We start from the raw sequence: 57671 nt of genomic DNA, 5'->3' as shown, positions 1-57671 counted from the left end.
GCTCTCTGCTTATGGATAACAAGGTATTGTAAATCTCCGGAAAATTTTTCTCCAGAGTCATTTCGGAATCAAGCCCCATGGCCTTTTGCTGCTTTATTGAAATCGGATATGTACTGACCAGACCACTCACAATGTCATCCCCCTGATTTCCGGTGGTAAAGTCACCCCATAGGCTGATACTGTCTATATTGTCGGTATGGATCGGCGTGAAGGCCACGCCGCTGCCGGATGTCTCTGAAAGATTTCCATAGGCCATGGCCTGCAGTATCACAGCCGTGCCCCAGTAATCGGACATCTCCATTATTTCCCTGTAGTTCTTTGCTTTTTCAGACTCCCATGAAGTCAGAATCAGTTGTATGGCCACAAGGAGCTGCTCAAAAGGATCCTTTTCCAGCTCCAGGCCGTGGTCCAGCGTAGCTTGCTGATAAGCCAGGGCCAATTCTTTCATCTGGTATCCGGTAAATTCCCTTTTCTGTTTCACCCCGTAACGGAGCTTGTGGTTATTCATGATCTCGGTGAACATCTCGCGTTCCAGATCAAAGGACATGGCCCATGACTGGACGAACCTGCGGTAGTTGTCCCAGGCAAACCAGGCATTGCCGGTCTTTTTCGCCAGGCCTTCTATGATTTCGGGATTACTGCCCACGTTTATGATTGTTGACATCATCCCAGGCATGGAAATGGCCGCTCCGCTCCTTACGGATAAAAGCAGGGGATTTGACGGATCGCCAAACCTGCGCCCGGTCTGATTCTCTATCTCCCCTATGGCTTTCTGAAGCTGTGACTTGAATTCCATGTATGCGCTGCGCAGTTTCTGGATAATAGGATAGCATCTGAAGACCTCGGTGGTGACTATTACCCCCGGCGGAACCGGCAGGCCCTTTTGTGCCAGGAGCACCAGGTTGAAGCCCTTATTGCCGAGGTGCAGGAGGTTTTTTGTCTGTTGTTTCGGACTGTGTATGGTACACAATACCTGATTCGGATCATAGCTCAATACCAAGTCAAGGTCCTTGTGATCCAGTCTTTCTTTCTGCTCTCCAAGCAACTGGTATACCCGGGCTATGAAGTTGTCCAGATATTGCAGGCCAAAGGTGCTGGAAATAAGGTCCCTCAGGAACCACTCCGTTATCTGATGGGTCATCTGGACCTCGTCTTCAACCTCTTTTAAAGCGGTTTTGTACTTTGGGAGCAGGTTGTATTTGCCAAGTTGGCGAATAATGAGAGAGATATTGTCCTGATGCGGGCTTATGTAATAGGCATGGATAATGTCTTTAACCCCCTCGGATAACCCTCTCACTACGTCCAAATACTGGGAAAAGGCAAATCGCCGGACCTCGAGAGATTTTTCCAGCAGGGCCAGATAGGCGGCGAACTTCCCGGAATACACTCCGTCCAGCTGTACGGCCCTCCAGAAGAGCCGGAGATACCTGAGTATGCGTACAAAGATGGGCCTTGAAATGAAGGTTGAATCTATCTTGGCTATCAGCCGTTCGAAGTATAAATTTGCCAGGTTCTCCAGTCGGAAACTGAGGCTGAGGGCATCAAACTTGCGCTCATGATATCGGCCGTACATTGAAGGAATATCCACGGTTATGTGCCGTTTGTGGTATATGTCCTCCCTGATTTCAAACCGCTCCTTGCTGAGTATAATGCCTTTAAGGGCATCAAGCTGGTCCAGGATTACTTCAAGGCACCGCTCCGGATCATCATCCACATCCAGGACTTCAAGTACTTTATCCAGCCCCTCAAAACCCTGATTTCTGGCTTCCTCCAGATGATGACGGATTTCCTGGGTGCCGAGCTTGTACTTATGGACCTCAAGCCGGTACATCCGGATAAGAAGCTCAACACGTCTTTTCTCTTGAGGAGGGACATCAGGGATCTGGCTCAAAATTTGAGAAAGCCGGTCTTGTTTCAAATCCAGCAAGGTATCAACACTGTGGGTAAATCGTTTGATATCCAGCACATCTGCAAGATGCCGTACAAGCCTGTGTACATGATCCACGAATGGGCCATGGCCAGAGACCTGCTCCAGGATCTCAGGGGGCAGAAAGGGTTCCAGTATGTCCTTCTGCCTGCCGAACCAGAAGCACAAAATGGCCTCTATGAAATCGACAATGCGGTTGTTGCTCTCAACATGGCTCTGTTTTCTCAGAAAGTGGATAAGGATATCCTTACGGTGAGATATCTCATCCAGTTCTGTCGACACGTCCCTCAGGAGACCCTCTGCTCCTATCTCATTGAAGTAAACCGGCAGGATCTTGGCCAACTGTTTGACCAGATTGTAATTTTGTTCTATGTCGCAGTTGAGTAACCGGCTGACGTCCTTCTGAAACAGGTCCGTATCCCGGATACATGTGCCTGCCAGCTTGAGGTTTATGATAAGGGCCGACAACAGGGTGCCGCAGACACTGGTTTTCTGTTCTGCAAATTTTAGCCAGACGCGAATATTCTGCAGATGAGCAGGATTGTTTAATATATGCCATTCGGTATCCACGCCCTTAATACCAGGGGGCTGGAAGCCAAAATGGATTACCTGACTGAGAAAGATCTCGATGAGCCTTGTGTCGTCCCTGCGGACTACTTCTGAACCCAGGGCCTCGATGCACTGAAGAGCAGTCCTTGGGAAATTGCCTACTTGCTGCTTCAGCAGCGCAAAGCTTCCGGAAAGGATCTCTTGAAGCCGTTCCTGGTCTGCGGTGCGTATAAGATGCAAAAGGCTGCGATTGATCTGGCGAAGGACTTCTTCGTGGATTGCGGACAGGCCTTCCATTTCAATAAAATGGAACGGAAGCAAAGAGTATAATCCTGTTTCCTGATTGGGTGAAGACTGCTCTTTTGATGATACAGAAAGGATTTGACAAGACAGCCTGGCCAGTTCCCTGACAATCTTTCTGTACTGATTCACTATATCCAGGTGGCCCGGGCGCCTGGCCAGATCCAGGGCCTTTTTTTCGTTGAGAGAGGTTTTTTTCTCGATTTCCAGGTCTTCCAGAAAGGACTTGAGCTGCCTGTGCGAGACCGGTTTGATGAGCCTCAGCGTCTTTTCCAGGTTCTCAGGGTCAGGTTCTATGGAAAACTGCTCAACAGTACGGTTAAGCCAGCTCTCAGGGTCTTCTTGCCCAAGCCAGTACTGAAAGGTAGATTCCCGGACTTTAATAAGGAGCCTTCCCGCTGCATCCCATAAGCCCGGAGATATCTCTTGTCCCTTCAGGCGGTTGGAAATATTCTGTATCAGGCGAGATACAGGGTGACAGCTCCTGGCAACAGCCTTAATCACAAGAGCGTTGGATTCATTGAGCCTGCGGAAGGCATGTTCAATATCAGGCAGTATTGTCAGAAGCTTTTCAGTATCTGCTTTTTGGATGATTTTTTCCAGAAAGGCCAGGATTCCATTTACGGCCTCGGTCTTTTGATTTTCATCAGGGACTTCGGAAATGATATCAAAGAAGGTGCCTAAAAGTACTTTAATGGCCTCGGGTCCCTGAGATGAACGGCTGTAAGCAGAAAGATTCTTGAGAGAAAATGACCTCAGCTCCCTGATCACAACTTCCCAGTTACGAAATGGATGATGCAGTTCAAAGAGGAGGCTGTCAAGGGCTTTAATTATTCCATGATAATCCTTGACCGCATCCCGGAGAACCTGGAAGCGGGAGTCGAACACTAACTCCCGAACGGCTGTGGCCTCAAGGTTTGCACGAAGGGCTTCCGATACAATCATCGCAAAAGTCTGCCGGCTGCCAAGGAATTTGAACAGTTACGCCTTTTGGGCATCCATATGAAGGATCAGATCCAATATCCTGTTGGAGTATCCCCATTCATTGTCATACCATGACATGACCTTGATCAAATTGCCCTGAATAACTTTGGTGCAGGCGCCGTCCACAATGGAGGACCTTGGGTCTCCCATGAAGTCCGTGGAGACCAGAGGTTCATCCGTGTATCCGAGGAAGCGATCGGTAGCCGCCTTAATGGCTTCGTTTATTTCAGGTACAGTGGCACGTTTTTCCACCTGGGCTACAAGGTCCACTATGGAGACGTCAGGTGTGGGCACACGGACCGCCAGGCCGTCAAATTTGCCCGTGAGCTCCGGAATGACCTTGCTTACTGCTGCTGCCGCGCCTGTCTTTGTAGGGATCATGTTGACGGCAGCGGCCCTGGCCCGTCTGAGGTCGCTGTGGGGAAAATCAAGCAATCTCTGATCGTTTGTATAGGCGTGTACAGTGGTAATCAGCCCGGAGACGATGCCAAATCTGTCCAGTATTACTTTGGCCACAGGGGCGAGACAGTTGGTGGTACAGGAGGCGTTGGATACGACGTGGTGAGCGGCCGGATCGTAGTCGTCTTCATTGACCCCCATCACAATCGTGATGTCCTCATGCTTTGCAGGAGCTGTAATTACGACCTTTTGCGCCCCGGCCTCCAGGTGCCCGCGTGCAAGATCCGCATCGCTGAATCTGCCGGTAGCTTCGATCACGTATTCCACGCCCATTTCCTGCCATGGCAACCGGGAGGGCTCCTTGATGGCTGTTATCCGTATATCCTTGCCATCCACAATTATTCCCTGATCTGTGTCCTGCACATCGAGGTGAAAGGTCCTCATTACAGAGTCATATTTTAACAAGTGGGCCAGGGTCTGGGTGTTTGTCAGGTCATTTATGGCTTTGATTTCAATGGATTCAAATTCCTTATATAGTTTAGAGGCCCTGAAGATGCTCCTCCCAATGCGCCCGAAACCGTTGATGCCGACCTTAATAGTCATGTATGAACCTCCTAACAGCTGAATACTCAGAATGTAAACGTTTATACTTCTTGATAATGAATGAACAATTACTTCATTTTTTCAGGATTGCTGTGGCCTGATTGATGCTTTTCCTGCTGTAATCCACTACTTCGTCCGCCAATTCATGCAGGGGCTGATCCTTGTTCCGGCACTGGCATAATTTGATCAACATGGGAAGATTCACCCCTGTTATGACCTCTACCTTGTTGTCTTCCAGGAAGGCAAGGGACATGTTGGCCGGAGTCCCGCCAAACATGTCTGTGAGTATCAATACGCCGTCGCCCGTATCGACTTCCTTGATGGCCTTGCGGATATCTGACTGTAATTCATTTATATGCCTTGACGGATCTATAGAAAGGGCGATCATCTGTTCGGTCCTGCCTACGATGAAGACCGTCGTATGTAAAAGCTCATCAGCAACACGGCCGTGGGATGTCACAACCACACCTACCATGATTTATTCCTCCAGTTCAAGGTCCCTGTGTGTGACGATAACCTCCTCATCAGCCCCTGTAAATACTTCTTTTAGATGCTCTACAATGACAACACTCCTGTGTCTGCCACCCGTACATCCCACGGCAATCACAAGATAAGATTTACCTTCCTTTCTGTATTCCGGGACAAGGAATTTCAAAAGGCCTTTGACATGATGAAGAAACTCCATAGTGTCTTTCTTTTCCAGGACATAGGTTCGGACTTCACGGTCGCAGCCGCTTAAGGGACATAGCTCCGGCTCGAAATATGGATTTGGCAGGAATCTGACATCCAGAACCAGATTGGCATCGGCGGGAACTCCATACTTAAAGCCAAACGAGAGCAAGTGTATCACTAATTGATCCAGTCGTTTTCTTGAAGAATAAAGCCTGATAATGTCCTGCCTCAGTTGATGAACATTGAAATCAGAGGTATCAATCAACTTGTCAGCCCATTCCCTCAGCCTCATCAGATGTTCCCTCTCAATACGTATTCCTTCAAGGACATTGCCCCTGGGTCTTAAGGGGTGTTGGCGGCGGGTTTGGCTGAATCTCCGTACTAATACCTCATCATTTGCATCGAGAAACAGGATTTCGACGTGAAATCCTTTTTCCTTAATCTCGGTAAAGATAGACCGATATCGATCCAGAAAGCTCTTTTCTCGCACATCCATCACAAGGGCCACACGGGTGGGCATTGTGGAGGCGTTTTCGGTAAGTGAGAGAAATTCCGGCATGAGAGCTATGGGAAGATTATCCACACAGTAATAGCCGATATCTTCAAATGCTTTGAGTGCAGTGCTCTTACCGGATCCGGACATACCGGTTATGACTACTGTTTGTACCAGTTTATTCAAATTTTCCGGTAATAAAACTACCCCCGGTCCATCTTTTTTAAAAGGAGAATCTGTCAAGTTTTCTGTAAAGTGATTTCAGGTTTTAGACCTGACCATCCATTTCTTCTATTACTTTTTGAATGGAAAGTTCATCTGATGCCTTCATAATTCGCTGGTAAACCTCCCGGGTCTTTAACAGCCTTGAGACCTGGGCCAATACTTTGAGATATAGGGTTGCAGAGTTGTCAGGCGCAAGCAGGAGAAACACAATGTGAACCGGGAGGTTATCCATCGCATCAAAAGGGATACCATCCGGGCTCCGCCCGACCACTATGAGCATATGCCCCAATCCCCGAAGTTTCCCGTGGGGAATTGCCACTCCACCCCCAATACCAGTACTGCCCAGTTGTTCGCGCTCCCTGAGGACAGACAATACCGCATCCTGGTCCAGGGCGGGCTCTATTTCCACTACCCTTTTGGTCAGCCAGACCAGCGCATCTTCTTTGGATTTTGTATTAAGATTGGGGATGATACATCTGTTACAAAGGAAATCGATTATCTTCACAGTCATTACGGTTCGACTAATCCCAAGATCCCATCTGAACGCCAGTAAATGACATTTATCTCATTGGTCTCAGCATTTGTAAACATCATGAAGTTTTGATTAAGTGACTGGAACTGAGCAGCTGCTTCATCGACAGCCATTGGTTTGGCATCCATTTTTTTTGTGGTGATTACGTACGAGCCCTCTTTTGCTGTTTCCGGAGATGGTGGGATGCCTGAAAGGGCCGCCGGCTCCTCGGACACCGGACCAGATCCTCTTTTGCTGCGGATTTTTTCCTTATATCTTCTCAGCTGCTTGTAGATTTTGTCAGATACCAGATCTATAGCTGCTCGCATTTCATTCTGCTCTTCCTTGGCCGCCGCCCTCATGCCATCTCCTGAGATCACAACCTCCGCTGTCTGTCTGAATTTCTCCACTGACAAAACAACGTTCACATCTATGGGACCATCAGCATATTTCTTGAGTTTTTGGAGTCTGTTTTCAGCATATTCGCGCAGTTCATCCGAAGGATCCAGACGCCTAAATGTCACATTGATTTGCATAGAATAGAATACCTCCAAATGGGAATTTAGCTGATCGCTTTCCTTAAATTATAATTTAATAGTTCAGGAATTACCATTACTCAGACACAAAGTCTTGCCATGGACGGCTAATTTATTGCAGGTCGTTTGCGCCGGCTGGAGGGCAAGATACCCATCAGATCTCTATATTTTGCCACAGTTCTTCTTGCAATACGGATATGGTCCCTGGCCAAAATTTCTGCGATCTGCAAGTCGCTGTATGGTCGAATCGGATCTTCTGACTGGATCAACTGGCGAATCCGTTCTTTTACACTATAGGATGCCACATCAGAGCCGTCGTCCCGGCCCAGACTTGCACTGAAAAAAAACTTGAGCTCAAAAATACCTTGTGGCGTATGGACATATTTATTTGTGGTTACCCTGCTTACGGTGGATTCGTGCATCTCGATGTCATCTGCCACATCTCTCAGTATTAGAGGCTTGAGATAGGCTATTCCCCTGTCCAGAAATTCCCTCTGAAACTTTACGATACTCTTTGTGACCCTGTAGATAGTCTTTTGCCGCTGCTGAATGCTGCGAATCAGCCACATGGCGGACTTGAGTTTGTCCTGAATAAAATCTTTGGCAGCAGAGGAGGTAGTAATACCGTTTTTGATGGCACTGCGGTAAAAAGAGCTTATCCTCAGTCTCGGCAGGCCATCGTCATTCAAGACAATCGTATACTCATCGTCTACTTTATAGACATAAATGTCTGGAACGATGTAATGGATTTCCTCATTGCTGAACGGTCGCCCGGGACAGGGTTCCAGGGCAGTTATTATCTCGATCGCCTTGGCTATTTCCTCCAATGACCGTCCTGTAGCCCTGGCCATAGCTTGATAATTGTGCCTTTCAATATGGTTAAGGTGTTTACTTACGAGTTCCGAGACCAGGGGATTATTGATGCCCAGATGGCCTATCTGGATCAATAGACATTCTCTGAGATCCCTGGCTGCCACACCAACAGGGTCAAAGAGCTGGATTTTTTTTAGTGTGCCTTCTACTTGTTCCGGAACACATCCCACTTCTTCGGCTATCTCATCAACTGTAGTCTTGAGATAGCCGTTTCGGTCAAGATTGCCGATAATAAGACAGGCACTTTGACGCTCTATGTCATTAAAGTGTGACATCTGGAGTTGCCACATCAGATGTTCTCTCAAATCTGTGGTGCAGGTAAAGATATTTTCATAGCTTGGGGCCTCCTTCTTTTCAAAGGAATAGGCAGGAAATAAGGTTCTGTTGTCTTCGTCCCAGAAATCTTTCCAGTTTATGTCTTGAATTGCTTTGTCTTCCCATGGAATTTTTTCAAGTTCAGAGGAGGCCAGGGTCGGAAGCCGGGTCTCCTCGTACGAGGAAGGCTCTTTTTCTTGCAAAAGGTTGCCGCGATCCGTATCGTTTGGGTATGGGATGTCTTCCGATTCAGATTCCTCCAAGACGGGATTGGCTTCCAATTCCTGGTCGATCGTCTCAATTAGTTCAATACGGGAAAGTTGAAGCAGTTTAATAGCTTGCTGCAACTGGGGAGTCATTATAAGCTGTTGTGCCAGCTTAAGTTGCTGCCGGAGTTCCAAGGCCATAAAGATTATCAAAGAAGCCTTAAGTGGCTCATAGTTTAAAGTCTTTTCCCAAATAAATTGTCCTTGCCAGATCGCTTGAGGCGATATGTTCCGGGGTACCCTCTTCGTTAATAACTCCTGAATTAACAATATATGCCCGATCACATACAGTCAAGGTTTCACGGACGTTGTGATCCGAAATGAAGACTCCTATTCCCCTGGCCTTCAGGCCCTTTATTATCTCTTGCAGTTCGGAGACAGCCAGTGGATCAACACCTGCAAAGGGCTCGTCAAGAAGAATAAATACCGGGTCGGTAGCAAGTGCCCGCATAACTTCCACCCGTCTCCGCTCCCCCCCTGAAAGTGACTGGGTCTGTTGATCCGCGAGGACGGATAGGCCCATGTCATCTAAGAGCTCAATGGTCTTGCTCTCTATTTCCCGGCGGGATAGCCCCTTTGTTTCCAGTACAAGGCGGATATTGTCGGCAACTGACAGCTTCCTGAACACCGAGGGCTCCTGGGGCAGATAGGTAATGCCTTTGCGAGCCCTTTTGTGCATGGGTAAATTGGTTACATCCTCCCCGTCAAATGAAATCCTTCCTTCATCGGGTCTGATTAGACCGACGATCATGTAAAATATAGTGGTCTTACCGGCGCCATTTGGTCCCAGCAGACCTACTATGCTGTGGTCTGATAACTCGATACTTACACCATTGACCGCTGGCCGGCCACGAAAACGCTTTATCAGTTTCTCCGCCTTCAGCTTGCTCATATATTTTGAACTGTCATGATTTTGGTTAATTTGATGATACAAGCTTTTTCGAAAAAAGTGTAAACCGGTGAATGAAAGATGCCAAAAAATCTCATTCTGCCGGGTAGACAACCGCCTCAACCCTTGTTTCATTGCTTCCTTCGGCTACACTTCGATCCTCATTAATAAAAAAGATTATCCGTTCCCCACTTACCCGGTTAAGGCCTTCCAGGACCTGGGCCGAACCTGTAATAGTTATCTTTTCAGCAGGTTTGTCATAGACAGCCTGTTCTCCGGTGGCAACACGCTCACCCTGGATTATACGTACGCGGCCTGTGGCCACGATTTTTTCGACAGTCCTTTTTGTCTTATCTTCTCGTTCTTTATCCTGTTTTTTCTTTTCGTAAAAGACATCGAGTTTTTCGGAATATATGGTGAGATCACCTCTGGTTGCCTTCACATGTCCTGTGAATATCACGATCCCTGACTGATCCATCGCCTCCATCAGGTCACTTTCTATATGGATAGGGAGCCTGCCCTCATCCGCTGGACCGGTAAGTGAGGTGTCTGAGATGCCTGTCTGGGCTATAGCCATCAAACAGTGAAAATACATAAAAATAAGGATGCAAAACCAGATAGTTAAAGCCATATTTCCGGCTTTTTTCGTTTTCCAGCAGATACAGGAATTTTCACATTTCATTATGATTCCTCGTAAGCGTTCACAGGTTCAGGGTTTACCGTTCAGGGTACTTCTCTTTCGTTAGTAAACACTGAATCCGTGAACGGTTACATTCCTCTTAAAGTTCCAGTTCGCCGTTTTCCGGGAGGACAGACGTCTGTCTCCTTAGCGTAAGTTTGCATTCTTGAAGGTCATACTCAAGTCCTTCGCCCTCCATTTCCAGTCCGTCTCCCTTAATGAGCACCTTGTCCCTGGTCCAGATAAGTTTTTTCTCCTGACTGAAATGCATACTTTCTGAAAAGAGCGTGGGGCCGCCTTCAAGGCGTACTTTCACATCGCCATTCAGTGACATTTCGTCATTATCGGTTCTGTATGTGCCTGAATCAGCAACAACAATAACATGGCCTTCTCCAGCAGGGAAAAATTTTATTCTTATACCCTCCAGGTCCATGATGTTTTTCCCCTCATAGAGCCGGGCTGCATCTGCATTCAGAATCCACTGGATCTTTTCGCCTATATTTTTCGTATAACGAATACCTTCAAAGGTAAGATCGGCTTTCATTTCTTTGAGATCTGTGGTCCACAGGTCATCGGTACCCCTGGTGTGCCGCCACGGTCTCCAGAGAACCATCAAGAAAAGGACGCCGGCAATTACCCAGAAAAGATATCTTTGCTCAAGTTTCATGAAACACCGGTGTAAATGTTTACCATCAGGAATTAAGGTAATGGTCCAGGAACTTGCCTCTCTTGTTTTGTGCCTTGAGAATCAGCTCGCAGACTTCTCTGACTGCGCCCCTTCCCCCTGCCTGTCTTGTAACATAATCAGCATAGTCTTCCATGGATTGTGCAGCATCAGCAACTACCACGGCAAGACCTGCCTTCTGAAGAAGGGGAAGATCCACCCAGTCATCTCCCATATAAGCAACCTCTTTATCATCTATTCCCAGTTTCTCCTTTATTTCCTCGTATACTTCTATTTTGTCAGACAGTCCTTGATATACCAGCTTTATTCCCAATTCTTCAGCCCTGACAGCAAGGGCATGAGAAGAGCGGGAGCTGAGAATAGCTACATGGATTCCCGCCAGATCAAGGAGCTTAAGGCCAAGACCATCGTGTACATGAAAGCTCTGCACCTGTTCTCCTTGAGAGGTATATACAATACTTCCGTCAGTCAGCACTCCGTCAACATCCACCGCAAGAAGGCGAATATTGCGGGCCTTTGTCATGAGCAGTTCTTTATCTATATGAGCCATCAGTCCACCGCCTGCCTGATCCTGGAAAGGACTTTCAGCAGGTCTGCCGCAGCCTCAAGGGAGAGACTGTTTGGGCCGTCACAAAGGGCCCTGTCCGGATTTGGATGGACCTCCAGGAAGATTCCATCCACTCCTGCTGCCATTGCAGCCCTGGCAAGAGTGGACACGAATTCCCTCTGCCCTGATGAGCATCCGTCTCCGCCGCCGGGGAGCTGAACACTGTGTGTGGCGTCAAAGATAACAGGAACCCCGAGCCTGCTCATTATAGCCAGGCCACGCATGTCAACCACCAGGTTGTTGTAGCCAAAAGAGGCCCCTCTTTCAGTGAGAATGACCTGGTCATTCCCACTCCCTTTTATCTTGGCGATCGCGTGCCTCATATCCCACGGGGCCATGAACTGCCCCTTCTTGATGTTGACAGGGAGAAGGGTTCGGGCTGCCGCTACCAGGAGGTCTGTCTGTCTGCAGAGAAAGGCCGGTATCTGTATGCAGTCAAGGACCGTTGCGGCCGTCTCTGCCTGGTCGGTTGTGTGGATATCCGAGATCACCGGCACATTCAGTTTTTCCTTGATGACTGAGAGCATCTCAAGGCCTTCAGCCAGTCCCGGCCCCCTGTATGACCTTATGGATGTCCTGTTTGCCTTGTCGAAGGAGGCCTTGAATAGATAAGAAAACCCGCAATCCATGGCGGCCCGGGCCATAAATGCCCCGATGGAAAGAGCGGTTTCAATATCTTCCAGCACGCATGGTCCTGCAATGAGCAGGGGCGGCTGTCCTGATCCGACGCTGATTCCAGCTATACGAACGTTTTGTATCCGGATGCCTTCTGTACTCATTAGTCTTGGCTTTCGGCTTTCAGCTTTTTTGCAAGTGCGGCATTTATAAATGCCGCAAACAGGGGATGGGGATCAAGCGGCCTGGATTTGAACTCGGGATGGAATTGGCAGGCAAGGAACCATGGATGCTGCGGAATTTCGATGATCTCCACCAGTTCTCCATTGGGACTCAGCCCGGTGAACCTGATTCCAGCGTCTCCGAGGGCCTTGCGATAGGAGTTATTGAACTCGTACCTGTGCCGATGCCTTTCGGATATCCGCTCGGTTTCATAGGCAGCATAGGCCTTGCTGTCAGGTGCCAACTGGCACGGATACGCGCCAAGACGCATGGTGCCCCCCTTCTGGGTGTCCTCGTCCCTTTTTTGAATTTTCTTTGTACGGTAATCATACCATTCCTTCATCAGGTAGATTACGGGGTCAGGCGTGATGGGGGCGAATTCAGTGCTGTCAGCCAAGGGCAGCCCTGCTGCATTCCGGGCAAACTCAATGACTGCCAACTGCATACCCAAACAGATGCCGAAAAAGGGTACCTTGTTTTCTCTGGCATAGGTAATGGCCTCGAGCTTTCCAAGTATTCCCCTTGGGCCAAACCCTCCTGGGACCAAGATTCCATCGGCTCCTGAAAGCCGGTTTGCCAGCTCTTCACCCCTTGTTTCTTCTGAGTTCACGAAGTCTATTTCGATCTCAGAGCTGTTTGCAATACCTCCATGGAACAGGGCCTCATTCAGGCTTTTATAGGACTCCCTGAGGTTTACATATTTGCCGACCATGGCAATCCGCACCTTGTGCCGTGGCTCCTTGATTCTGGCAATAAGGTCCTCCCACCGGGTAAGTACGGGCGCCCTTGTCCACATATTAAGGGATTCGACAATTCGTTCATCCAGCCCCTGCTCGTGAAAGCGCATCGGCACTTCATAGATGCACTTTACGTCCTTGGCTGCAATAACCCGGTCTTCTTCTACATTGCAAAATAAAGATATCTTGGACTTAATATCCGGTGAAAGATCGATCTGGGTACGGCAGAGCAATATATCCGGCTGAATACCTATGGATAGCAGCTCTTTCACGCTGTGTTGCGTTGGTTTTGTTTTGAGTTCACCTGCTGCCTGAATATAGGGCACATAGGTCAGATGTATATAAAGGGTATTTTTCGTTCCCAGGTTGCCCCTTAACTGTCTGATAGCCTCAAGAAACGGCAGTCCTTCAATATCTCCTACCGTTCCTCCTATTTCTATAATGGCTATATCTGCCTCACTATTCAGTTGGAGAATCGCCTGCTTGATTTCGTCAGTTATGTGAGGGATGACCTGGACCGTACCTCCAAGGTAGTCCCCCCTTCTTTCCTTTGTGATAACACTGTAATAAATACGCCCTGAAGTATAATTGTGCCTTTGTCCCAGCTTTGCATGTGTGTAACGCTCGTAATGCCCGAGGTCCAGATCTGTTTCAGCGCCATCGTCTGTCACGAATACTTCACCGTGCTGGAAAGGGTTCATTGTGCCGGGGTCCACGTTTATGTACGGATCCAGCTTCTGAAAGGTGACCCGGAGCCCCCTGGCTTCAAGCAATGCCCCTATTGAAGCCGCTGCCAGGCCCTTGCCCAGAGATGAGAGAACGCCTCCGGTGATAAAAATGAACTTTGTTTTTATGTTCATTAAATCATATCCTTACAGTCTCATCAGAGACCAAAATTTGAGATTTTGCAAGAGGCTCCAAGGCAAATTATTTCTGAACTGCCATGCGGAGTGAGGCATTGACAATCGCTGCTGTAAATATTCGGTGAACCCGTGGTCCATTCCGCAAACCGTTCACTGGAAGGGGATATTTCTTTTCACTTCACACTCCAGCCCCTTGTTTTCTTAAGGCCTTTGACATGGGGGAGTCTTGCCCCCTCCCCGTTCTCCTTCGCTGCGCTCAGGAGCCGGGGTTTCCCCCACAGCAAAAGCCAGGAAAACTACGGAGGCTTCCGTTAAACCGTTCAAAGAAATATCCCCTTCCAGTAAACGGTTGCCGTCCGTGCCCTGCCGCAGGAGCGGTTTGCCTTTTGCAGGGTTTCGATCGCGGGCCGGATTGCACTGCCTCTCCGGTCTGCAATGAGTGAGCTTTGAAACCCGGAAAAAGGTAACCGCTCCAAGGCAGAATATAACGGGTTCATAAGAATATTTACTCGCTGCTGCCACAGTACTAATACTTTTCCGCCCTCATTTTTCTATTCCCTCCCTTGCCCTCACTCCCTTGCTGAAATAGTGTTTTATCATTCGCGCTTCTGTTACCAGATCGGCTCGCTCCATTATTTCTTCAGGCGCCCATCTCCCGGTAAGCACGAGCTCTACATCTTGAGGCCGTGTTTCCAAAAGGCCTACTACACTTTCTAACGGGATGAGCCCGAAATGAACGGCCACATTTATTTCATCAAGTACTATCAGATCATATTTCCCCTCTTTCATGACCTGTATTATTTCGCCGAGTCCGGCCCGGGCCGTTTTTATCTCTTCCCTGGAGGGTCCACCCCTTATGAACCTGCCTGAGCCGTACTGACGTATTGTGACCTGGCCTCCCAGTCTCTTAAGGGCCTTTATCTCATTATATTCGCCATGTTTCAGAAACTGGGCGAACAATACCCTCCAGCCTGCTCCAACTGCCCGGAGGACAAGCCCAAGAGCAGCGGTAGTCTTGCCCTTTCCGTCCCCGGTATAGATGTGGATATAACGTGCCTTTCTCTGCAAGTGTCTCCTTATGGAAAAATCGGGCTCAATATACGAAACGGCAGCATCAATGTATTCTTGATCAGGTCAATCATGGCCTCGCTCACCGCATCAGGTGAAAGGACCGTGACCTCAGGGTCTTCTATCTGTCCCTTGATTTTTACCGGAAATGCTACGATTGCCGCATCTTTTCCTCCAACGGCCTTTCCCAGCAAAGGTACCTTCGAGACAATGGTATCTATGGTCTTCAGTGGAGCTACCATCACAATCATGTCTGAATCCATGTCGTCCAGATCAATTTTTCCGCTACCAAAGAGGTTTAACCCTTTTCCTTTAATTATAGCATGATCAATAATCAGGTTGTCGTCCTTTACGTTGCACTTAATATCCATTTTTGAAAAAGGAAAACCTTCAGTAAGAAGATCCGGGAGTACATTTTGGGAAAAAAGGTCTATGACATTAAGTACGCTGAATATCTTTGAGAGCAGCGTCATGCGTCTTATCCTGCCATTGGTGGCATTGAGTTCTACCGTGCCCCGTTGCCAGTTGCCAGGTGTCCCTTCAAGGTTTGCATTAAAGACAAAGGGACCCTCTAATATATCTTGCTCAAAACCAAGGCATGAAAGCACTTCCTGGAAGAGTAACTTTTTTTCATGATCTGTAGAGATGGACAGATTGGCCAGACCGTGGCCGGGTCCTGAGTACCAGGAGCCGACAGTATTCAGACCGCAAATAATTCCTGAAGATACGGACACGGACATCTTTCCTTGAGGCAAGAATTTCACCTGACCTGTGAGGGGCTGCCAGACAAAGTCAGTCTCTTTTCTGTTTTTATCAGGAAGGGGTGCTTCTTTACCGCTCGTGTATTTAAACCTGTCCAGATCGAAGTTAATCCTGCCCGTAAGAGAAAGGGAAGAATCCGGTGATTTGGGAATAGGCGCAAGGTCGGTGGAAGGATGCTTTTCTCTGAATGTATCAAGGAATCGGGAGAGATTTCCCCATGAAAGGGAACCGGATGTCAGATCCAGGTCCAGATCAATATTATGCTTTGAGAATGAGGCCCGCCCCCTGGATATCACTGGTTCGCCATTTATTTTTAAAGAGAGTTTATCTATGTCTGTCCATGAGTCATGTCCGTGCAGGCCGGCATATTTGACAGTTATCGGCTCTGCAACTCCCCAGCACCAGTTGAGGTCAGACATCTCTATTGAACCCTTAAGCCGGATAGAACTTGGATCTTCCAAAAGACATCTCAGGTCGCATGAGCCCTTTATGTAGCCCGATAGCAGATTGTTCTTTTCCAGGATCTTGTCCAGAGTGTTTCTTTCCAGGTGTCCTTTCCAATTTAGCAGTAAATTCTCCCTTGGAATCTTTTGCAGATTCAGAGAAAAATGGGCCTTCTCATCCGGAGTAGTAATAGTAAGGTCTCTTATGGAAAACTCCTTTGGATAAGAACCGATATCCAGTTTTACCTTTGCGGCCTTCTTGTTTTCTGTATCCGAGATTATTTCCCCCTTTACATCCGTCCCTTTCGAATCCCATGCAACTTTTAAATGGTCCAGAGTACAGGGGGTCCTGGGAAAGTACGGGGTGGGTATCCAGGCCTTTGATTTTACCCATTGTGAAACACCTTCTCTTATAGTCCCGCTTAGATCAAGCCAGCCCTGCCAGCCCTGCCAATTCCTGTGTCTGAGATCTCCGCTTAAATTCAGTTTCTGGCCTGAAAGACTCATCTTGCATCTGGATATCCGGACATTTTCCTGGCCAGCCTGTACAGAGGCCTGTTCAATGCTGGATGGCCCGGGAAGCAAAGGGCTGTGAAAGCTGAGTCCTTTGGTGCTGGCTGATATGCTGTATTTCCATTCCCGGGGTTTCTTCACAGGCCCTCTAAGCCATGAGTCCGTTACTTCCAGGGGACCATCAATTGAGAGAAGTACTTTGGAGAAGACTTCTTGCAGCCCGGGATAGTGTTTCAGCTCGGCAAAAAGAGGACCCGAGTCCAGAGAGGCATTAAGCCCTGTGATGTCGAGAAAAACCTCATCTTTCCATCTGACCGACCCTTCTATTTCATGGATAGAATGAGGACCGACTATCCCCTGAATATTGCTCCAGTTCACTTCGTCAGGCAGGACCTTGAGTCGGCCTTTCTCGATTTTGATGGGCCAGGAAATCCGCTGATAATTTGCCGTTCCATCAATGCTTGATACCTCCACTCTCACCGAAATATCTTTTAACCTATCGCCCAGGATAAGACGCCCTGAAGTCCTGCCCTGGACATTGCTGAATTTGGCCAACTCATCCCTGAATCCTTGGTGACGCACCAATTTGTGCAACAAGGCCGGAAGTTTTGAAAGGTCTGCATCCAGCTCCAGATCCAATTTAAAGACCTTGTCTTCGCCGATAAGGCCCAATGCAAGAGAACCGTTGCTGCCCAGGGAATCGCCCAATCTGGCTGAAAGATTCTGCCCTGTCAGTATCCCGTTCCTTAGCTCGATCTGGCCCGAGACCTCTTCAAGATCCAGGTCAACGTTTGGAACGTGTATCTGCGCTCCTTCCACGTCGGCCGTGACGGTCATGGCCTCAAGTTTCCGAAAGCTTGGCACAGTTCCCTCAAAGTAATAGGCCGCTTTTCTGGCATTTCCTCCCAGGACTATGCTGCATATCAGGTCGGCCGTCCTGTTCCCGCCGAACAGGACGATGACTTTTCTTCTGATCCCTGAAAGATCCGCCTCTTTTGCCTTGAGGTCGATATGCCAGAGGGCCTCATCAGTGAGAGCCGCCTGATGCCTTTCTATCACTCCTGATAAGCTCAGCTTCGGATCAGTAAGCTCCAACGCATTTACCGACATGTGAAGTTGATGCCCTTTTTTTTCAAAATCCAGGTCTGTATAGCTGCATGAAAGCAGCATTTCCTTGTCATGTGACTCGATTTTCAGACAGGGAAAGTCCCCTTTTACCGAGGCCTTTATATCGTCAAGGCCGGTTCCTGTGATGGCAGCCTTTATGTTTACATCCGAGTCTAATGGCTTAACAGGAATCTTTTTCATGGAAGCAAGAAGAATTTTGTGCGGTTTGAATTCCCGGCAGTCCACCCTTAATTCATAGGAGCCTTTTGACGGCATGAAATGGCCTTTGGCCGCCAGGCTTTTGGCATAGGGTGGTATGCATTTTAGAGATGCATCAATTCTGTCAGGTTCTATATCTACCTTGGCATCGACATTTGAAAAATTGAGGTGATCGGTGTGGTGGAGCAGTCCCGGGAAAACACCTTCCGTATCTAAATCAAGGCTACCATTTTTTATGACAACTGTGGCTGAAAGAAAGGATGGTATTTGCCTTTCTTTTTTGTCAGACGCGGACAGGGACTTGAGGTGGATTTCGGGATTTTCGAGAACCACCCGGCTTATTCCTGGTTTGCCACGAAAAAGACCCGGCCAATCCGGAAAGAGCAGGACCTCAGGAAGCCGTGCCTCTGACCGCTTGTTGGAAACCAGGGCATCAGTAAACGCTAAGTGAGGAAAGAGAAACCAGTGCCAGGAAACCTCTTTGATGTCAATATCACTGTCCAGTTGACGGGCAATCTCACAGGTCAGCCTGGAACGGACCTGTTCCAACTTTAAAACGTATGGAACGAAAAACATCAGAAGACCGGCAACTGCCAAAACAAAGATGAAAATTTTGATAATGCGCGCTTTATTCATCTACTTAATAGTTGAGCTCTGCTGCCAGCAGCCTCAGATGCTCCAGTTCTTCAAAGTCTTTGCAGGAAAGCAATGTCTTTAAATTTGAAAGGGCGGGAGAGATATATGGCCTAAAGAAAATCTTCCCCTTTTTTAAATATAGGTATGAATATGCACCCAATACCTGCATGGTACGCAGGAGGGCAAGCAGACGAAATTCTCTTTCAAAAGCAGTTTTATCCACGGCGATATCCAGGACATCAAGTTCGTCCAGATAGAATTGCAAGAGCTCGGGCCAAATATTCTTCGATAGTGCCACATAAGGATCCAGGATCAGGGCGGCAACGTCATAGCCCAGGGGACCCAAACGCCCTCCCTGGAAATCGATTATCCTCAAGATTCCGTCCCGGACCAGAATATTTCGGGACTGAAAGTCCCGATGCAAAAAATACTCCTTATTGTCAATAAAATCTACTTGTGAAGCCAGCCTTGAAAGTTCATCTTCAAGCTCCGGTGTCTTACTGCAGCCCATGAGATCTTCAACAAAGGACCGCAAAAAGTAAAAGGCCTCTCGTTCCCCGGCCAGTTTGCTGTCATAATATTCTGAGTCATAGCACCATTCGAGGTTGAACCCCCGGCAGCCCCATATCTGCATCTTTGCCAACAAAGAAAGGGCCTGCCGGTAAAGCTCTTTGACCCGTGACCATTTACTTTGGGAGATCAGTGCCAGGATCTCTGTCTGCAAATGCCTGTCTCCAAGATACTCCACCACTATAATTCCGGTTTTTTTATTAAAATCATATAGTTTTGGAACCGGGATTCCGGCCCTGGCCAGATGATTCCCGATAGCAACATAACTGCAGGACTCGGAAGTACCTGTATCTCCTGGAGAAGGTTCAATTGCCAGGGCAGGCTTGCCCTTCCAGCGGATCTTGAAAAAACGCCTGTCAGATCCATCAGAGGAGAGAAGCGTTGCAAATGGTGGCTTCAACGTCATATATTTATTGCAGTAAATATTCTTATGAACCCGTGGTCCCACGTAACCGTTCACTGGGAGGGGATATTTCTTTTCACTTCACACTTCAGCCCCTTGTTTTCTTAAGGCCTTTGACATGGGGGATGTCCTGCCCCCTCTGCATTCGCCTTACGCTGCGCTTAAGGCGATGCAGTTTCCCCCACAGCAAAAGCCGAGAAAACTACGGGGGCTTCCGTTATAAACTGTTCAAAGAAATATCCCCTTCCTGTGAACGGTTGCCATCCGCGCCCTGCCGCAGGAGCGGTTTGCCTTTTGCAGGGTTTCGATCGCGGGCCGGATTGCACTGCCTCTTTCGGTCTGCGATGAGTGAGCTTTGAAACCCGGAAAAAGCTAACCGCTTCAAGGCAGGATATAACGGGTTCACCGGATATTTACCAGCGCATATAATTTTACAATAAGGATCATATCATCGCAAAACATATGTTTGACAATATATTGACACGATGTTTTACTGAAATATATTTAAATAATAACTGTTCACGGTTCAGAGGTTCTGGGTTGTTTACCGAAAATTTGTCTGCTGTGATTCTGTTACAGTTGCGTCTGAGCTGTTAATTCATAAGTTCTGAATAGAGAAATCATCATAGGGAACGATTTGAGGATATTGAAGCCTGTCTGCGTGCGACGCACAGGCAGGCATGGCAGTTGGCCCGGGAGCTAATTCGCAAGGTCAACGAAAGAAAGGTAACCCTGAACGGTGAACCTTTGAACCCGTGAACGGTTACTTTAAATATCTCGGAAATAATATGAAAAAGATCGAAAGCAATAAATCAATAACAAGATTTGGTGTCTCTATTCCTCTGGGTCTGATTCGCGCCTTTGATAAATACATCAGAGAGCGGGAATACAGTAACAGGTCAGAGGCCATTCGCGACCTCATACGGGAGAAATTAATAGAGCAGGAGTGGGAAAAAGAGTTTGAAGGACAAGTGGTGGTGGGCGCTATCACCTATGTATTTGACCACCACAAGAGGGAGTTGGTAGATTCAATTATTGATATTCAGCACAATTTTCCAGACCATGTTATCGTGTCGCAGCATGTACATCTGGATCATCATAACTGTCTGGAGGTAGCTATTGTCCGCGGGGAACCTGATGCCCTGCGCAATCTTGCCTACAAGCTAAAGGCCCTTAAGGGTGTAAAGCACTGCCAGCTTACCATGACCACAACAGGAACCAGCCTCAGTTAACCGTCACATCGACCCCTCTCTTACAATGAGAACGGCACGAGTCAGGATCAGGAGTCTGCAAAAATGCAGGAACGGATAGAAATTTCATCTGGAGTTATTAAGTCGTGCGGTATCACCGAAGAGCTCAAAAAGTCCTATCTCGATTACGCCATGAGCGTGATAATCGGAAGGGCCCTGCCCGACGTCCGGGATGGACTCAAGCCGGTGCACAGGCGCATCCTCTATGCCATGCAGGATCTGAGAAACGACTACAATAAACCGTATAAGAAATCGGCCCGCATTGTGGGCGATGTAATAGGTAAATACCACCCCCACGGAGATGCGGCGGTTTACGACACCATAGTCAGGATGGCCCAGGACTTTGCCATGGGATATCCACTTGTCGACGGCCAGGGAAATTTCGGCTCAATCGATGGAGATGCTCCCGCGGCAATGCGTTACACCGAGATCCGTCAGACAAAACTGGCCCATGAGCTCATGGCGGATATCGACAAGGAAACCGTGGATTTTGTCGCCAATTACGATAATTCCCTTTTAGAACCCCTGGTGCTTCCTTCCAAAGTGCCGAATTTGTTAATCAATGGTTCATCAGGTATAGCCGTGGGAATGGCCACCAACATTCCTCCCCACAATCTCGGTGAGGTGGTGGACGCCTTGATCGCCCTTATACGGAATCCGAACATAACCGTAGCTGATATTATGGAATATATCCCGGGGCCTGACTTTCCAACAGCCGGCTTTATATGTGGAAAGGGCGGAATCAAATCGGCATACGAAACAGGACGCGGAATCATCAAAATGCGGGCCAGGGCTGTAATAGAACAGCAGGCCAAAGGCAAGCGGGAACACATAGTCATTAACCAGATTCCATACCAGGTTAACAAGGCAAAGCTGGTGGAAAAGATCGCCGAACTTGCCCGCGATAAAAAGGTTGAAGGGATCCATGCCGTGCGTGACGAATCCGACCGGGATGGAATGAGGATCGTAGTAGAGCTGAAGAAAGAGGGAATCGCCCAGGTGATCCTCAACCATCTATATAAACATACGGCCATGGAAAGCTCTTTTGGGACGATTTTCCTCGCCATAGTCAATGGCAGGCCGGAACTCCTGAACCTCAAAGAGGTCCTGGTCCACTTCCTCCAGCACAGAAAGACCGTAATCATCAGGCGGACTAAATATGAGCTCAGGAAGGCCGAAGAGCGTGCCCATATACTCAAGGGACTCAAGATCGCACTTGACAATCTGGACAAGGTGGTGGCCCTTATTCGGGGATCGAGCACGCCTGCAGAGGCCAAATCAGGGCTTATTAAGAATTTCGGACTCACGGCCATACAGGCCCAGGCGATTCTCGACATGAAGCTTCAGCGCCTGACCGGCCTTGAGCAGGAAAAGATCCTGGAAGAATATCGGCAAATCCTGAAAGATATCGAAAGCTATCGAAAAATTCTGGCAAGTGATGCCCTGGTCCTTGAAATTATCGAAAAAGAGCTCAAGGCCCTTAAGGACGAATACGCTATTCCCAGGCGTACCGAGATTATAGGAGACCCTGAAGAGATCAGAATCGAAGACCTTATAGTTGAAGAAGACATGGTGGTGACCTTATCTCACAATGGCTATATCAAACGCAATCCATTGAGCCTGTATCACAGCCAGAGACGTGGCGGAAAGGGCATCACCGGGCTGTCCGCTAAGCAGGAAGATTTTGTTGCCGATCTGTTTGTGGCCTCCACCCATGATTATTTTCTCTGTTTCAGCAATCTGGGGAGACTTTACTGGCTGAAGGTCCATGAGATTCCACAGGCATCCAGGATGAGCCGCGGCAAGGCCCTGGTAAATCTTCTGCCGATTGACAGGGAGGCCAATGAGCATATTGCCGCCGTAGTGCCGGTACGTACCTTTGAAGCTGATCATTTTGTAATCATGGCAACAAGGAAAGGAGTGGTCAAGAAGACCCCGCTTGATGCGTTTTCAAGGCCAAGGCCCACAGGTATCATCGCAGCCACGGTACGAGAGGGCGATGAAATCATAGCGGCTGCTATTACTGATGGCCAGGCTGACATATTCCTTGGCACGAGACATGGGCAAAGTATCAGGTTTCCGGAAAACAATGTAAGGCCAATGGGTCGTACTGCGGCAGGTGTGCGGGGCATCAAGCTCGCAAAAGGAGACCACGTGGTTGCCATGGTGGTAATCTCAAAGGCCCAGGAAACGCTGTTCACCGTCACTGAAAACGGATACGGAAAGCGGACCCATGTAAGCGAATACCGTGTACAATCAAGGGGTGGAAAGGGCGTAATCAATATCAGGACCACGGAAAAGGTGGGCCATGTAGTGGGCGTAATCCTTGTAAATGGCCATGACGAGGTCATGCTGATAGGTGCCAGCGGGAATATCATTAGAATAAGTGTTCAGGACGTACGTATAATCGGTCGATCTACCCAGGGCGTGCGCCTTATACGGATTCAGGAAGGAGACCGCCTGGCAGCAGTGGCAAAGCTGGCTGAACAGGACGAAGAATGAAACGGACAGGAGTTTTGGGAGCAGGGAGTTGGGGAACTGCTCTTGCCGTGCTTCTGGCCAACAAAGGAGTTGAAACAGTACTCTGGGCCAGGGACCAGGAGTTTGCGAAACAGATCCGCAGGGATCGCGAAAATAAATCGTACCTCCCGGGGGTGGAGTTGCCCGCGGCACTGAAAATCACCTCGGATATCTCTCAAGCTGTAATAAACAGAGAAATTATTCTCTTTGTAGTACCTTCACATGGTCTCAGAGATGTCGCCGAAAAGGCCTCGATTGTCCTTAGCGATCCATCACAATCACCAGATTTACCTTATGCCCTGGTTTCTGCCAGCAAGGGCATAGAAAACAGGACACTGCTCACCATGACGGAGATCATGAAGGAGGTGCTTCCCTCAAGGCTGTCCGGCAGGTTGGCTGCCCTTTCCGGCCCAAGCTTTGCTCAGGAGGTGGCATCTTCCATCCCGACCGCTGTTACAATAGCGGCTTCAGAACATAAACTGTGTAAAGATCTCCAGGACTTTTTTACTACAGAGACCTTCAGGGTCTATACCAGCTTGGACCTTATGGGTGTTCAACTGGGCGGGGCGCTTAAAAACGTCATAGCTATTGCCTCCGGCATATCAGACGGCATGGGATTCGGGACCAATACAAGAGCGGCCCTGATTACCAGGGGACTTGCAGAGATGTCGCGCCTGGGTATGAGGTTGGGGGCAAATCCTCTGACATTTACAGGGCTTGCCGGCCTTGGAGATCTTGTACTCACCTGTACCGGAGACCTGAGCCGGAACCGCCGGGTCGGCCTGAAGCTGGGTCGGGGCCGATCCATTGACACCATACTTAAGGAAACGAACATGGTGGCAGAAGGCGTCAAGACTACGAATTCGGCCTATGCCATGGCCAGGAATCACAAGGTCGATATGCCTATTACGGACCAAGTCTACAGGGTGCTGTACAAAGGTCTCGATCCTAAAGATGCTGTTAGTGAGTTACTTGCGCGGCCTCCGCGTCAGGAACTTGGGGATATCTTTGCCTGAAGCCGGTGGGTGAAAAGCGCACATACCGTTCCCTTACAGCCAGAGACGGTCTGGTCGGCTTTCAGGTCCGCCACCGGGAAACCGACCTTCACATACAGGCCGAGAGCGATCTTGAAGATGAAGTTTCAAAATGGGTCATAGAGATACGGCTGTCTATTGAGGATTATGCCCGCAGTCACCCCGGTTTTCTCGAAAGCTATGTCCCCTTGCCTGATGACCCTTTTGCCCCTTCCGTAGTCAGGGATATGATAGAAAGTTCTGCAGCCGCTGGTGTCGGCCCGATGGCTGCAGTGGCCGGAGCTATAGCCCAGCACATAGGCAAAAGGTGCATGGAGCTTAGTGCAGGAGAGATCGTAGTTGAAAATGGCGGAGACATATTTCTCCGGGTCTTCAAGCCGGTTACTTCAGCCGTTTGGGCAGGCACCTCACCTCTCAGCGGACGGGTCGGCGTCGCCATTGCTCCCGGCCTGACGCCTTTGGGAATATGTACCTCATCAGGTACGGTGGGTCATTCAAAAAGTTTTGGAAAGGCAGATGCAGTGACCGTGGTCTCTCAATCCGTAGCCCTGGCAGATGCAACTGCAACATCTGTGGGGAATATGGTAAGAACGGAAAGAGATATAGACCGGGGAATCAAGGCCTTAAAACAGATTCCAGGAATCCTGGGAGGATTGATTATAAAAGGGACGAAACTCGGTGCCTGGGGACAGATAGAGCTTGTTCCGTTAAATCTGTAAGTAACCGTTCAGAGGTTCAGAGTTCACCGTTCAATGTTGCTTTTTTTATTAACCTTCCAACCTTTGAACCTGGAACCCTGAACTTTCTTCGAAGGAGTTGGGAAAATGATGGAGATAATCATACTTGGTTCCGGGACAGGTGTCCCTTCTATAAGGAGAGCAGGTCCTGCTACCTGTTTGAGGGTCGAAGGACAGACCCTGCTCATAGACAGTGCCGCAGGGACCTTAAGGCAACTGGTCAGGGCAGGCATATCCTATGACACGCTTGACATTTTGCTCTATACACACTTTCACCCGGACCACATAGGGGAACTGGCGCCCTTTATCTTTGCCACAAGGTATCCGCTCGGATACAAAAGGAATTCTCCTGTGACGGTCATGGCTGCCAAAGGGCTCAAGCGGTTTTATCAGTCCATGATACAGGCATTCGGACAGTGGGTGGAACCTGAGCCCGGGAAGGTCTTCTTCGAAGAGATCCCACAGGAGATGAGTGCAGCAATGCAGCTTCCCCCTCTTACAATACGGAGTGCACCGACTAATCATACTCCCCAGAGCCTGGCCTATCGAATCGAGACATCGAGTGGCAGATCAGTGGTATTTTCAGGAGATACTGATTTCTGCGATGAACTGATAGAGCTTGCTCAAGGCACTGATCTTCTGGTTTCAGAGTGCGCAGCCCCTGAAGGCTACAAGATCCCAGGGCACCTGACTCCATCTGAAGCAGGAAGAATTGCCCAGGCCGCCGGAGTTAAGCGATTGCTCCTTAACCATTTTTATCCGAATTGTGATGAACATGACCTGATTACACCCTGCAGCAAGGTCTATAAGGGGCCGATAATACTGTCAGAGGATTTTATGCGCCTGGTTTTACTTTGACAGGAATGATGAATGGAGACGAGGAGCAATATGGCCATTTCCCGGATCCTGATTGCATCTCCCACAAAAAGAGAAATGGGCTCTTTTCTTCCCCTTGTACACAGATATGGATGCCCTTACCTGGTGTGCGGCCTCGGGACAGGCAGCACCTCTTTTGAGCTGACGAGATTTATTGAGAGCAGAGGCAGGCCATATGCAGTAATCCTGGCTGGTGTGGCAGGAGCTTACGAGTGGGCGGATGTAGAGCTTGAGGATGTATGCCTTGCAAGCTCCGAAGCCTATGGCGATCTGGGCCGTTACGGTCCCTCGGGGATTGAGCCCGTTTTCTTGGGGGGAGACGAAACGCGGACAGAGTTTGCTCTTGAGCCGGGATGGTGCCAAATTATTAAATCGGATATTGTGAAGGAGCTTGGCCTTCGTTGCGGCCCGATGGTCACGGTCTCCTGTGTTACAGGCACCAGAGAGATGGCCTGGGATCTGCATAAACGTTTCAAATCTATTGCGGAGAACATGGAGGGGGCCGCGGCTGCGCAGGTCTGCAATTTCTATCAGGTCCCCCTATTTGAGATCAGGGGTATAAGCAACTGGGTGGGTGATCTTGACAGAAAAAACTGGAGGCTGGACCAGGCCCTGGATGCAACGGCCAGAGTCCTGGAAAAGGTCCTTGGGGTTTTGTTGGATTAGCGAGGTATGCGCAAAACCTGATTATTTTGCAAGTGGCTCCGGCTATTGTAGATTATGGAGAATGTAGGGAACAACAACAGGATCAACCTGGGGTTTTCTTCCTGCCCTAACGACACCTTTATTTTCTATGCCCTGCTTCACAACAAAGTGCATTTAAAGTATAAGCTATCACCTTTAATAGCAGATGTGGAAGAGCTGAATCAAAGAGTTCTTGCAAGGTCTATTGATATAAGCAAGGTGTCTTATCATGTGCTGGGGTATGTCCTGGATGACTATATGCTCCTCAGGTCGGGCAGCGCCATGGGGCGTGGCTGCGGGCCCTTATTCCTTGCAAGAAAACCTTTAGATCCTCAGGATTTTGAGCAATACAGGATTGCCGTACCCGGCGAATATACTACTGCAACACTTCTCTTGAAGCTCTTTGCCCCAGGAATTAAAGAGCTGGTACCTATGAACTTCGCCCTTATCGCTCCAGCAGTTGCCAAAGGAGAGGTGGATGGAGGAATAATCATACACGAGACCAGATTTACCTATCATGAACTCGGCCTGATTTGCATCCAGGATCTTGGGGCCTGGTGGGAAGAAAAGACCGGATTTCCGATCCCCCTGGGCGGAATCATCGCCAGGCGTTCTCTGGGCATTGAGTTGTTGCAGGCAATAGATGCCGCCATTGGAATGAGTATCAGGCTGGCTTTTGAGAATCCTGAAGCCACCTGGGACTTTGTAATGGAGCATGCACAGGAGATGTCTTACGAGGTTGTGAGAAGACACATAGACCTATATGTAAACCAATATACACTGGATCTTGGTGAAGAGGGTATAAAGGCAGTGGAATTTCTTTTGAAGCAAGGACAAAAAAAGGGGATATTCTCCTTTAGGCCCGGCACGGACCTGCAAAAGGCCCTGGAAGGCCCATAAACCTGGGTTGAGCGGTTCAGGGTTGACGCCCTAACCGGCTGTTAACAAAAGGAAAATACGTTGATAGCTGTAAATATTCGGTGAACCCGTTATATCCTGCCTTGAAGCGGTTACCTTTTTCCGGGTTTCAAAGCTCACTCATCGCAGACCGGAGAGGCAGTGCAATCCGGCCCGCGATCGAAACCCTGCAAAAGGCAAACCGCTCCAAGGCAGGGCACGGACGGCAACCGTTCACAGGAGGGGGATATTTCTTTGAACGGTTTAACGGAAGCCCCCGTAGTTTTCTCGGCTTTTGCTGTGGGGGAAACTGCATCGCCTTAAGCGCAGCATAAGGCGAATGCAGAGGGGGCAGGACATCCCCCATGTCAAAAGCCTTAAGAAAACAAGGGGCTGAAGTGTGAAGTGAAAAGAAATATCCCCTTCCTGTGAACGGTTACGTGGGACCACGGGTTCACCGGATATTTACTGATAGTTTCAAATATTATGTTTCACCCAATGGGTAAAAGAGGCTAATCTGAGTCACGCCTCAGGCGGCATAAATAAAGTTAAGAATATCAATAGACTATAACCTTTAAACCCTGAACCTGGAACCGCTCACTTTAGGTTAAAAAATGATTATCTGTCCGGAGGACATCAAATATGGCAGTTGAGACAACGGCGAATATATGGACCATGGTTATCGGTGCAGGACCTGTAGTCAAACTGGTTCTCATAATTCTGGTGGTCTTTTCAATCCTTTGCTGGACCGTAATACTGGCAAAGATAAAGCAATTTCGTCGGGCAAGATACGGCAATGAGGATTTTGAAAGGCTTTTTTGGGAGAGCCCCAGCCTTACCCATGCATACAACCACGCAAGGAAAATGTCGAATACCCCAATGGCAGGAGTGTTTCTCGAAGGATATAAAGAATTGAAGCGTCTTCAGAAATGTCCAAGATCCCGGGATGTGGCTGTTGGCCTGAGGGTATGGCTTGAGACCCTGGAGAGAAGCCTTGAAAAGGGTATCCAGGAGGAATTGGCAGCCATGGAACGTACCCTTCCGTTTCTGGCAACTACCGGTAATGCCGCTCCTTTTATCGGCCTCTTTGGTACTGTGTGGGGGATCATGAGAAGTTTTCACAGTATCGGTCTCACTGGCTCGGCAAGTCTTGCTACAGTAGCCCCTGGTATTTCAGAGGCCCTGGTTGCTACGGCCGCAGGCCTTGCAGCTGCCATACCCGCGGTCATCGCATTTAATGGTTTTATGAGCTGGATGGGCAGGCTGGAGATGCAACTCCAGGGATTTTCGAACGATTTTTTAAATACAGTGGAAAGGCAACTCCTTCACGGCAAGGAAAATTCTCAGGAACCAACATAGGAGAGGACTGAATGACTGACAATCCGGGGCAGAGAAACGGCAAGCGGCGCTACATGTCCGAAATTAACGTGACACCCCTGGTAGATGTAGTCATAGTGCTTTTGATCATCTTCATGGTCACAGCACCGATGATGACCAGAGGGCTGGATATTAATCTCCCAAAGACCACGGCCAAGCCACTTCCCCAAAAGAAGAAGAATATAATCATCACGGTTAATAGAAAGGGGGAAATCTATCTGAACAAGGTCGCTGTGGACGAAGCGGTTTTGAAACGGCACCTTGCCGAGATGAAAAAGACGGGACAGGCCCGGCAGGTCCTCTTAAAGGCAGACGCTGCCATTGCCTATGGAACCGTTGCCAGAGTGATGGCCGCAATTCGTGAAGCGGGAATAGAGGATTTGGGCCTGGTGACACAGCCCCTGAAACCCTCTAAAACAGTACATAAACGATCTAAGACAGAGAAAAATGTCAAAGGGGATAATAACAGGCCGGCTTAACGGAGACTGGAAGCCTGCTTTCATAGGGGCCCTTGGGATACACCTTGCGCTGGCCATACTATCTATTGTCGGGCCGAACCTGTGGGAAAGGTCCTCCCGGCCGATGCCGCCGGTATATACTATAAAACTATTTGAGGCAGCAGAGCCGTTTCCACCAGGTAAAGCCGAACCAAAGAAGCAGATCCCGGTTGTCAAGCCAAGGCCAAAGATCAAAAAGATCAAAAAAAAAGAGAAGAAGGCAATGCCTCTGCAAAAAAGATCAAAGCCAAAGCAGCAGAAGGCCGTGTCCCTCAGTCCCAAGAAGCCTAAGCCAAAGTCCGATAGAAAAAAGCCTAAGCCAAAACCGTTTGCCACCAAGGACACGGAGAAACTCTTGAGTAAGCGTTTAGAGAGTCTTGAAGAGCGTGTAAGGGAAAAATTTATCAAAAATAGATTGAGCGCCATAAGATCCAGCGTTGAGGCCAGGGCAAAGAAATCCGCGACAGCGGCTGCCGGAACAGGGGCAGAGGGCGGACAGCAGAATGAGGTGCTCAGGCTATATTGTACAGAGGTTTGGGCCAGGGTCAGAAACCACTGGGTCCTTCCTGAGCAACTCCTTGACAAGACCGGCCTGGTATCCATTGTGGTGGTCCGAATTGCGCAGGATGGAACGATACTCAAGGCCGGGTATGAACACAAGTCGGGTCACGCCCTGTTCGATCAGTCGGCCATGAGGGCGGTACAAAAGGCAAGCCCTCTCCCTCCATTGCCCCGGGCCTTGAGGCCCGGTCCGCTGGAAATAGGAATCAGGTTCAGACCAGGTGAAGTGGGATTATAAGTTATTAATTATGAACGACAAGAATATTTACAAAAAGGTACTTTTTGGCTGGATCTTTTTTCTCCCTCTTCTGATTTTCAGCACTTCTTTAGTTGAAGCGAGGCTCTATATAGATATAACTTCGCCGTATCTGCAGAAGATCCCCATTGCCGTTCCATATTTAGAGGTTACGCCGGGCACCTTTGAGAATGATCTTCTGGGTCGAAAGATTTCAAAGGTACTCTCGGATGACCTCATCTTTCATGGCTTCTTTTCAGTACTTGATCCTGCCAGCTATGGATATAGGCAAGGTGCAGACTGGAGTAAATTTCGCCTGGACTATCTAGTCAGAGGTTCCATGGAAAAAAGAGGCGACTCCCTGACAGCCGAACTCAGGCTGTTCGATATGTCAACAGGGGCCATGATACAGGGAAGGCGATATAACGGAAAGGTCAAGGATTACCGAATGATAGCCCATCGTTTCTGTGACCTCATAGTAATGGCGATAACCGGGAAACACGGGGTAAGCCTGTCCAGGGTCACCTTTGTGGTCAAAAAAGATGGAATCAAAGAGGTTTATACATCAGACTTTGACGGGTTCAACATAAGGAGAGAGACCTTTGATAAGGGTATTACCGTATCTCCGCGTTACTCTCCGAACGGGAGATATATTGCCTATACATCATACAGGACCGGGAAGCCATATCTTTACATAAAAGATACAAAAACCGGAAAAATATACAGGCTTACCGCATACTCCGGCCTAAACATTTCTCCTGCATGGCATCCGGACAATCAGCGCCTTGCCGTGACCCTGAGCAAAGATGGAAATCCGGACATATATCTTATTGATTTTAAGGGACGGATAATGAAAAGGCTCACCCGAGGGCACGGGATAAATGTCTCTCCTGCGTGGTCTCCGGACGGCAATCACCTGGCCTTTGTGTCCGACCGCAGTGGCAGTCCACAGATATATGTGATGGACATTCGGACCAGGTCCGCCAGGCGTATCACTTACAGCGGAACCTACAACACAGACCCGCAATGGTCTCCCTGCGGGGATCGTATAGTTTACACAAGCCGAATTGAAGGCCGTTTCCAGATATTCAGCATATCGCCGGAAGGCGGAGATCCCATTCAACTTACATGTTCAGGCAATAATGAGAACCCCTCCTGGTCTCCGGACGGCAGGCAGATTTTATTCAGTTCTACCAGAATGGGTCCTGAAAAGGCCCTGTTTGTAATGTATGCCAACGGCAGAGGACAGCGCATGTTGCTGCGTTATTCAGATGGTGTGGAGATAGCCAACTGGGGCCCTAACATTTTTTAGGACACGGCAGGGAGAATTTTGAACTATAAATGCTGAATTTTCTTCAGTAATTCAATAAGAAGGAGTCTGAGATGCAGTCGTTCAATAGATTGAAAGGCATGGTTTTTCCCGGGAAAAGTAAGTCGGTTTTTCTAAAAACAATGCAACTGGTTATCTTTGTTTTCCTGCCCATGCTGTTATTGGTCCGCTGTGCACCCCAGGATCAGGTGAACATGCTGGAAAGGCGCGTAAACGGCCTTTCTTCAGAGAATCGTTCTTTTAGCAATCAGATTAATTTCCTGAAGCAGGAAGTCGCGGAGCTGAAAAAGGCCACACGGAAAGTGGACGAGCAGGACATCGCTTCTATAAGGAGCCGACAGGCGGAATTTGGAAACCGGATGGACGAGTTGCAGGCTGAACTCCTCAGGCTGAACGGCCTGATCGACCAGATTGGTCACAGAAATGAACAGGAGGAAGAGGCGGCGCTCCGTTTCAGAGAGGACCTTAAGAAACAAGTAGAAAATCTGAGAGAAGAAGTCAGGCTGCTTCAGGCCTCCACCAGGGTGACAAAGGAGGTGGAGCAGGCGAGGAAGGAGGCCGTTCAGGGTGCAGTGGACCTGTATCAGCAGGCCCTGGATCTAATCAAGCAGAAAAGGTATAAAGATGCCAAAAAGACCCTGAGGACATACATAGAAAAACACCCGCACGGCAAGAGGGTTGCCAATGCCTATTTCTGGATGGGTGAGTGCGAGTACAACCTGCAGCGCTTTGAAGAGGCAATCCTGGAATACCAAAAGGTGATAAGCAGGTATCCAAAAAGTAATAAAGTACCGGACTCCCTGCTGAAACAGGGTATGGCTTTTGCGAAGCTCGGAGACAGGGAAAGCGCAAAAATCGTACTTAACAAGCTTATTAAAAAGTATCCAAAGAGCCCGCAGGTAAGGATAGCCAAGAAAAAGCTTGCAAGAATAAAATAGAAATCTCCCCATAAATCAGATGAACCTGCGATTACCTATGGCAGCTTCATGGCTCAGGATTCTGTGCTGCTGCCTTTTTTTGTTTTTTGCTGCGAGCGCGGTGATTGCTGGCAAGGCATTGTGCAAGACGATATATGTGGGCGGGCTGTGGGACCTGAGCGGAGACCGCAGCAGAGAGGGCAAAGCTGCATGCATGGCTGCGAGAAAGGCCGTGGAGTATCTTAACTCCCAGGGTGGAATCAGCGGAAGGCCTCTTGAGTTGATAACGGCAGACACCATGGGGGAACCGGGCAGACTATTACTCGAGGTCAGAAAACTTGTTGAACAGAAAAAGGTAGTGGCCCTTCTCGGCCCCACAAGTGAGGCCCTGATTCCAGTGCTAAGGAACTATGCAGAGACCCATAATATCCCTGTTGTATTGACATCCGGAGATGACCCTCTTTTACCTTCTGAAAACGATGAATCCGTTCACTGTACTTTCAGCATTTCTGCAGGTCTGGGCCCTGCGATAAAGGCCCTTTTCCAGGAATTCGCCAGGACCGGCCTTGAACCAGTAGCCCCCCTCGTAGCTGACAATCCAAAGGGAAAGAGGGTATCTCTGTGGCTTCAGGGCTATGGACCGGAATATCGTTTGCGTGTCCTGCCGCCTCAAAACTTCGGGCTGCATGACACTGATGTGGTTTCACAGTTGCAGCAATTCAAGGAGGAAGGGGCGCGGGTGACAGTGGCATGGGGTCCAAGGAGTTGCGGACCTGTTTTATTGCGTTCTGCAAAAAGAACGGGTGTACATATGGCTGTTCCTGTACAGATTATCTCATCAGACATGCTGAAAAAATACGCAGGTTCTTTCAGGCTGTGGACAGCAGCGCCTCCGCTTCTTTTGGGCTATGATATTCCGTTATCGCATCCCTGTGCCTTTGCAGTGAATAGATTTATGAAGGCCATGGAAAGGGAAGCCAGAGGTTTTTCCATTGAAGAATTTCTGGCGGCAGGCGCGGCCTGGGATGCGCTCTACCTCACGGCAATGGGCCTGAGAAAACTAGGCGCCGCTGTGCATAGTGACCTGTGCCAGGCCTTTGAAGATACCGATCAAAGCTATTATGGGGTCATGGGTGTATTCAGACCCCGCAGGAGAGATCATTCAGGCCTTGTGCCAGGTTCTCTGGTTGTCCTTAAAATGAATAAAAATGGCTGGGAGATATATAGGAACTTCAGAAAAAAACCCGTTTCTTAACTTCCGCTGCCAATAAGCCGATAATATAATCTGATATTAGAGGAATTTTTATTGTTAAATCCCACCTCAAAAAAGTCCCGCCGCAGGCGGTTGATTCAAGAAGGGCAGGTTCAGAAAAGGTGAGAAGCCGGTGGACAAGTATGTAACTGACGAATTCATGCAGTGATGACTGTATTGTGTATCAATGCAAGATGCTGCAAATATATTAATTGTTGACGACGAAGAAGTAGTCTGCGAATTTTTGAGCCAGGCCCTGTCAAGAGCTGGCTTCAGTATCACAGCCGTCTGCCGTCCGGTCGAAGCCCTGGAAATAGCCACTCGACAACACTATGACCTTGCCATCCTTGACATTAAAATGTCTCAAATGGATGGGATTTCTCTTGCCAGAAAATTGCGTAGCGTCAGTCCCTCCTCGGACATCATACTCATTACGGGCTATGGCAGTTTTGAAAATGCCCTGGAGGCCATCAAGCTCGGTGTTTCGGACTTCATTGAGAAACCTTTCAATGTTGGAGAACTGCTGGTCAGCGTCAAGCGGCTGATAGAGCGCAAGCGCCTTGAACGCGAGGTGCGGGAGAAGACCGAGATGTTGAGGCAGTCTGAGGAGCAGTACCGGATTCTTGTGGATAATATCGCAGACGGAGTCGCGCTCTTCTCCGATGGCAAGATCGTTTTTCATAATAAAATTTTCAGCCGCTTGCTCGGCCTTGAATCCATGACGCTTCACCGGCGCGCATTGGCCGACCTGCTTCATCCCGAGGACCGGACCAGGGCCATCCAGGATTTCGCGAAACTTATAAAAAACATGGATAGCGGCCCGGTCAAATATCGGTTCAGGAAGAACGACGGGACATACTGCTGGGTGTCTGTCAATAGTTCGGTGATCCGTTTCAGGGGCAAACAGAGTATCATCTCGACCTTTCGTGACATCACTCCATTCGTCGAGATGGAGACCGCCCGAAAGGACATGGAAAAGATGCTGCGCCACGACATGCGTTCACGCCTGGTTTCGATTGTCGGTCTTGCCGACCGCCTGCTTGACAAGACCGAACTCAGCGAAGAGCAACAGAAGTGCTGCTGCCATATCCAGCAGTGCGGGAAGCAGCTGGAAAGGATGGTCAATACCTATATTGATGTTGTACGCCTGGAAACCGGGTCATATAATCCTTTGCAGGAACGGTTCAACTTCATGGAAATAGTAGCCCAGGTCCGCAGGACCCTTCGAAATATCGCCGACAAGAAGAACGTTGATATCGTCATTATCTTCAATAAGAAATTCTATGCCCTTGGACAAGAACTGCCTTTTATCGGAGACAAGATATATCTTCAAAGCGCACTGGACAACCTAGTCAAGAATGCCATTGAGGCCTCGCCCGAAAACCAGTCCGTAAAGATAAATGTCAAGCATGACAACGAACGGGTGCGGGTATATATACACAACTGGGGTATGGTTCCGGAACAGATGCGCTCATGTTTTTTTGAAAAGTACGCAACCGCCGGAAAGAGAGACGGGACAGGCCTTGGGACCTATATGGCCCGTCTGGTTGTGACCAGCCACGAAGGCTCCATATCGTTCAAATCCTCACAAGATGAAGGCACTACAGTGAGGATAGAGCTACCTATTATTGCGTTTCATTAAAAAGTTGTCATTGCGAGTGTTAGCGAAGCAATCTCGTGACATAGTTTGTGGGCCTTGTTGAGATTGCTTCGTCGCTTCGCTCCTCGCAATGACAGTGTAAAGGTTTTCATGAAACGCTATAGTAGAGGCCGGTGAACATGATGATAGCAAGATCGGCCCAGTGTTTTCTTAAACCAAGTTTCCGCATGTTGACGATGATGGCAAAGACTAACGAGAAGGCAATGCCGATCAGGGCAGGCGGCCCGTTCCGGATTACGTCAAATCGCAGGTAGCCGCTCGTCTTGTCCGTGGTTTTTATATAAAACGGGAAGAGCGCTTTATAGACCGTGCAGGAAAAACAAATCCAGCTTCTCTCAGGGCTCCTGTAAACTGCTCGGTCAGCCTTTTATCCACGGTATTGGTGTCCACATTGATAAATTCCATCCTGTCGGTCATGCGGAAGGCATCCTCCGGAAACCGCAGTCCTGTTCTGCCGGGTTGCGATTCAAGGAGAGGAAAGACCTGGATCCGGGGGCTTGGGCAATTTAACACCTTAAAAGGGTATATGACCCTCTCCCCGATCCGGGGAGAGGGTCATACAGAGGAGAGAACGGTATTAATGAGGAAAAGACAACAAGCAGATATCTAACTGATACGCAATTACATGAGCAGTCGCCAAAAAAAGGCGGCCTTATGATTATCCTTCAGATTACCGCCTGTGCTTATTTTATATCAACTACCTGGACCCAGATGACTGCATCCTGGGAAAGTTCCTTCCCGTTGTATTTCAAATCTCCGCCGGCACCAAGGGCGCAAAAGCCCCACCAGCCCGCCTTTGGAAATGTAAAAGAGAACTCGCCGTTGCTGTTGGCCTTGATGCCGATAGGCACAAGGTCAGGTTGCGGTATTTCCATATTTTCCTTTGTTATGAAATTATTCCCTTCGATATTATGGTTCATATATGTAACTTCAATCTCAGCATCAGGCACCGGTTTGCCGCCGCACGTGACAACACCGCGAAAACTCATTCCTTTCCAGATGCTATACGGCTTGTCCAGAGGAACAATCTCTGTAGGTAAAGGAGCGCCTACCAATGCATCCCAGTCGGTAGGGGCACCGGCTATATTGTATATCGCCTTGGTGCACTGCTGGATGTAGATGTCTTCTGCCCCTTCATAGTATGGTGCAGGCACAAAGTAAAATACATGGTCACCCATCCCTTTTAATTTCATATTAACATCGTAGGCCCTTCCCTTATTGCTGAGGCTGGTAAAGGTTATCGCCTTCAGGGTCTCGAGAAGGTCTTTTTTCTTGCCTTTGTGCATGACGCCAAATGCGATGGGCGGGTGTATCTTGCCGCTCTGATCTTTTCCGATGTCCATGGTATGCCCGGCTTCCCACGGGTGGGTAAAGATCAACTTGATGTTGATTTTTTGCGTCTTCGAAAGAGCGCTTTGCGGCGTGTAGATCGTCTGAAAATGGGCGTAAGCCGGCGCGCTCAGCGCGAAAGCCGCGACCAGGGATAATAGCATTACTAATTTTTTCATTTTTTTCTCCTCAATTCCTATTCCGTAATTTCTGAGCCTGGTACCTCTACAACGTGACCGGGTCCTGCATCAAAGACTACCGTGTAATCACCCTCGGGTTTCTTGAAGGTAAATTCGCTGTCTTCGTTCATAGTTCCTTTGGTGACTGCCTTGCCGTCTTTGTCCTTCACAGTCATGCTGACCCCGGCGGCTGATGAGCCATCAGAAAAACCGCCTTCGCACGTTATTGTCCTGTCTCCGTTGTCATAGCAAGAGCAAAGAGGCGTGTGCGCAAATGCATAGGTGGTGAAAAAAAACGGCACTGCCAGGAATAAATAGATCAAGATCTTTTTCATAACGTCTCACCTCCCTTCCTTCCTAAATTGAGCGGTTAGCCTTTAGCGGTCAGCAATTAGTTTGCTGAAAGCTAACAGCTAATACTCGACTCAGGTTTAAACATATTCTGATTGTAAATATCCGGTGAACCCGTGGTCCGCTGTGGAAGTTGCCATCCGTGCCCTGCCGCAGGAGCGGTTTGCCTTTTGCAGGGTTTCGATCGCGGGCCGGATTGCACTGCCTCTCCGGTCTGCGATGAGTGAGCTTTGAAACCCGGAAAAGGTGACCGCTTCAAGGCAGGATATAACGGGTTCACCGGATATTTACTTCTGATACTGCCTTCCTTTTAATAATTCCCAAACTTATGGTAATACCTGAGGCAAGCAGGTAAAAAGCAACCATTGTCTTGAACCCGCTGAGACCTATCAGGTTTCCTCCAGTAAAGACGAGAATAGCTATGACAGATCCCAGGACAATAGGATAAGATGTTGCAAAGAGCGCCCATTTTGTGCCGGCCTCCAGCTTGACCATGAGCAATGTAGGGATGCACGGCGGATACATAGTCATAAACAATATGATCGCCAGGGCATGAAGAGGTGTCCAGCCTCTTTCTTTTTTCTTCATCCTGGCCCCAAGTGACTCTTCTTTTTCCCCCGGAGTGCTCTGGTAGATGCTTCCGAGTGTTGCCACACTGTTTTCTTTGGCCGCAAAGCTGCTTATCAGGGCAATATTTACACGCCAGTTAAATCCGGCATAGCTGGTAACCGGCTCTACAAAGCGCCCGATACGCCCCATAACACTTCCTATAATAGTCTCTTCCTTGATTGTCCTTTTAATTTTGTTCCTCTTGCTGTGCAGATTCTTATACGCCTTGTGAACCTTACGGGCATATTTATCCTTCACCTTTTTCCCATCAACCACGTAACTGCCCCTTTTTACGATCTTGAAGAACTCGCTATTTCTTTCCTTAAACGTCTCATCGATTGCCTTTTTCGCCTCTTTGCCCTTGGCCCCCATTTTTGCCCTCTTATAGTCATCCCAGTAAACTGCAAAACTTGTCATGCCTGCCCCTTCAAAAAGCTTTGCATAGGGATTATCTTCGCCTATTTTCTTAAAAAATGTCCCGACGTCTTTGTTGAATTGGTCCTGAAAATCAGCTTTCCTGTCTTTGCTTATTCCCGGCACATTCATAAGGGCATAGACAATCAGTGTAACTGCGGCAACTATGGTTATAATTTTTTTGACGAAAAGCCAGGTCCGTTCGATGCAGCGTCTCAGCACGCCCCCTATCGTAGGCACATGATACGGGGGCATCTCCAGGACAAAAGGTGCGGTTTCTTCTTTTCTGAGCAATGTAAAACTCAGGATTTTAGATACCGAGAGGGCTATGATAATGGTGATCGTCGATATGAAAAACATGACAATTCCCTTGTGGGCAGCGAAGAACATACCCACAAGGAGCACATAGAGAGGGATTTTGGCCAGGCAATTCATGAGGGGGCAGATCAGTATGGTTGCTATCTTAGCCTTTTGATCCTTTATAGCACGGCACGCCATTACACCGGGTATTGCGCACCCGCCTACAAACACCCCGCTCAATATCATTGGAAGCGCGGATTGGCCATGCAGACCAAAATTTCTGAAAATACGGTCCAGGATGAATGCCACCCTGGCCATATAGCCCGAATCCTCCATGATGGCTATCAGAGAAAACAATATGAGGAAGATGGGTATGTAATTCAATACAGCTACGATCCCATCAATAACTCCCAGGGGAACCGTTCTGGAAAGAGGGTCAAAAACAAGCCCCGGGGATGGGAGCATAGAGGCACAAAAATCCCGAAAAGCAGCAAGCAGGGGCCAGGTATAAGCGGTGACCTTGTAGCCCTGCGCTATGGACAGCTCGTAAAAGAGATAGATGACGCCCAGAAGGATAACCGGTCCTAAAACCCTGTGGCAGACAACCGCGTCTATCTTATCCGTCAACGTTCTACGGACGCCTTTTTCCCGCTTGACCGCGATATCGGCGATCCTTTCAGCAGCCTGATAACGCTTTTGTGCAATGACTGCCTCTGCCGCCTCTTTATGCTGGGAAAGAAATTTTTCTCTCTCTGAGTCAACGCGATTTAATATCTCTTTTTCGGCCTTCATATATTTCCTATGCCAAAGCCGCTTTCTCTACAAGTCGACGCGCTTCGCTGTCGTTTTCCATGAGTTTTACCGCTAACCACCGCACCGGATAAGAGGTAGAAATATTCAGATCTTCTGAAAGCTTTTTTTCAAGCAGGCCCAGGATCGATTCCAGTTTTTCTCCGTAATCAATGCGAAAACTGCCGTTTTCAGTATTTTTGCAAGCATTTACAATGGCCTCCTTAACTTCCTGTTTTCCCTTGCCCTTATTTCCCACTGTAGGAACTACTGGTGCCTCCAGTAGTTCACTCAGCTTATGCGTATCAATCACATGGCCGCGGGCCTGGGCTACATCCATCATATTCAATGCAACAACCAGAGGGATGCCGATCTCCTGGAGCTGAAACGTCAGGTAAAGATTGCGCTCGAGATTGGAGGCATCCACTATATCAAGCACACATGTTGGTTTTTCATGAAGCAGAAAGTCTCTGGCAATCCTTTCCTCCTGACTATAGGAAGTAAGGCTATAGGTTCCGGGCAGATCCACAAGTGTCACAGTATCGCCATTGTGGCTGTATTTCCCCGTTCTTTTTTCGACGGTAACACCGGGGTAGTTGGCAACATGCTGCCTTGCCCCTGTCAACATGTTGAAAATAGTCGATTTGCCGGAATTCGGCTGGCCGGCAACAGCCACTACTATTTCACTGCCTTTATGTCTCATAATTGTTCCACCTCCACACCCTTGGCTTCGGCATGACGTATGCTGACGTGATATCCTCTTATCAAGAGATCAACGGGGTCTACCAGGGGGGCGTTGCGTACAACCTCAACCTTTGTTCCGGGCATAAAACCCATGTCCATCAAGCGCTGTCCGGTTGCACCGCCCAGGTTTTGCCTCACGATGCGGCACCCCTGGCCGGGTCTTATTTCATCCAGAGTCATTAGATTTTCCTTTCTACCGGAATAACCATGATCTTATGGGCCATTTCCGCCCCTATAGCAAGACGCGTATCGCCGGTCGCTATCAGAAAAGGCCCCGGGGCACCCCTTCTGATTACCTCGATCTCCGATCCCACATCCAGGCCCATGCTGATCAGCCTCTGGTGCATCCCCCTACCGCTTGCAAACATTACGATACGCACTTTTTCACCCGTTCCGGCCATAGTAAGAGGCATGCCGGGCCTTATGACCGCATCGACCTCCTGATAGTTTTTATCGTCAAACAAGTGATAAACGCCAGCCCTTTGTCCCATGATCACTCCCTAATCCTGAGATATCGCACCACAAAAATCATGTTGGCATGTCAAAAGGAAATTTTGTGTTCCATTTCAGAATACGTCCCGTGAGGTACATCCCTTAATTGAAACGTATTCACAATATCATCTTTAAATTGTGTTGTCAAGAAAAAAAGCAAAAACTGACAGGAAATAGTTTTTAGGGACTGTGGACATGCCTGCCGGTAAGCAACGGGAAACTGATCAGTGATCGTTATTCGTCTGGCTGATCAGGGCGCCAGGCAAACTTGGTCAGCCATACTTCTTCTAATTGAACAATCTATCTTTTGGCCCCGCCAGGGCCTCATCCAAATATTTTTTTAATTACCTATTGCAAATGTAACGCATTTAGTTTATCAACAAATAAAGAAATGGCCCTGAACGATTTTACTTACACTAACTACTTCACTACTACAAAAAAGTCATTGAAATATGATTCCGCTCAAAATGCTTCAGATGCAAGGCGCGAGATTTCCGAGGAGTGAACAATGAATGGAGGTAAGACCATGGTAGAAGGCCGAATATCCATACGAGGACCGGTTACACGAATGCGCCCAATAAGGAATGCAGCGCAATTTGCTGCTGGAATCGGCCCGGTACTTACCGGTGTCCGTGACTCTCTGAACACTATCCGGAACCTTTTGGATTCCACAGATCATGCTGTGGCGGAGTTTATCCAGATCCAGAAAATGGCATCCATGGAGCACCTGGCCGAAGGTCTGTGCCACGACCTCAATAACGGTCTGATTGCCATCGGAGCCACAATTTACCGGCTCGAAAAGGAATTCCCCCAAAATGAGATAAAGCAGAAGGTACTTGCCGTACGCAAGGTCCTGGACAACATGGAAGGTCTGGTTAATCGCCTGCAGGCCATCGGGCCTGACGAAATCACAGTGGAGTTGGTCTGCAGGGATTTAACCGTGGAGGCAAAACTGGCCCTTGATGCCCTGAGATCATCTTTCAACAAGAATATCAATCTGCACTTTACTCCCTGCGGTAATCCCCTTCCGGTTCTGCTGAGCCAGGGCGACATATGGCGGATATTGAGCAACCTTGCAGTCAATGCCCAGGAGGCGATGCCGGAAGGAGGAGATCTGCTTGTCGGGACTTTCAGACGCACCGTTGACAGTTCTTACTGCCGGCAACACGGGAACGCTTATCCAGGGACCTTTGCAGTCCTTTCTGTTTGCGATCACGGGTCAGGTATTCCTGAGGATATGCTTGACCGGATTTTCGATCCCCTCTTTTCCACCAAAGAGGCGGGTGGAAAAAGCCGAAAGCGGGGATGGGGCCTGGCTATTGTCTTTGCCCTGATCCGCCGGCGGGGCGGATGGATTGACGTAACCAGCATCCCTGGAGAAGGGAGCACCTTTGAGGTCTTTCTGCCCTTACATGTGATAAATGAGATAAAAGATGAGAGCGGCGCAGATCTGCAGGGCAAGGCATCAATTTAACCGGTAATTGCAATTGAATTTCAAGATATAATATCTGTCAGGAGGCGGTTATGAAAAATGCCGTAGAAAATCTCAAGAATCAGGCGGACCCCACTGTTAAAGCCACAGACAATCATACTATATCTTCATGTAGTACAGTAAAAGGCGGTAAAATCCCATTGCCGGATTGCGTAACTCTGACATTACTCATGGCCATGACCATAAACATCAAAGATATGCGTAAGATATGTACAAAGTATTACCTGAAATCCACAAAGGCAAATATGGATCCGGGCTACGAGCTCTGGAGCCTTCATCATTACAGTCACGATCCTGAAAAATCCGTTGCAAAGGAACTAAACCGTCATTTCAAGCACCGGTTTTCCGTTGCGCCGTCAAGGGTCCGTTCCCTGGCCCCTGAGGACCTGGCATTGTCAATTGGAAACAGGCAGTGGCCTGCCCCCATTTTGTGGGCTGCAAGCACTGACTCAAGACCGGAGATGCGCAAACAGGCTCAAATTCTGTCACATTCTCTTATCTGGCGTCTCATGGAAAATTGTAGCCAGCTCAAGCTCGGCCTTTCTGTCCTGAACCACGATGCTACGGAGAAAAAACAAGGCCTAAAGACCACAGAAGGATGTCGCTTTCAATCCGAGGTCAATATATCTGAAGTTTCAGTGAAACATGCATTTAAAAGGCAGCTACAGGAAAAGGATGCGGAAATATTAAAACTCAAGAAGAAGCTGGCCGAGTACTCCCGGGAGTTGACGGAGTTGAGGCAACGGCCATTTCGAGAAGCAGCCCTGAAACGCGAAGCAAAGAAGATTGCCTATGAGCTTGAACAGGCAAATAAAAAGATTGCTGAATATGAGAGACTGATTGAATCATCTATGCAAGTCAAGGATGAAAACCGGTCCGCAGGACAGAAGGCAGGGCCGGGCAAAGAAGAGGATATCCAGGGTGGTAACGTGTTTACTCTCCTCCGCCCTGAGGATGCCCGGGGAGACTGCCATCAATGCACAGAACAGAAAAAATGCCGTTGTCCTCTGGAAGGCATGCGTGTGGCAGTGATAGGAGGCCTTGATCGCCTGGAACCCGAATACCGCAGAACAATTCATGATCTGGGCGCGGACTTCCTTTTCCATAACGGAGACTGCTCCAATGGGCGGCATGTTCTCAAAAACGTGGTCTGCAAGGCTGACATCATCCTGTTTATCACCAGTATCAACAGCCACGGGGCCTTGAAGATAGTAAAGGCTACGTGCAAGAAGACCGGAAAGCAGTTCAGGGTAGTGCGACATCCCGGCGCCGTCTCTATCTACAAGACCCTTTCGGAAATAGCGGGATAAAAGAAGTAAATGTTCGATATGGAAAATTTGCTGCAGCAGACCGAAAGAGACCTACCTGAGGTGGGCTATCAATTGTTTTGGAAGATGAACATCGAACATCCATTTGAAAGATGAACATCGAACATCGAACGTCCAACATCCAACATCGAATGAAAAACGAATATCCAATACCTAACATTCAATGGCTATTTCTGTCTCTTTTCAGCCGTTTTGATGCTCGTAACGAAAACCTTAATTAATTTTCTGTTTCCTCTAAAATATTATTTAGTAGTTCAGGTTTTTTAATTAGCAGCCTTTCTTTCAGGTCATAAGTCTGCTTCTTCATCTTTCCCCATTCATTATTCGATGTTGGACGTTCGATGTTCGATGTTCATCAGTCCATCCGGTGCAAAAATAACTTAGCACTTATGGGCGCGCTATTACGGTCCTTGCAACCGTGAACACATGGACCTCTTTTGCTCCCGCCCTTTTTATGGCCCTGGCGCAGGCCATGACAGTAGCCCCTGTAGTATAGACATCATCAACGAGGAGTATTATCTCCACACCTTCCGGCAGAGGACTTGCGGCTTCAAAGGCATTTCTCACATTTCTGAGCCTTTCCTTCATTGAAAGCTCTGTCTGGGGCGTGGTATTCAATGTCCTGATGAGGATATCCATTCCTAACGGAATATGAGGAAAGATCGTCCTGGCAAGCCGGAGGGACTGGTTGAAACCCCGTTTTTTCAGACGCTTCGGGTGTAATGGCACAGGAATCATCATATCCGGCCTTAAGTGATCCGGTAACATATTATATTCCATAGCCAGGGAGGAAAGGGCCCTCAGGGCATAGCCGTCATCGTTGTATTTAATTCTGTGAATAAGGGTCCTTATAGACCCCTGGAACTGAAACACTGAGCGGGCGGTGTCAAAGGATGGGGGATTCTTTATACACTCGCCACACACGTGGCCGGTATCCCGCGGGCCGTGAAATGGCCGGCCGCAGACAGTGCAGATCGGGGGTTCCACGGGTCTTATGGACTCAAGACAGTTGCGACACAGACGGTCTCCTGCCGAAGCACAGAGCCTGGCCCGGCAGGCGGCACAGCATGGGGGAAAGAGGATGTCCCTTATTATTAAGGGGAGCCTGATAAGGGGCCATTGCATTTAATAGATTAATCTACATGGATTCAATAATAGATGAGGCAAACTCCGAGCACTTTACTTCGGTTACACCTTCAATCTGTCTTGCCAGGTCATAGGTTACCCTTTTCCTGGCAATGGCTGCCTCAAGGGCGCTGTGGATTTTTGCCATTGCGTCTTTCCAGCCAAGGTATTCGAGCATCATGGCACCGGAAAGGATAAGGGAGCCGGGGTTGACCTTGTCGAGCCCGGTATATTTTGGGGCCGTGCCATGGGTTGCCTCAAAAAGGGCATAGCCATCACCTATGTTCGCGCCGGGCGCCATGCCAAGCCCTCCCACCTGGGCAGCACATGCATCGGAAATGTAATCGCCGTTAAGGTTTGGCAGGGCCAGCACGCTGTATTCCCTGGGCCTCAGAAGGATTTGCTGGAACATGGCATCTGCAATGCGGTCCTTTATAACGATCTTGCCATCCGGCTGCCTGCCATTGTAGTTGCTCCATAGCTCCTGTTCTGTGATCGTCTTCTCCGGAAACTCTGTTTTTGCCAGCTCATAGCCCCAGTTTTTAAAGGCCCCTTCAGTATACTTCATGATGTTACCCTTGTGGACCAGAGTGACGCTTGGCTTGCCCGTATCGATGGCATGACGTATGGCCTTTCTGACCAGACGCTGGGTCCCGAAGCGGCTGATGGGCTTTATTCCGATCCCTGAATCCGGCCTGATATCCTGTCCCATTTCATCCTTCAGAAATCGGATGAGTTTCCCGGCATCTTCGCTGCCCTCCGGCCATTCTATTCCTGCATACACGTCTTCGGTGTTCTCGCGGAAGATGATCATGTCCATATCTTCAGGCTTCTTAACCGGGCTTGGAGTCCCCTTGAAGTAACGGACAGGCCTTACGCAGGCATACAGATCCAGTTCCTGTCTCAGGGTGACATTAAGACTCCTTATCCCCTCACCCACCGGGGTCGTAAGCGGCCCCTTGATTGCAACCACATGCTCTTTTATGGCCTCCAGTGTCCCGGCCGGCAGCCATTTTCCGGTCTGCCGATAGGCCTTTTCACCTGCAAGGACCTCTTTCCATAAGATCTTCCTCTTTCCTCCGTAAGCCTTTTCCACCGCGGCATCCAATACGCGCCTGGCTGCCTTCCAGATATCAGGGCCTATACCATCACCTTCAATGCAGGGAATTATCGGCAAATCCGGTACAGAAATGGAGCCATCGGCCTCAAGTATTATTTTGTCATGGATGTTACCCACGGAAATCTCCTTTTGTCTGAATCATGCTACACCAAATACATACAACCCCAGGCATGCCATCATTGCGTGATTTTTTTGACATCCCTTTTTGAATTATCCCAGACAGTGACACCTGCCTTTCCCAGCCTTTAACTCTCTGCATTTATACCCCTTTCAACAGGCTGCTACAACGCCTCTCCAGGTCAATATCTTTCATATCAGAAAATATGACTATTGAGTTAGCTCCGCATCATATGCTAATTGTAACGGATTATTGGGTAATCATCCCTTGGAGCGACTTGCGGAAGTCCCGTAGTTTTCCTGGCTTTTGCAGTACGGGAAACCCTGGCTCCGGAGCGAAGCGGAGGAGAACAGGGAGGGTCCCATGCTGCAAAAGTCTCAGAAAACAAGGGACGAGAGCATTGGAGGGACAAGGGATGATTACCCAATAATCAAAGACTATATATCGAAGCGGAGCTAACTCAATAGTCATATCAGAAAAAGGCCTCTTCGCTATTTAGTATGGCAATGCTCTATGCTACCCACGTAAATAGCGAAGAACCCGTTTTTTTGGCAGAATTCAGCTCCTCTTGCAATGGATGTTGCTTCCCATATCATGCCTGTAACCGTTCACACAAAGTCACTGAATCGCCCGGATGACTTCAGCGTACTTGAACAGAATAGAAAGAGCTGCTCGTCTATGGGATGAAAGGCTATTTTACCAGACGTTACAGGGACCAAAACCCAAAACAGCCGGTAAATGTGTATGTCAAATTCAAAAATTCACAAGGCAATAGCCTTGGCATGCCTTTAGAGGGTATCACCGTGGGCGTAGTGGAACCATTATTTGGGAACCGGGTGGTAATCAGCAACAATTATCCTTATAAAAAGGTAGATGCCTTTACAATAAGGTTCGACGTGACAGTCCCCAAGGACGGCGAGGTAAAGGTGAAATACAGGATCAGGGTCGGGATGTGACGAACATCGAGGCCTTTTCGAGCCGGATCCGTCTGCCTAAGAAACGTTGAACCACCTCCTGAGTCGTTGGAGTGAGGTCAGAGACAAAAAAACGATCTTCCCGGCCATGTGACTCCTCAGAAAGTTGACCTTTGGCCTCAAGGTATGAATAAACCGCACGTGCTATTTCTGCTGAAGGGTCTACTATTTTCACCTTCTTTCCCATTTTTTCCCGGATTATCCGCTTGAGAAGCGGATAATGGGTGCATCCGAGGATCAAGGTATCTATCTGCCGGTTTTTTAAGGGCCTGAGATACTTCTTGACTATCATGCGGGTCTCCCTGGCCTTGAGCCATCCCTCCTCCACCAGGGGCACCAGAAGAGGACATGACTGGCTGTATACCTTTGTATCTGAAACTTGAGAATGGATCGCTTTTTCGTATACGCCGCTTGTCACTGTGGCCCTTGTACCGATTAAGCCGATGATTTTTCGTCTGGTAAGGGCCAATGCCTGTTCTATAGAAGGGGTTACAACTTCAAATATTGGTTCAGAAAATTCCTGCCTCAATGCAGAGGTGGCGGTACTGGCTGCGCTGTGGCAAGCGATCACTAATATGCCGGCCCCGTGCTCCAGCAGGAATCTGGTATCTTCCCTGGCATATTGAATAATTGTTTCCGGGCTTTTGGTTCCATAGGGAGTCCGTGCAGTGTCTCCAAAATAGATAAGGGGCTGGGCCGGCAATAATTGTTTGATCTCGCGGACCACTGTGAGCCCACCAATACCTGAGTCGAAAACACCTATAGTTACGCTCATTTTGAAAGAAGTTTCCTCTAAATACGGTTATTTTGCAGGCCGGATCATACAGCAGACCCTTTACATTTCATGGCACTTCCCATCTTTCCGCTTGACAATATGTGGAGCATTAATTTTCATAATTGCATGATTCGTAAGCGGCATTGACGGTCAAGAAGGATATATGGTGCCGGGCAGCCTGCCCAAAAGCGATTATTTACCATTATAAATACCATACGACATGCCGATAAAGAGATCAATGGCATTTGAAGTGCCGGGCCGAATGAGGCAGTCTTTGTCATGGTTTTGATTACAAAAAATCAAACCGAAAGGTAAATATTCGGTGAACCCGTGGTCCACTGTGGAGGTTGCCATCCGCGCCCTGCCGCAGAAGCGGTTTGCCTTTTGCAGGGTTTCGGGCAGCGGGCCGGATTGCACTGCCTCTTTCGGTCTGCAATGGGTGAGCTTTGAAACCCGGAAAAAGGTAACCGCTTCAAGGCGGGATATAACGGGTTCACCGGATATTTACACCGAAAGGAGAAGTGCCATGAATGCAGAAATCAGCGTAACGGAAGTAGTAGAGATCTTCGCGGGAGACTATTTGAGGAGATATGACCTATAAATTATAAGAAAGGTAGCTTGATATGAGAAGCAGTAAACAGATCGAGAGTTCGATCACGGGCCTTGGCCCGGCCAAGATCCCTTCTCCTCTTCGGACTCGAGCAAAGGGTTCCGGAACGGGGTGCTTTGTGTCTGGAAAAGACCGGGTCCTGATGGACATTTTTGCGGATAATCTCAAAAAGACCCTGGAGCGTGGTGAAGAACCTCTATCCTTTGAACTGGCAGGTCCTCGAAGCAAGATCTTTTTTGATCCAGCGAAACTGCGGTGTGCAATTGTAAGTTGCGGCGGGCTCTGCCCGGGCGTAAATGATGTGATTCGTGCAATCGTGCTGTCGCTCTATTTTAACTATGGTCTCCGCAATATTTACGGCATCCGATACGGATTTCAGGGTTTTATTTCCACTTACGGTCACGACATAATGGAGCTTACACCCGAATCTGTGGCCCACATCCACGAGAGGGGAGGAACGATCCTTGGCTCTTCGAGGGGACCTCAGGATATTGTTAGCATCGTAGATGCACTGGAGAGGATGAATGTCGGGCTCCTGTTTACCATTGGCGGAGATGGCACCATGGCTGCCTCTGCAAAGATTACAGACGAAATCAACAAGAGGCGCTTAAAAATTGGTGTTATAGGTATACCAAAAACCATCGACAATGACATCTATCTGATCGATCGTTCGTTCGGCTTTGAGACGGCCGTGAGTATAGCGGTTGATGTCATAGGCGGTGCCCATAATGAGGCTACCAGTGCTCCGAACGGAGTGGGGCTGGTGAAAGTCATGGGCCGTCATTCAGGGTTTATCGCAGCCGCAGCCACCCTGGCGATGCCGGATGTAAACTTTGTCCTTATCCCGGAATCAGATTTTGAATTAGAAGGGCCAAAAGGCCTGCTGGAAGCCCTGAAAGAACGCTTAATCCTCAGGAGGCACGCCGTAATTGTAGTGGCGGAAGGGGCAGGTCAAAAGTTTTTTGGCGACACAGAGCAGCAGCAACTCGATGCCTCCGGAAACATCCGGCTTCATGACATTGGCATCTTCCTGAAAGAGTCCATTGCCGCTTATTTTGAAAAACAAGGGATGGAAATTAACCTCAAATATATTGACCCCAGTTACACGATCCGGAGTGCTTGTGCCAATGCCGGAGATCATCTCTTGTGCGGCTTTCTGGCCCGCAGCGCGGTTCATGCCGGCATGGCCGGCAAGACCAAAATGCTGGTGGGCCTGTGCAACAATCGGATTGTCCACATCCCCATGGAGGCGACGGCAGGAAAGCGAAAGCAGGTGGACACCTCCGGAGATATGTGGATGAGTGTACTGGAAACAACAGGCCAGCCATCCATGAATAATTGAAATGCCTGGAGGTTGCCATAGTGATCGACTACCGCTGCTTTACTCGAAGCGACCTCGAAATATGGGCAAGGGATCTGGGCCTGCCGGCCTTCAGGGGCCGGCAGCTCTTTAGCTGGCTTTGGAGACCCGGATTCCGGGACTTCTCCCAAATGACCGACTTCCCCAAGGCCCTGAGGGAAAAGGTTGCCCAAAAGGGCCTGCTTACCAAACCGGAGCTTGAGGCAGAGCAACGCTCTGTTGACGGCACAAGCAAATTTGCCTGGAGACTGCCGGATGACATCGGTAGTGGAAAGCGTCTTGATACCTGAACAGGGCCGCAAGACGCTTTGCATATCCAGTCAGGTCGGGTGCGCTATGAGATGCAGGTTCTGTCATACTGCCAGGATGGGTTTTCGTCGTCAGCTTATCCCCTCGGAAATCGCAGGGCAGGCGCTTGCCGTATTGGAACGCACCGGAGAAAGGGAACGGCTCAGAAATCTCGTATTCATGGGTATGGGAGAGCCGCTTGCAAACTACGGGAATGTCTTGAAGTCCATTCACATACTCACTGATGACCTTGGACTGAACTTCTCATTGCGCAGGATAACCGTATCCACCTGTGGTCTGATTCCTGAGATATTACGTCTTGGCCGGGATACGGACGTGGGTCTTGCTGTTTCCCTGAACGCCCCTGACGATAAGACACGGGATCAGATAATGCCGGTCAACAGTCGCTATCCCCTTCCGCAGCTCATTGAGGCCTGTCGAAATTATCGGCTTTCCCGCAGGAGGCGTATTACTTTTGAATATATCCTCCTTGCCGGTGTAAATGACAGCATCGAACAGGCAGTGTCACTCGCAAGGCTCCTTAAGGGAATCCCTTTAAAAATCAACTTGATACCTTTTAATGAAAGCCATGATATTCCCTTTAGACGCCCGGTCAATGAACGGGTTCTTGCATTTCAGCAGGTGCTTAAAGAAACCGGCTACACTACCATCATAAGAAAAAGCAAGGGGCAAGACATATCCGCTGCCTGCGGTCAGCTCTATGCAGAACTGAAGCGGCCTAAAAAATCATTGGTAAAATCCTGGCCGAAGTTCCGGATAAACGATATCCACGGAACATCTTCAATTCCCAAATTATACGGAACAAATTGACAGCCTCCTGATGCCTGATTAGTCTCATGACCATGAATTCCGTGATCCTCGAACTGCCGTGGGACTTTGCCTCCATAAATATGTCGGCGGTTGAGGAACTTGCCGGTAAGTCAGGGATTCCGGGCATTATTGCCAAATTTCTGTATCAACGCGGGATAAATACGCCGGAGGCCGTTGCGCAACACCTCAGCCCTTCGCTGAAATCCCTCAGCGATCCCTGGAAGATGATGGACATGGACAGGGCTGTTGACCGGCTGGTCAGGGCAGTAGCCCAAAAAGAACAGGTGGCCGTATTCGGTGATTACGATGTCGATGGTGTCACCTCCGCAGCCCTGGTCTCCGGATTTCTTGAGGGACTTGGACTAAAGGTAACAGTCTATATCCCCCACCGGGAGAACGAGGGCTACGGACTTAATGCAGAAGCATTAAGGAATCTCGCATCCAGAGGCTGCAGGCTTCTGATTACAGTTGATTGCGGCATATCGGATAGTGAAGCAGTCGCCCTGGCAGGGGAGCTTGGGATGGATGTCATTGTCACCGACCACCATGAACCCCCTGATACCCTTCCCGAGGCCCTGGCAGTGCTTAATCCCAAGCGTCCTGATTGCCCCTTTCCCTTCAAAGAACTTGCCGGTGTAGGTGTGGCCTTCAATCTTGTCAGGGCATTGAGGCATCGCCTTTATGGGCTTGGGCATTGGAAAGCCGGTCAGGTGCCCAATCTCAAGGAATATCTGGATCTTGCGGCCCTGGGGACCGTGGCGGATTTAGTTCCGCTCTTGGGGGACAATCGCATACTTGTCCGGGCGGGGCTTGAAGTGCTTGATGGATGCAACAGGCCGGGAATCAAGGCATTGAAGGCGTTATGTTCCCTTGATTCCGGAATCACCTCCACGGACATTGCCTTCAGGGTCGCTCCGCGAATAAATGCCGCCGGGCGGATGGCTCACGCTGACAAAGCTTACAGGTTACTTGCCACGGATGACGATGCGGAAGCAAATCGGCTTGCCAATGAATTACACCTGCTGAATCAGGAACGACAGGCAGAAGAAAAAAATATATTGAATGAGGCGTTAGATAAGATACGATGCCTTGAAAAGAGGTCTGCCTATGTCTTGTCGAGCCCTGAATGGAAAAGGGGCGTTATAGGTATAGTTGCATCCAGACTGGTGGAGCAATTCCACAGGCCCGTGATCCTCTTTGCCCTGGACGGAGATGAGGCACATGGTTCTGGCCGCAGTCCTGAAGGACTGAATCTCTACGAGTCTCTTTGCGCCTGTTCCGGCCACCTTAGCTCCTTTGGCGGCCACAGGGCTGCTGCCGGAATGCATCTGCCCTCCGATTCTGTAGAAGGATTTTCTGAAGCGTTTCAAAAGGTCGTGGCCTCGGTCCTGGAACATAACGACATCAATCCCAGGCTTATGGTTGATTGCACAGCCTGTATCGAGGAACTCATTGATCCGGGTTTTTCCCGGTTCTATGAGCATCTGGAGCCCTTTGGCGCAGGTTACCCATCCCCCTTGTTTGCAGTCCGGGATTTTTCGGTCCGCAGGTCGACAGTTGTTGGAAATGGCCACTTAAAGCTTACTCTTACCCCCAGGACCGGTCTGCAAAATGGGTATATGAAAAGGGGAATGGATCTGGTAGGATGGGGACACGGAGACAAAGCCGGGCTTCCCTGGGAGGAGCTTGAGCTTGCCTGCATGCCTTGTCTTAATATATGGCAAGGGCAAAAGCGCATTGAGCTGAGACTGAAAGACATCCGGTACAGATAGCTCATGTCTGAAACAGGTTATGCGACTTAATTCCCTGATACTCTTCGGCTTCAAATCCTTTCCTGCGCGCACAAAACTTACATTTAACCAGGGTGTTATTGCCATAGTAGGCCCTAATGGGTGCGGCAAGTCCAACATTGTTGACGCCATCAGGTGGGTACTGGGGGAGCAAAGTCCCAGCATGCTCAGGGCCAAGAAAATGGACGATATTCTTTACAATGGGAATAATGACGGGCAAACAGGCCTGGCCGAGGTCCGTTTGGTCGTGGAAAACGAAGGTCTTTTTTCACCACCGGGGTATGAAAATACCCCTGAGATTGAAATAATGCGTCGTATCCACAAGTCAGGGGATACTGAATACCGTATTAACGGCAAGACTTGCAGGCTGAAGGACATCCACTACCTCTTTATGGATACGGGGGTTGGCAGCAGGGCTTATTCCATTTTGGACCAGGGTCAGATTAGCGCATTTATTGACATGGTGCCACAAGATCGCCGTCTCCTGATCGAGGAGGTGGCAGGTATTTCCAGGTTCAGGGCCAGGCGCAGCGAGGCCGAGCGCTGCGTGGCCCGGACAAAGCAAAACCTCGAGAGGCTGGAAGACCTCCTGGTCGAGGTAGGGCGTCAACGCAGATTTCTCTCCAGACAGGCAAAGAGGACGGATCGCTATCTGAAGTTGCGGAAGGAGCAGGACCAACTGGATCAGGCGCTCCTTGCCCATGCATGGCTTCTTGAATTGAAGCGAAGGATGGATCTGGAAAGAGAGAGAGATTCTCTCTCTGCCGACCTGTCCGGTGTACAGGCGGAACTTTCTAAAAATGTCTCCGATCGGAAAAGGCTCGAACTGGAGGTCCTCGAGACGGAGGAGGCCTTAGCTGCAATTCGCAAGGGCCTGACCGATGCGGAAGACGGCCTTCAGAAGCTGAGGGAGGAGGCCTCGCAGCATGACAGGCTCTTGATTAAGGAAGAAAACAGGCTGCAGGCCGCCGAGAAGACATTGATGGAGCTTGATGAAAAGGGGACGTTGACAGAACACGGCCGTGAAGGGCTTCAGAAAGACATAAAGGCCCTCAAGGCAGAGGAGTCATCGTACCTGTTTGAGATAACCGACCGGGAAAATGAGATAGAGGAATCAAAAACAATTAGGGACCAGGTGAGGGAATCTCTTGAGGCAGTGAAGGTAGAACTCGTTGATGCGGCAGCCAGGCACGCAAGGCTGGACAGCGAGCGCAACGGCTTGAGAGACAGGAAGGACAGACTCAGGCGCCGTCTGGACCAGAAACGGAACGAGCTGCAGGGTATATCAGAACATGTAAAGGGCCTGGAAGGTGATTTGAAGGGACAACAAGAGAAGATAGAGAAAGCCATGGCTGAACTGGATTCCCTGGCTCATGACGGAAAAAGACTTGAATGTACTGTTTCTGCTCTGAAAAGCCGCCTTTCAGACATTGTTAAAAAAAGGCATGAAGCAGACTCGGAACTGGCATCGTGCAGGGCCAGGCTTAATGCACTGAGGACCATTGATGCCTCTGGTGAGGGCTTCAGCATGGCCACCAACAGGTTGCTCGGCTCTTCCGATGTTCCCACATTGGGGGTACTTGCTGATTTTCTGGAAGTAGAGCCGGGCTGGGAACATTTGGTAGAGATCGCCCTTGGGCACGGAATTCAGGCCTTGATAGTCCCTGACATGAAGGCATGTGATAAGGCCATTTCCTTTCTCAAAAACCAGCCGTCGGGACGGGCCAGCCTGATCATCCCGGGCATAGAGTCCGGTAATGCGGAAGGGGCACGGGATAATACACTTCTTGAATTCGTCAGGGCCGGACATCCTGTTGACAGGGTCGTAGCTGATATCCTTGTCCATTGGAAAGTCGTGCCGGATTTGAAAGCTGCTTTTAATGTCTGCAATACTGACAATAAGCCCCTTTTTTACATCACCAGGGACGGCGAGATTCTCACTCCATGGGGTGAGCTGGTCTTTGGGGACAAAGACAAGGCATCCTCGGGAATACTTGCAAGAAAGGCCGAGATTTCCGGATTGACTGCACGTGAAAATGAACTCCGTGAATCTTCAATGCAGATACGTATAGAGGAGGATGAGATAAGCAAAGGGCTCTTAAAGGCCGAGGCCGGGCTCAGGGAAGTCAATGAAAAAAAGGGAAGTATTTCTGAAGACCTGACTGGCCATAAAAAGGAAAGGGACAGCCTGCTCAGGGAAATTGAGGCTGAAAAAGAGAGGTCTCAACGCATAGATATGGAGATCGAAGAGGCTGAAAAGGAGATACTTGATATAGATATATCCCTTGAAGAGCTGGAAGAGACTATTGAAGCTGCCGTTTCAGCCAGGATTGAAGCCGAGGGGCAGATAAAAGGCCGCGAGGATGCCTTGAGACAACAGGAACAGGTGCTTTCCCGCAGGAGAAAGGTCATTGAGGAATATAGAATAAAAATGGCCCGCGTTCAGACCCAGCTTCAAGAGAGGGAGCAGGAGCTCGGAAGGCTTGCCGACCTGAAGAAGCAGATAGCCAGTGACCGGGAAACAATGCTGGCGGAAAAGCGGAGTCTGGCAGCGCGGCTTGAGGACAGGGCCAGGTCACTGAAAGATGTGCGGCTGAAAGTTAAGTCAGAGGAGAGCAGGATTCTGATTCAAAAAAGGCATCTGAAAGAAGTCGAAACGGAGTACGATCACACCCGGCAGACTTTTGCGGGATTGCAGGGCAAGGTGAATGATTTGCAGACCCGGTTCAGGGCTGCTGAAGAGCGGATCCATCGAAATGAGCTTGTCCTTGCCGAAGTGGAGCAGGGCCTTGCATATCTGAAAAAAACGGCCATGGATCGCCACCGGGCTGACATAGAAGAATTCTGTGATAAATGGCGCCTTTTTCCATTTTCTCCTGATGAGGCAGAGAAGCGGATCAGCGAGATAACCAGCAAGATAGATCGCCTTGGGCCTGTAAACCTTGCCGCTGTTGAAGAATACAGAGAGCTTGAGGATCGATGGAGCTACCTCAATTCACAGAAAGACGACCTTATCAGCTCAATCGAAGACCTGGAACAGGCCATAGGCAGGATCAATCGCACCTGCAGGACCCGGTTCAAGGAGGCCCTTGACTCAGTGAACGAGAGCCTTTGCAGGGTCTTTCCCTTACTTTTTAAAGAAGGGAGTGCCAAGCTGAATTTGACCTCATCCGGCGATATACTGGATTCAGGTATAGATTATTTGATACAGCTTCCCGGAAAAAGAATCCAGTACCTTAATCTCCTTTCGGGAGGGGAAAAGGTATTGGCTGCAATGGCCCTGATTTTTGCCATCTATTTCATAAAACCCTGCCCTTTCTGCCTGCTGGATGAAGTGGATGCAGCTCTTGATGAAGCCAATATCTTACGATTTAACCGGTTCATAAAAAAGATATCAGAGCAGTCCCAGGTAGTGCTTGTTACTCATAACCAGAAGGTGATGGAGATCGCTGATGTCCTTTACGGAGTCACTATGGAGGATAAAGGGATATCAAGGCTGGTTTCGGTAGACCTGGTGGAGAGTCCGGGATCTTGAGTATCCTTGAACAATATCGGCTCCTCGAATCCGATCTGCAGAAACTGCCTGAAAGAATGGCTCAGAGTTCCGGCCCGGAGGAAAAAGAAATGTTATTCAAAAAAACTCTGCATTATTTTCTTGAATTCTTCTCCACGCCAGACAGCAGATGGTCTTGTCGAACCTGATACAAGGACGTCCTTTCTTAAAAAAGATAAAAAATCAGAAACTCCCGGGATTATCACCCTTACCACGGGGAAATCTAAAACCGGATGAGTGTAGTTTAATAATATATAGTCGGTATTGAATACCTTGCATATCTTTTTGATTTCCTCGATCTCGCTGAGGACATCTTTGATCTTGATATTCTTGTAAGTCCTTGTCTCCCCTTGATCGAGGAAAGAGATATCTTTCAGGGAAATACCGCATTTCATTAACATATAATAGTCATTAACCTTGGATCTGTGGACAAGCGGCCTGTCCAGTTCGGGACGTGGAGCCAACAGGGTCTCTCTGCCCTGCATGCCTTCCGTAAAGCATCTTGCCAGAGCCTCCTCAAGATTGAATGATGCGCCAGGTATCAGAATCCTGTGCTCCAGGCGATCAGTGCGCAGGTTTTTGTTGATGAACAGGACGCCTATACAGGGTATCAGGCCGTCAAAGGAAAGATCCTTGATCATTACATCTACATTATTTCCTGAATAGAATTTAATCATGTCCCTTATGTTTTGATTTTCTATGGAGTCCGAATCAATTGAGGGCACGATCTGTTCAGACTTAATTGACCGTATCTGGGAATGACGTTCAAATATTTCGCATGTGGCCTGGATCATCGCCTCTTCAATCGTATTCCCTGCCGCCATGCCGTTAGATCCGTGAATATATGCAACAAAATTGACAGGGACCTTTACTGTTTCCTCGCGGATTATTGAAAAACCGTCAACCCAGTGCCTGGCCATCCTGCTGTTTTTTATATCTTCAATATCATTATCCGTCAGATGATTTTCGTTTGCCAGCAGATCTTCTATCCTGAGAGGATTTTCCAGATCATCCTGGTGGGAATAAATGTATCCCTCCATCCATTCGTAATTCAGAAACCTGTTGGTCTCCTCATCATAAAGGCCGGGAACATTAAACCTCACCTGCTCTTCAAAGACCGGATAAAACAACCCGGCGCTCAGACGTTCAGCCAATTCTGCGTATGCGCTGGCCTCGGCAAACTCTGGTGTCAGGCCTTTCCCATTGCAGACTATCCTTATTGAATCAATCCATACCCGTCCCCAATAGATGTTGTCCGATACTCGAAAGGGGTAATATTCAGATTCAAGGTCCAGTTTTTGTAGCCCGTTTTTTATTCTCTTGATCGTATTGGACGGGATATCACATTTGTTATACTCATTTCTGATACAATTCTGAAATTCCATTTGCCTGTTCTTCAGAGGAGAAAATTATAGTGGCTATTTTTCAAGGCAAGACATGACAACAATCTGCTTGCATGTCAAGCATTAAGTGAAACACTGGATATTTCATATAAGCGCAGGCGAATTTTGTGACGCAGCACAGGAGGCTCTTTTGAGCCTTCAGAGGCAAGCTGTGATCGTCTTTTCTCAAGCTATGGGTAAAAATACCACCATAGCCAGG

At 48.9% G+C, this 57671-nt stretch carries 47 protein-coding genes and 2 pseudogenes (1 of these 49 running past the window's edge); 22 read left to right on the top strand and 27 right to left on the bottom strand.

Annotation, left to right across the window (positions count from 1 at the left end):
• From C4B57_06165 to C4B57_06085, 17 genes are all read right to left on the bottom strand, one after another.
• A protein-coding gene (locus tag C4B57_06165) for a phosphoenolpyruvate synthase (protein ID PXF54662.1) crosses the window boundary here: on the bottom strand, positions 1–3721 show its 5' portion. 557 nt of this gene lie to the left of the window's left edge; the window shows 3721 of its 4278 coding nt (coding positions 1–3721); it begins with the start codon at positions 3719–3721; the stop codon falls past the left edge of the window.
• Positions 3722–3757: 36 nt separating this feature from the next.
• A complete protein-coding gene (gene gap, locus C4B57_06160) occupies positions 3758–4762 on the bottom strand; it encodes a type I glyceraldehyde-3-phosphate dehydrogenase (GenBank protein PXF54661.1) in 1005 nt (334 codons plus the stop codon).
• A gap of 73 nt (positions 4763–4835) precedes the next feature.
• Positions 4836–5237: a PTS fructose transporter subunit IIA gene (locus C4B57_06155; GenBank protein PXF54660.1), complete on the bottom strand. Its 402-nt coding sequence runs from the start codon at positions 5235–5237 to the stop codon at positions 4836–4838.
• 3 nt (positions 5238–5240) lie between these two features.
• A complete protein-coding gene (locus C4B57_06150; protein PXF54700.1) occupies positions 5241–6077 on the bottom strand; it encodes an RNase adapter RapZ in 837 nt (278 codons plus the stop codon).
• A 118-nt stretch (positions 6078–6195) separates the two neighbouring features.
• A complete protein-coding gene (locus C4B57_06145) occupies positions 6196–6663 on the bottom strand; it encodes a PTS fructose transporter subunit IIA (GenBank protein PXF54659.1) in 468 nt (155 codons plus the stop codon).
• On the bottom strand, positions 6663–7217 hold the full coding sequence (gene raiA / locus C4B57_06140; protein ID PXF54658.1) for a ribosome-associated translation inhibitor RaiA: 555 nt from the start codon (positions 7215–7217) through the stop codon (positions 6663–6665). The genes C4B57_06145 and raiA overlap by 1 nt, the downstream gene beginning before the upstream one ends.
• 89 nt (positions 7218–7306) lie before the next feature.
• Positions 7307–8794: an RNA polymerase sigma-54 factor gene (rpoN, locus tag C4B57_06135; GenBank protein PXF54699.1), complete on the bottom strand. Its 1488-nt coding sequence runs from the start codon at positions 8792–8794 to the stop codon at positions 7307–7309.
• Between the two features lie 28 nt (positions 8795–8822).
• Positions 8823–9545, bottom strand: a complete 723-nt coding sequence (gene lptB, locus C4B57_06130; GenBank protein PXF54698.1) for an LPS export ABC transporter ATP-binding protein — start codon at positions 9543–9545, stop codon at positions 8823–8825.
• Between the two features lie 91 nt (positions 9546–9636).
• Positions 9637–10224, bottom strand: a complete 588-nt coding sequence (gene lptA / locus C4B57_06125) for a lipopolysaccharide transport periplasmic protein LptA (protein ID PXF54657.1) — start codon at positions 10222–10224, stop codon at positions 9637–9639.
• A gap of 97 nt (positions 10225–10321) precedes the next feature.
• A complete protein-coding gene (gene lptC / locus C4B57_06120) occupies positions 10322–10888 on the bottom strand; it encodes an LPS export ABC transporter periplasmic protein LptC (protein ID PXF54656.1) in 567 nt (188 codons plus the stop codon).
• A gap of 25 nt (positions 10889–10913) precedes the next feature.
• Positions 10914–11456 carry a hypothetical protein gene (locus C4B57_06115; GenBank protein ID PXF54655.1) on the bottom strand — a complete coding sequence of 181 codons (543 nt, stop codon included), beginning with the start codon at positions 11454–11456 and terminating at the stop codon, positions 10914–10916.
• Entirely contained in the window at positions 11456–12292 is an 837-nt protein-coding gene (locus C4B57_06110; GenBank protein ID PXF54654.1) for a 3-deoxy-8-phosphooctulonate synthase, read from the bottom strand. Before C4B57_06110 ends, C4B57_06115 begins: the two co-directional genes overlap by 1 nt.
• Positions 12292–13947: a CTP synthetase gene (gene pyrG / locus C4B57_06105; GenBank protein ID PXF54653.1), complete on the bottom strand. Its 1656-nt coding sequence runs from the start codon at positions 13945–13947 to the stop codon at positions 12292–12294. The genes C4B57_06110 and pyrG overlap by 1 nt, the downstream gene beginning before the upstream one ends.
• 204 nt (positions 13948–14151) lie before the next feature.
• Positions 14152–14472: a hypothetical protein gene (locus C4B57_06100; GenBank protein ID PXF54652.1), complete on the bottom strand. Its 321-nt coding sequence runs from the start codon at positions 14470–14472 to the stop codon at positions 14152–14154.
• A 21-nt stretch (positions 14473–14493) separates the two neighbouring features.
• Positions 14494–15018, bottom strand: a complete 525-nt coding sequence (gene cobO, locus C4B57_06095; GenBank protein ID PXF54651.1) for a cob(I)yrinic acid a,c-diamide adenosyltransferase — start codon at positions 15016–15018, stop codon at positions 14494–14496.
• 8 nt (positions 15019–15026) lie between these two features.
• Entirely contained in the window at positions 15027–18698 is a 3672-nt protein-coding gene (locus C4B57_06090) for a hypothetical protein (protein ID PXF54650.1), read from the bottom strand.
• Between the two features lie 4 nt (positions 18699–18702).
• On the bottom strand, positions 18703–19674 hold the full coding sequence (locus tag C4B57_06085) for a hypothetical protein (protein PXF54649.1): 972 nt from the start codon (positions 19672–19674) through the stop codon (positions 18703–18705).
• 785 nt (positions 19675–20459) lie between these two features.
• Between C4B57_06085 and C4B57_06080 the strand changes: the two genes are divergently transcribed.
• The 14 genes from C4B57_06080 (at position 20460) to C4B57_06015 (ending at position 35480) form a co-directional block, all read left to right on the top strand.
• Entirely contained in the window at positions 20460–20903 is a 444-nt protein-coding gene (locus C4B57_06080; protein ID PXF54697.1) for a nickel-responsive transcriptional regulator NikR, read from the top strand.
• Positions 20904–20966: 63 nt separating this feature from the next.
• Positions 20967–23423 (top strand): DNA gyrase subunit A, encoded by a 2457-nt coding sequence (locus C4B57_06075; GenBank protein ID PXF54648.1) that lies wholly within the window; start codon positions 20967–20969, stop codon positions 23421–23423.
• On the top strand, positions 23420–24457 hold the full coding sequence (locus C4B57_06070) for a glycerol-3-phosphate dehydrogenase (protein PXF54647.1): 1038 nt from the start codon (positions 23420–23422) through the stop codon (positions 24455–24457). Before C4B57_06075 ends, C4B57_06070 begins: the two co-directional genes overlap by 4 nt.
• Positions 24454–25194 carry a hypothetical protein gene (locus C4B57_06065; protein ID PXF54646.1) on the top strand — a complete coding sequence of 247 codons (741 nt, stop codon included), beginning with the start codon at positions 24454–24456 and terminating at the stop codon, positions 25192–25194. Before C4B57_06070 ends, C4B57_06065 begins: the two co-directional genes overlap by 4 nt.
• Before the next feature lie 105 nt (positions 25195–25299).
• Positions 25300–26070 carry an MBL fold metallo-hydrolase gene (locus C4B57_06060; GenBank protein PXF54645.1) on the top strand — a complete coding sequence of 257 codons (771 nt, stop codon included), beginning with the start codon at positions 25300–25302 and terminating at the stop codon, positions 26068–26070.
• 12 nt (positions 26071–26082) lie between these two features.
• Positions 26083–26754, top strand: a complete 672-nt coding sequence (mqnB, locus tag C4B57_06055) for a futalosine hydrolase (GenBank protein PXF54644.1) — start codon at positions 26083–26085, stop codon at positions 26752–26754.
• Positions 26755–26808: 54 nt separating this feature from the next.
• On the top strand, positions 26809–27672 hold the full coding sequence (locus C4B57_06050; GenBank protein PXF54643.1) for a 1,4-dihydroxy-6-naphthoate synthase: 864 nt from the start codon (positions 26809–26811) through the stop codon (positions 27670–27672).
• 639 nt (positions 27673–28311) lie between these two features.
• On the top strand, positions 28312–29028 hold the full coding sequence (gene tolQ / locus C4B57_06045; GenBank protein PXF54642.1) for a protein TolQ: 717 nt from the start codon (positions 28312–28314) through the stop codon (positions 29026–29028).
• Positions 29029–29039: 11 nt separating this feature from the next.
• Positions 29040–29525, top strand: a complete 486-nt coding sequence (gene tolR / locus C4B57_06040; GenBank protein ID PXF54641.1) for a protein TolR — start codon at positions 29040–29042, stop codon at positions 29523–29525.
• The gene (locus C4B57_06035) at positions 29494–30342 is read left to right on the top strand and encodes a hypothetical protein (GenBank protein ID PXF54640.1); all 849 of its coding nucleotides are present in this window, start codon (positions 29494–29496) and stop codon (positions 30340–30342) included. Before tolR ends, C4B57_06035 begins: the two co-directional genes overlap by 32 nt.
• Before the next feature lie 10 nt (positions 30343–30352).
• Positions 30353–31651 (top strand): Tol-Pal system beta propeller repeat protein TolB, encoded by a 1299-nt coding sequence (gene tolB, locus C4B57_06030; protein ID PXF54639.1) that lies wholly within the window; start codon positions 30353–30355, stop codon positions 31649–31651.
• A 71-nt stretch (positions 31652–31722) separates the two neighbouring features.
• A complete protein-coding gene (gene ygbF / locus C4B57_06025; protein ID PXF54638.1) occupies positions 31723–32607 on the top strand; it encodes a tol-pal system protein YbgF in 885 nt (294 codons plus the stop codon).
• A 19-nt stretch (positions 32608–32626) separates the two neighbouring features.
• Complete coding sequence (locus C4B57_06020; protein ID PXF54637.1) at positions 32627–33841, top strand: hypothetical protein; 1215 nt, start codon at positions 32627–32629, stop codon at positions 33839–33841.
• Positions 33842–34025: 184 nt separating this feature from the next.
• Positions 34026–35480, top strand: a complete 1455-nt coding sequence (locus C4B57_06015; GenBank protein PXF54636.1) for a hypothetical protein — start codon at positions 34026–34028, stop codon at positions 35478–35480.
• Between the two features lie 294 nt (positions 35481–35774).
• On the opposite strand, the gene C4B57_06010 is transcribed toward C4B57_06015, so the two are convergent.
• The 6 genes and pseudogenes from C4B57_06010 to C4B57_05985 all read right to left on the bottom strand — a co-directional run bounded on the left by C4B57_06010 (position 35775) and on the right by C4B57_05985 (position 40704).
• The gene (locus C4B57_06010) at positions 35775–36011 is read right to left on the bottom strand and encodes a hypothetical protein (GenBank protein ID PXF54635.1); all 237 of its coding nucleotides are present in this window, start codon (positions 36009–36011) and stop codon (positions 35775–35777) included.
• A 170-nt stretch (positions 36012–36181) separates the two neighbouring features.
• Complete coding sequence (locus tag C4B57_06005; protein PXF54634.1) at positions 36182–37006, bottom strand: DUF4198 domain-containing protein; 825 nt, start codon at positions 37004–37006, stop codon at positions 36182–36184.
• 17 nt (positions 37007–37023) lie between these two features.
• Positions 37024–37341 (bottom strand): hypothetical protein, encoded by a 318-nt coding sequence (locus C4B57_06000; GenBank protein PXF54633.1) that lies wholly within the window; start codon positions 37339–37341, stop codon positions 37024–37026.
• Positions 37342–37633: 292 nt separating this feature from the next.
• A pseudogene (feoB, locus tag C4B57_05995) lies at positions 37634–40172 on the bottom strand (ferrous iron transport protein B).
• Positions 40169–40393: an iron transporter FeoA gene (locus tag C4B57_05990; protein PXF54632.1), complete on the bottom strand. Its 225-nt coding sequence runs from the start codon at positions 40391–40393 to the stop codon at positions 40169–40171. Before C4B57_05990 ends, feoB begins: the two are co-directional and overlap by 4 nt.
• Positions 40393–40704, bottom strand: a complete 312-nt coding sequence (locus C4B57_05985) for a ferrous iron transport protein A (GenBank protein PXF54631.1) — start codon at positions 40702–40704, stop codon at positions 40393–40395. Before C4B57_05985 ends, C4B57_05990 begins: the two co-directional genes overlap by 1 nt.
• 509 nt (positions 40705–41213) lie before the next feature.
• Between C4B57_05985 and C4B57_05980 the strand changes: the two genes are divergently transcribed.
• Positions 41214–42179, top strand: a complete 966-nt coding sequence (locus tag C4B57_05980; GenBank protein ID PXF54630.1) for a hypothetical protein — start codon at positions 41214–41216, stop codon at positions 42177–42179.
• Between the two features lie 50 nt (positions 42180–42229).
• Positions 42230–43507, top strand: coding sequence for a hypothetical protein (locus tag C4B57_05975; GenBank protein PXF54629.1), 1278 nt, complete (start codon positions 42230–42232; stop codon positions 43505–43507).
• Between the two features lie 405 nt (positions 43508–43912).
• Here the strand turns inward: C4B57_05975 and C4B57_05970 are convergent, their stop codons facing one another.
• Entirely contained in the window at positions 43913–44650 is a 738-nt protein-coding gene (locus C4B57_05970; protein ID PXF54628.1) for an amidophosphoribosyltransferase, read from the bottom strand.
• A 13-nt stretch (positions 44651–44663) separates the two neighbouring features.
• On the bottom strand, positions 44664–45887 hold the full coding sequence (locus C4B57_05965; protein PXF54627.1) for an NADP-dependent isocitrate dehydrogenase: 1224 nt from the start codon (positions 45885–45887) through the stop codon (positions 44664–44666).
• Between the two features lie 684 nt (positions 45888–46571).
• Here C4B57_05965 and C4B57_05960 point away from each other — a divergent pair.
• Entirely contained in the window at positions 46572–46844 is a 273-nt protein-coding gene (locus C4B57_05960; GenBank protein PXF54626.1) for a hypothetical protein, read from the top strand.
• Here the strand turns inward: C4B57_05960 and C4B57_05955 are convergent.
• Entirely contained in the window at positions 46828–47637 is an 810-nt protein-coding gene (locus C4B57_05955) for a glutamate racemase (GenBank protein ID PXF54625.1), read from the bottom strand. The genes C4B57_05960 and C4B57_05955 overlap by 17 nt on opposite strands.
• A gap of 340 nt (positions 47638–47977) precedes the next feature.
• Between C4B57_05955 and C4B57_05950 the strand changes: the two genes are divergently transcribed.
• The 5 genes and pseudogenes from C4B57_05950 (at position 47978) to smc (ending at position 56051) form a co-directional block, all read left to right on the top strand.
• Positions 47978–48238, top strand: a complete 261-nt coding sequence (locus C4B57_05950; GenBank protein PXF54624.1) for a hypothetical protein — start codon at positions 47978–47980, stop codon at positions 48236–48238.
• Between the two features lie 22 nt (positions 48239–48260).
• A complete protein-coding gene (locus C4B57_05945) occupies positions 48261–49589 on the top strand; it encodes a diphosphate--fructose-6-phosphate 1-phosphotransferase (protein PXF54623.1) in 1329 nt (442 codons plus the stop codon).
• 20 nt (positions 49590–49609) lie between these two features.
• Positions 49610–50726, top strand: a pseudogene (gene rlmN, locus C4B57_05940) (23S rRNA (adenine(2503)-C(2))-methyltransferase RlmN).
• Positions 50727–50752: 26 nt separating this feature from the next.
• Positions 50753–52498, top strand: coding sequence for a single-stranded-DNA-specific exonuclease RecJ (recJ, locus tag C4B57_05935; protein PXF54622.1), 1746 nt, complete (start codon positions 50753–50755; stop codon positions 52496–52498).
• 19 nt (positions 52499–52517) lie between these two features.
• On the top strand, positions 52518–56051 hold the full coding sequence (gene smc, locus C4B57_05930; protein PXF54621.1) for a chromosome segregation protein SMC: 3534 nt from the start codon (positions 52518–52520) through the stop codon (positions 56049–56051).
• A gap of 92 nt (positions 56052–56143) precedes the next feature.
• Here the strand turns inward: smc and C4B57_05925 are convergent, their stop codons facing one another.
• A complete protein-coding gene (locus C4B57_05925; GenBank protein ID PXF54620.1) occupies positions 56144–57454 on the bottom strand; it encodes a hypothetical protein in 1311 nt (436 codons plus the stop codon).
• Positions 57455–57671 lie beyond the last annotated feature (217 nt).

This window comes from Deltaproteobacteria bacterium, assembly GCA_003194485.1.
Lineage (GTDB): Bacteria > Desulfobacterota > Dissulfuribacteria > Dissulfuribacterales > UBA3076 > UBA3076.
Note: the sequence above shows the minus strand (reverse complement) of the source record. Positions and strands in the feature narration are given on the sequence as shown.

Bases quoted from the DNA above. Each gene is read 5' to 3' on its own strand.
- C4B57_06155 (PXF54660.1), bottom strand. From the start codon at position 5,237: ATGGTAGGTGTGGTTGTGACATCCCACGGCCGTGTTGCTGATGAGCTT.
- C4B57_06115 (PXF54655.1), bottom strand. From the start codon at position 11,456: ATGGCTCATATAGATAAAGAACTGCTCATGACAAAGGCCCGCAATATT.
- tolB (PXF54639.1), top strand. From the start codon at position 30,353: ATGAACGACAAGAATATTTACAAAAAGGTACTTTTTGGCTGGATCTTT.
- gap (PXF54661.1), bottom strand. From the start codon at position 4,762: ATGACTATTAAGGTCGGCATCAACGGTTTCGGGCGCATTGGGAGGAGC.
- C4B57_06050 (PXF54643.1), top strand. From the start codon at position 26,809: ATGGAGAATGTAGGGAACAACAACAGGATCAACCTGGGGTTTTCTTCC.
- C4B57_06060 (PXF54645.1), top strand. From the start codon at position 25,300: ATGATGGAGATAATCATACTTGGTTCCGGGACAGGTGTCCCTTCTATA.
- C4B57_06090 (PXF54650.1), bottom strand. From the start codon at position 18,698: ATGAATAAAGCGCGCATTATCAAAATTTTCATCTTTGTTTTGGCAGTT.
- C4B57_05945 (PXF54623.1), top strand. From the start codon at position 48,261: ATGAGAAGCAGTAAACAGATCGAGAGTTCGATCACGGGCCTTGGCCCG.
- C4B57_06070 (PXF54647.1), top strand. From the start codon at position 23,420: ATGAAACGGACAGGAGTTTTGGGAGCAGGGAGTTGGGGAACTGCTCTT.
- C4B57_06075 (PXF54648.1), top strand. From the start codon at position 20,967: ATGCAGGAACGGATAGAAATTTCATCTGGAGTTATTAAGTCGTGCGGT.
- C4B57_06020 (PXF54637.1), top strand. From the start codon at position 32,627: ATGAACCTGCGATTACCTATGGCAGCTTCATGGCTCAGGATTCTGTGC.
- C4B57_05925 (PXF54620.1), bottom strand. From the start codon at position 57,454: ATGGAATTTCAGAATTGTATCAGAAATGAGTATAACAAATGTGATATC.
- C4B57_05990 (PXF54632.1), bottom strand. From the start codon at position 40,393: ATGACTCTGGATGAAATAAGACCCGGCCAGGGGTGCCGCATCGTGAGG.
- C4B57_06015 (PXF54636.1), top strand. From the start codon at position 34,026: ATGCAAGATGCTGCAAATATATTAATTGTTGACGACGAAGAAGTAGTC.
- smc (PXF54621.1), top strand. From the start codon at position 52,518: ATGCGACTTAATTCCCTGATACTCTTCGGCTTCAAATCCTTTCCTGCG.
- lptC (PXF54656.1), bottom strand. From the start codon at position 10,888: ATGAAACTTGAGCAAAGATATCTTTTCTGGGTAATTGCCGGCGTCCTT.
- pyrG (PXF54653.1), bottom strand. From the start codon at position 13,947: ATGAACATAAAAACAAAGTTCATTTTTATCACCGGAGGCGTTCTCTCA.
- C4B57_06110 (PXF54654.1), bottom strand. From the start codon at position 12,292: ATGAGTACAGAAGGCATCCGGATACAAAACGTTCGTATAGCTGGAATC.
- mqnB (PXF54644.1), top strand. From the start codon at position 26,083: ATGGAGACGAGGAGCAATATGGCCATTTCCCGGATCCTGATTGCATCT.
- C4B57_06000 (PXF54633.1), bottom strand. From the start codon at position 37,341: ATGAAAAAGATCTTGATCTATTTATTCCTGGCAGTGCCGTTTTTTTTC.
- ygbF (PXF54638.1), top strand. From the start codon at position 31,723: ATGCAGTCGTTCAATAGATTGAAAGGCATGGTTTTTCCCGGGAAAAGT.
- C4B57_06005 (PXF54634.1), bottom strand. From the start codon at position 37,006: ATGAAAAAATTAGTAATGCTATTATCCCTGGTCGCGGCTTTCGCGCTG.
- recJ (PXF54622.1), top strand. From the start codon at position 50,753: ATGACCATGAATTCCGTGATCCTCGAACTGCCGTGGGACTTTGCCTCC.
- C4B57_05960 (PXF54626.1), top strand. From the start codon at position 46,572: ATGAAAGGCTATTTTACCAGACGTTACAGGGACCAAAACCCAAAACAG.
- lptB (PXF54698.1), bottom strand. From the start codon at position 9,545: ATGAGCAAGCTGAAGGCGGAGAAACTGATAAAGCGTTTTCGTGGCCGG.
- tolR (PXF54641.1), top strand. From the start codon at position 29,040: ATGACTGACAATCCGGGGCAGAGAAACGGCAAGCGGCGCTACATGTCC.
- rpoN (PXF54699.1), bottom strand. From the start codon at position 8,794: ATGGCCTTGGAACTCCGGCAGCAACTTAAGCTGGCACAACAGCTTATA.
- C4B57_05980 (PXF54630.1), top strand. From the start codon at position 41,214: ATGAATGGAGGTAAGACCATGGTAGAAGGCCGAATATCCATACGAGGA.
- C4B57_06085 (PXF54649.1), bottom strand. From the start codon at position 19,674: ATGACGTTGAAGCCACCATTTGCAACGCTTCTCTCCTCTGATGGATCT.
- C4B57_06145 (PXF54659.1), bottom strand. From the start codon at position 6,663: ATGACTGTGAAGATAATCGATTTCCTTTGTAACAGATGTATCATCCCC.
- C4B57_06150 (PXF54700.1), bottom strand. From the start codon at position 6,077: ATGTCCGGATCCGGTAAGAGCACTGCACTCAAAGCATTTGAAGATATC.
- C4B57_05955 (PXF54625.1), bottom strand. From the start codon at position 47,637: ATGAGCGTAACTATAGGTGTTTTCGACTCAGGTATTGGTGGGCTCACA.
- lptA (PXF54657.1), bottom strand. From the start codon at position 10,224: ATGAAATGTGAAAATTCCTGTATCTGCTGGAAAACGAAAAAAGCCGGA.
- C4B57_05985 (PXF54631.1), bottom strand. From the start codon at position 40,704: ATGGGACAAAGGGCTGGCGTTTATCACTTGTTTGACGATAAAAACTAT.
- C4B57_06035 (PXF54640.1), top strand. From the start codon at position 29,494: ATGTCAAAGGGGATAATAACAGGCCGGCTTAACGGAGACTGGAAGCCT.
- C4B57_05970 (PXF54628.1), bottom strand. From the start codon at position 44,650: ATGCAATGGCCCCTTATCAGGCTCCCCTTAATAATAAGGGACATCCTC.
- tolQ (PXF54642.1), top strand. From the start codon at position 28,312: ATGGCAGTTGAGACAACGGCGAATATATGGACCATGGTTATCGGTGCA.
- C4B57_06080 (PXF54697.1), top strand. From the start codon at position 20,460: ATGAAAAAGATCGAAAGCAATAAATCAATAACAAGATTTGGTGTCTCT.
- C4B57_05975 (PXF54629.1), top strand. From the start codon at position 42,230: ATGAAAAATGCCGTAGAAAATCTCAAGAATCAGGCGGACCCCACTGTT.